The sequence below is a fragment of the Mesorhizobium sp. B4-1-1 genome, from assembly GCF_006439375.1.
Lineage (GTDB): Bacteria > Pseudomonadota > Alphaproteobacteria > Rhizobiales > Rhizobiaceae > Mesorhizobium.
The window spans coordinates 57,137-102,105 of the sequence record NZ_VFTH01000019.1 but is presented as its reverse complement, the minus strand read 5'-3'; the positions used below and the strand labels follow the sequence as shown (position 1 = coordinate 102,105).

General features: G+C 63.8%; 45 protein-coding genes (1 of these 45 cut by a window edge). 29 read left to right on the top strand and 16 right to left on the bottom strand.

Going from position 1 to position 44,969, the window contains the following annotated elements; translation table 11 throughout:
- The coding region (locus tag FJW10_RS23745) for a sulfatase-like hydrolase/transferase (protein WP_140901866.1) at positions 1-348 on the bottom strand (348 nt) is incomplete at its 3' end.
- A complete protein-coding gene (betI, locus tag FJW10_RS23740) occupies positions 345-935 on the bottom strand; it encodes a transcriptional regulator BetI (protein ID WP_140901865.1) in 591 nt (196 codons plus the stop codon). The genes FJW10_RS23745 and betI, both read right to left, overlap by 4 nt.
- Before the next feature lie 189 nt (positions 936-1,124).
- On the opposite strand from betI, the gene FJW10_RS23735 reads away from it, so the two are divergent.
- The 3 genes from FJW10_RS23735 (at position 1,125) to FJW10_RS23725 (ending at position 4,260) form a co-directional block, all read left to right on the top strand.
- A complete protein-coding gene (locus FJW10_RS23735; protein ID WP_140830937.1) occupies positions 1,125-2,291 on the top strand; it encodes an acetyl-CoA acetyltransferase in 1,167 nt (388 codons plus the stop codon).
- 53 nt (positions 2,292-2,344) lie between these two features.
- The gene (locus tag FJW10_RS23730; protein ID WP_140901864.1) at positions 2,345-3,349 is read left to right on the top strand and encodes an asparaginase; all 1,005 of its coding nucleotides are present in this window, start codon (positions 2,345-2,347) and stop codon (positions 3,347-3,349) included.
- Between the two features lie 98 nt (positions 3,350-3,447).
- Complete coding sequence (locus tag FJW10_RS23725) at positions 3,448-4,260, top strand: methyltransferase domain-containing protein (RefSeq protein WP_140901869.1); 813 nt, start codon at positions 3,448-3,450, stop codon at positions 4,258-4,260.
- Here the strand turns inward: FJW10_RS23725 and FJW10_RS23720 are convergent.
- Positions 4,257-5,633 (bottom strand): TIGR03808 family TAT-translocated repetitive protein, encoded by a 1,377-nt coding sequence (locus FJW10_RS23720; protein ID WP_140901863.1) that lies wholly within the window; start codon positions 5,631-5,633, stop codon positions 4,257-4,259. The two genes, FJW10_RS23725 and FJW10_RS23720, sit on opposite strands and share 4 nt — an antisense overlap.
- Before the next feature lie 105 nt (positions 5,634-5,738).
- On the opposite strand from FJW10_RS23720, the gene greA reads away from it, so the two are divergent.
- A complete protein-coding gene (gene greA / locus FJW10_RS23715) occupies positions 5,739-6,221 on the top strand; it encodes a transcription elongation factor GreA (protein ID WP_140830942.1) in 483 nt (160 codons plus the stop codon).
- Between the two features lie 10 nt (positions 6,222-6,231).
- Here the strand turns inward: greA and FJW10_RS23710 are convergent, their stop codons facing one another.
- From FJW10_RS23710 to FJW10_RS23700, 3 genes are read right to left on the bottom strand one after another with little or no spacing between them, the layout of a single operon-like run.
- The gene (locus FJW10_RS23710) at positions 6,232-6,462 is read right to left on the bottom strand and encodes an AbrB/MazE/SpoVT family DNA-binding domain-containing protein (RefSeq protein ID WP_140901862.1); all 231 of its coding nucleotides are present in this window, start codon (positions 6,460-6,462) and stop codon (positions 6,232-6,234) included.
- A gap of 59 nt (positions 6,463-6,521) precedes the next feature.
- Complete coding sequence (scpA, locus tag FJW10_RS23705; protein WP_140901861.1) at positions 6,522-8,645, bottom strand: methylmalonyl-CoA mutase; 2,124 nt, start codon at positions 8,643-8,645, stop codon at positions 6,522-6,524.
- The gene (locus tag FJW10_RS23700) at positions 8,642-10,084 is read right to left on the bottom strand and encodes a methylmalonyl-CoA mutase subunit beta (RefSeq protein ID WP_140901860.1); all 1,443 of its coding nucleotides are present in this window, start codon (positions 10,082-10,084) and stop codon (positions 8,642-8,644) included. The genes scpA and FJW10_RS23700 overlap by 4 nt, the downstream gene beginning before the upstream one ends.
- A gap of 252 nt (positions 10,085-10,336) precedes the next feature.
- On the opposite strand from FJW10_RS23700, the gene FJW10_RS23695 reads away from it, so the two are divergent.
- From FJW10_RS23695 to FJW10_RS23665, 7 genes are all read left to right on the top strand, one after another.
- Positions 10,337-11,860, top strand: a complete 1,524-nt coding sequence (locus FJW10_RS23695; protein ID WP_140901859.1) for a helicase HerA-like C-terminal domain-containing protein — start codon at positions 10,337-10,339, stop codon at positions 11,858-11,860.
- Positions 11,861-12,256: 396 nt separating this feature from the next.
- A complete protein-coding gene (locus FJW10_RS23690; RefSeq protein ID WP_246672344.1) occupies positions 12,257-12,676 on the top strand; it encodes an AraC family transcriptional regulator in 420 nt (139 codons plus the stop codon).
- Between the two features lie 192 nt (positions 12,677-12,868).
- Complete coding sequence (locus FJW10_RS23685; protein ID WP_140901858.1) at positions 12,869-13,324, top strand: hypothetical protein; 456 nt, start codon at positions 12,869-12,871, stop codon at positions 13,322-13,324.
- A complete protein-coding gene (locus FJW10_RS23680) occupies positions 13,321-17,145 on the top strand; it encodes a YadA-like family protein (RefSeq protein ID WP_140901857.1) in 3,825 nt (1,274 codons plus the stop codon). Before FJW10_RS23685 ends, FJW10_RS23680 begins: the two co-directional genes overlap by 4 nt.
- Before the next feature lie 8 nt (positions 17,146-17,153).
- Positions 17,154-17,723, top strand: coding sequence for an invasion associated locus B family protein (locus tag FJW10_RS23675; protein WP_140901856.1), 570 nt, complete (start codon positions 17,154-17,156; stop codon positions 17,721-17,723).
- A gap of 12 nt (positions 17,724-17,735) precedes the next feature.
- Positions 17,736-18,461 carry a hypothetical protein gene (locus FJW10_RS23670; RefSeq protein WP_140901855.1) on the top strand — a complete coding sequence of 242 codons (726 nt, stop codon included), beginning with the start codon at positions 17,736-17,738 and terminating at the stop codon, positions 18,459-18,461.
- 108 nt (positions 18,462-18,569) lie between these two features.
- Positions 18,570-18,986, top strand: a complete 417-nt coding sequence (locus FJW10_RS23665) for a DUF4189 domain-containing protein (protein ID WP_246674356.1) — start codon at positions 18,570-18,572, stop codon at positions 18,984-18,986.
- A 65-nt stretch (positions 18,987-19,051) separates the two neighbouring features.
- Here FJW10_RS23665 and FJW10_RS23660 read toward each other — a convergent pair whose 3' ends face one another.
- Positions 19,052-20,086 (bottom strand): LacI family DNA-binding transcriptional regulator, encoded by a 1,035-nt coding sequence (locus FJW10_RS23660; RefSeq protein ID WP_140830959.1) that lies wholly within the window; start codon positions 20,084-20,086, stop codon positions 19,052-19,054.
- Between the two features lie 198 nt (positions 20,087-20,284).
- Here FJW10_RS23660 and FJW10_RS23655 point away from each other — a divergent pair, with 198 nt between their 5' ends.
- The 10 genes from FJW10_RS23655 (at position 20,285) to FJW10_RS23610 (ending at position 29,447) form a co-directional block, all read left to right on the top strand.
- Positions 20,285-21,331 (top strand): sterol desaturase family protein, encoded by a 1,047-nt coding sequence (locus tag FJW10_RS23655; RefSeq protein ID WP_140901854.1) that lies wholly within the window; start codon positions 20,285-20,287, stop codon positions 21,329-21,331.
- A gap of 94 nt (positions 21,332-21,425) precedes the next feature.
- The gene (locus FJW10_RS23650; protein WP_140901853.1) at positions 21,426-22,391 is read left to right on the top strand and encodes a sugar ABC transporter substrate-binding protein; all 966 of its coding nucleotides are present in this window, start codon (positions 21,426-21,428) and stop codon (positions 22,389-22,391) included.
- Positions 22,392-22,491: 100 nt separating this feature from the next.
- Positions 22,492-23,544: an ABC transporter permease gene (locus FJW10_RS23645; protein ID WP_140901852.1), complete on the top strand. Its 1,053-nt coding sequence runs from the start codon at positions 22,492-22,494 to the stop codon at positions 23,542-23,544.
- Positions 23,544-24,563, top strand: a complete 1,020-nt coding sequence (locus tag FJW10_RS23640; RefSeq protein ID WP_140901868.1) for an ABC transporter permease — start codon at positions 23,544-23,546, stop codon at positions 24,561-24,563. The genes FJW10_RS23645 and FJW10_RS23640 overlap by 1 nt, the downstream gene beginning before the upstream one ends.
- 76 nt (positions 24,564-24,639) lie before the next feature.
- A complete protein-coding gene (locus FJW10_RS23635; protein ID WP_140658831.1) occupies positions 24,640-25,473 on the top strand; it encodes an ATP-binding cassette domain-containing protein in 834 nt (277 codons plus the stop codon).
- A gap of 90 nt (positions 25,474-25,563) precedes the next feature.
- Positions 25,564-26,568, top strand: coding sequence for a Gfo/Idh/MocA family oxidoreductase (locus tag FJW10_RS23630; RefSeq protein WP_140901851.1), 1,005 nt, complete (start codon positions 25,564-25,566; stop codon positions 26,566-26,568).
- Complete coding sequence (locus FJW10_RS23625) at positions 26,565-27,524, top strand: sugar phosphate isomerase/epimerase (protein ID WP_140901850.1); 960 nt, start codon at positions 26,565-26,567, stop codon at positions 27,522-27,524. Before FJW10_RS23630 ends, FJW10_RS23625 begins: the two co-directional genes overlap by 4 nt.
- A gap of 10 nt (positions 27,525-27,534) precedes the next feature.
- The gene (locus FJW10_RS23620; RefSeq protein WP_140785275.1) at positions 27,535-27,843 is read left to right on the top strand and encodes a MocE family 2Fe-2S type ferredoxin; all 309 of its coding nucleotides are present in this window, start codon (positions 27,535-27,537) and stop codon (positions 27,841-27,843) included.
- Position 27,844: 1 nt separating this feature from the next.
- Positions 27,845-28,627 carry a TIM barrel protein gene (locus FJW10_RS23615; protein ID WP_140901849.1) on the top strand — a complete coding sequence of 261 codons (783 nt, stop codon included), beginning with the start codon at positions 27,845-27,847 and terminating at the stop codon, positions 28,625-28,627.
- Positions 28,628-28,634: 7 nt separating this feature from the next.
- Complete coding sequence (locus FJW10_RS23610; RefSeq protein WP_140901848.1) at positions 28,635-29,447, top strand: 3-methyl-2-oxobutanoate hydroxymethyltransferase; 813 nt, start codon at positions 28,635-28,637, stop codon at positions 29,445-29,447.
- A gap of 61 nt (positions 29,448-29,508) precedes the next feature.
- Here the strand turns inward: FJW10_RS23610 and FJW10_RS23605 are convergent, their stop codons facing one another.
- The 3 genes from FJW10_RS23605 to FJW10_RS23595 form a co-directional block, all read right to left on the bottom strand.
- A complete protein-coding gene (locus FJW10_RS23605; protein ID WP_140901847.1) occupies positions 29,509-30,348 on the bottom strand; it encodes a 3-keto-5-aminohexanoate cleavage protein in 840 nt (279 codons plus the stop codon).
- Between the two features lie 131 nt (positions 30,349-30,479).
- Complete coding sequence (locus FJW10_RS23600; RefSeq protein WP_140901846.1) at positions 30,480-31,130, bottom strand: LysE family translocator; 651 nt, start codon at positions 31,128-31,130, stop codon at positions 30,480-30,482.
- A gap of 79 nt (positions 31,131-31,209) precedes the next feature.
- Positions 31,210-31,833, bottom strand: a complete 624-nt coding sequence (locus tag FJW10_RS23595) for an FMN-binding negative transcriptional regulator (protein ID WP_140901845.1) — start codon at positions 31,831-31,833, stop codon at positions 31,210-31,212.
- A gap of 85 nt (positions 31,834-31,918) precedes the next feature.
- Here FJW10_RS23595 and FJW10_RS23590 point away from each other — a divergent pair, with 85 nt between their 5' ends.
- Entirely contained in the window at positions 31,919-33,337 is a 1,419-nt protein-coding gene (locus FJW10_RS23590) for a PLP-dependent aminotransferase family protein (RefSeq protein WP_210239818.1), read from the top strand.
- A 13-nt stretch (positions 33,338-33,350) separates the two neighbouring features.
- Here the strand turns inward: FJW10_RS23590 and FJW10_RS23585 are convergent, their stop codons facing one another.
- Both FJW10_RS23585 and FJW10_RS23580 read right to left on the bottom strand, forming a co-directional pair.
- Positions 33,351-34,172, bottom strand: coding sequence for a L,D-transpeptidase (locus FJW10_RS23585; protein WP_140830982.1), 822 nt, complete (start codon positions 34,170-34,172; stop codon positions 33,351-33,353).
- 172 nt (positions 34,173-34,344) lie between these two features.
- Positions 34,345-35,010: a haloacid dehalogenase type II gene (locus FJW10_RS23580; protein ID WP_140901843.1), complete on the bottom strand. Its 666-nt coding sequence runs from the start codon at positions 35,008-35,010 to the stop codon at positions 34,345-34,347.
- Between the two features lie 314 nt (positions 35,011-35,324).
- Between FJW10_RS23580 and FJW10_RS23575 the strand changes: the two genes are divergently transcribed.
- From FJW10_RS23575 to FJW10_RS23560, 4 genes are all read left to right on the top strand, one after another.
- The gene (locus tag FJW10_RS23575) at positions 35,325-36,203 is read left to right on the top strand and encodes a branched-chain amino acid aminotransferase (protein WP_140901842.1); all 879 of its coding nucleotides are present in this window, start codon (positions 35,325-35,327) and stop codon (positions 36,201-36,203) included.
- A gap of 209 nt (positions 36,204-36,412) precedes the next feature.
- Positions 36,413-37,015, top strand: coding sequence for a superoxide dismutase (locus tag FJW10_RS23570; RefSeq protein WP_140830989.1), 603 nt, complete (start codon positions 36,413-36,415; stop codon positions 37,013-37,015).
- A 160-nt stretch (positions 37,016-37,175) separates the two neighbouring features.
- On the top strand, positions 37,176-37,613 hold the full coding sequence (locus tag FJW10_RS23565) for a cytochrome c (RefSeq protein WP_140901841.1): 438 nt from the start codon (positions 37,176-37,178) through the stop codon (positions 37,611-37,613).
- 7 nt (positions 37,614-37,620) lie between these two features.
- Positions 37,621-38,568, top strand: coding sequence for a cytochrome c (locus FJW10_RS23560; RefSeq protein WP_140901840.1), 948 nt, complete (start codon positions 37,621-37,623; stop codon positions 38,566-38,568).
- A 26-nt stretch (positions 38,569-38,594) separates the two neighbouring features.
- On the opposite strand, the gene FJW10_RS23555 is transcribed toward FJW10_RS23560, so the two are convergent.
- Together FJW10_RS23555 and FJW10_RS23550 are read right to left on the bottom strand one after the other, a co-directional pair.
- Positions 38,595-38,984 (bottom strand): SET domain-containing protein-lysine N-methyltransferase, encoded by a 390-nt coding sequence (locus FJW10_RS23555; protein WP_140901839.1) that lies wholly within the window; start codon positions 38,982-38,984, stop codon positions 38,595-38,597.
- 96 nt (positions 38,985-39,080) lie between these two features.
- Entirely contained in the window at positions 39,081-41,192 is a 2,112-nt protein-coding gene (locus tag FJW10_RS23550) for a S9 family peptidase (protein ID WP_140901838.1), read from the bottom strand.
- 133 nt (positions 41,193-41,325) lie between these two features.
- On the opposite strand from FJW10_RS23550, the gene FJW10_RS23545 reads away from it, so the two are divergent.
- Both FJW10_RS23545 and FJW10_RS23540 read left to right on the top strand, forming a co-directional pair.
- Positions 41,326-41,670 (top strand): SH3 domain-containing protein, encoded by a 345-nt coding sequence (locus tag FJW10_RS23545; protein ID WP_181177639.1) that lies wholly within the window; start codon positions 41,326-41,328, stop codon positions 41,668-41,670.
- A 414-nt stretch (positions 41,671-42,084) separates the two neighbouring features.
- Complete coding sequence (locus tag FJW10_RS23540) at positions 42,085-42,510, top strand: MucR family transcriptional regulator (RefSeq protein ID WP_027164827.1); 426 nt, start codon at positions 42,085-42,087, stop codon at positions 42,508-42,510.
- A gap of 81 nt (positions 42,511-42,591) precedes the next feature.
- Here FJW10_RS23540 and FJW10_RS23535 read toward each other — a convergent pair whose 3' ends face one another.
- Together FJW10_RS23535 and FJW10_RS23525 are read right to left on the bottom strand one after the other, a co-directional pair.
- The gene (locus tag FJW10_RS23535; RefSeq protein ID WP_140831001.1) at positions 42,592-43,020 is read right to left on the bottom strand and encodes a SufE family protein; all 429 of its coding nucleotides are present in this window, start codon (positions 43,018-43,020) and stop codon (positions 42,592-42,594) included.
- A gap of 319 nt (positions 43,021-43,339) precedes the next feature.
- Positions 43,340-43,735 (bottom strand): DUF5330 domain-containing protein, encoded by a 396-nt coding sequence (locus FJW10_RS23525; protein WP_140901836.1) that lies wholly within the window; start codon positions 43,733-43,735, stop codon positions 43,340-43,342.
- Between the two features lie 554 nt (positions 43,736-44,289).
- Between FJW10_RS23525 and FJW10_RS23520 the strand changes: the two genes are divergently transcribed.
- Positions 44,290-44,969 carry the start of a PAS domain-containing sensor histidine kinase gene (locus FJW10_RS23520; protein ID WP_140901835.1) on the top strand. 1,057 nt of this gene lie beyond the right edge of the window, so 680 of the gene's 1,737 nt are visible here — the first part of the coding sequence; it begins with the start codon at positions 44,290-44,292; its stop codon lies off the right edge, out of view.

Sequence of the window (44,969 nt, the reverse complement as noted above, 5' to 3'; positions counted from 1 at the left end):
CTCCTCGAACCCGTGGAACTGGTCCGGGCCGACGAAATGCATCTTGCCGGAGAGCACCGTGTGATAGCCGGCGCTGCGCAAATGATGCGCGTAGGTCGGGATCGAGGACGCGAACTCCGCGGCGTTGTCATAGACCTGGGTGCTCGACGGCAGTTGCCCGCTCATGAACGAGGCGCGGCCCGGGGCGCAGAGCGGCGATGCGGTGTAGTTGTTGGCAAAGCGCGCCGAGCGCGCGGCAAGCGCCTTCAGGTGCGGCGCATGCAGGAAGTCCGCCGGTCCGTCGGGAAAGAGCGTGCCGTTGAGCTGATCGACCATGACGATCAGGAAATTGGGTCGCCGGGTGGTCAAGGCAGGCTCCGTGCATTGAGCTTGGTTTCGAGATAGTCTTCCACAAGCGCGATCGCGGTCTGCGCATCCGGCACGCCGTCCTTCAGCGCGCGGCGGATATAGAGCCCGTCGATCAGCGCCGCGGTCGCTTCCGCCACGCGGTCGGCCTCGGCCCGGGGCAGGATGCCGGTCAGCCCGCTCATCAGGTTGGAATGCAGCCGCCGCGCATAGATGCGCAGAAGCCGCCGCAGGTCCGAGGACTTCTGCGCCTCGACAAAGAAGGCGAGCCAGGCGGCTATGATCTGAGGCTGGAACTGGTCGTCGGAAAAGCTGACGGCGACGACGGCCAAGACGCGCTGGCGCGGCGTCACCGCAAGGCCGAACGCGCGCCTTGTGTCGGCGTTGAGTTCGGCAAGGATGTGCCGCATCGTCGCGAACAGCAGCTCGTCCTTGGCGCCGAAATAGTGATGCGCCAGCGCCGACGACACGCCGGCTCGGCCAGCGATCTCCGACATCGTCACGTCCAGCGATCCGCGCTCGCCGATCGCCGAGATCGTCGCGTCGATCAGCGCCTTGCGGCGCACGGGCTCCATTCCGATTTTCGGCATTTTGGGGATCCGGTTCGAGGCGAGATTATTTTTTATTGACGCATCAATCAATAAAAAACTGGCGCTGGGATCAACCGATCGTGTCGTTCTGGACCATGGCATGGGGCTGGAAAGCGGTTCATTGTTGAACAATATTGAATCACGTGCCGCGCGCGATCGTGCTAGGTTGCGGCGCAAATGGAGGTTGCCATGACCGCATGCATCGTCGGCTGGGCGCATTCGCGCTTCGGCAAGCTCGAAGGCGAGACGCTGGAGGGCCTGATCACCAAGGTTGCCGTCGAGGCCCTCGACCATGCCGGCATCGGTCCGGACGATGTCGACGAGATCGTCCTTGGCCACTTCAACGCCGGCTTCTCGCCGCAGGATTTTACCGCCAGCCTCGTGCTGCAGGCCGATGACCGGCTGCGCTTCAAGCCGGCGACGCGCGTCGAGAATGCCTGCGCCACAGGCTCGGCCGCCGTCCGGCAAGGCATCCGCGCCATCGACGCCAACGCCGCCCGCATCGTGCTGGTGGTCGGCGCCGAGCAAATGACGACCACGCCCGGTCCCGAGATCGGCAAGAACCTGCTCAAGGCATCCTATCTGCCTGAAGACGGCGAGACGCCTGCCGGCTTCGCCGGCGTCTTCGGCAAGATCGCGCAGGCCTATTTCCAGCGCTACGGCGACCAGTCCGATGCGCTGGCCATGATCGCCGCCAAGAACCACAAAAACGGCGTCGAAAACCCTTACGCCCAGATGCGCAAGGATTTCGGCTATGAGTTCTGCCGCCAGGAAAGCGAGAAGAACCCCTTCGTCGCCGGTCCGCTGAAGCGCACCGATTGCTCGCTGGTCTCGGACGGCGCGGCCGCACTTGTGCTCACTGACACCGCTACGGCGCTTAAGATGCGCCGGGCCGTGACTTTCCGCGCCAACGAGCATGTCCAGGACTTCCTGCCGATGTCCAAGCGCGACATCCTGTCCTTCGAGGGCTGCGAACGTGCCTGGGAGCAGGCGCTGAAAAAGGCCGGCGTCACGCTCGACGACCTCTCCTTCGTCGAGACGCATGACTGCTTCACCATCGCCGAATTGATCGAATACGAAGCGATGGGCTTGGCCAAGCCAGGCGAGGGCGCCAGACTGGCGCTGGACGGCTCGACGGCGAAGGACGGCCGCCTGCCGGTCAATCCGTCCGGCGGCCTGAAAGCCAAGGGCCATCCGATCGGCGCCACCGGTGTGTCGATGCATGTGCTGACCGCGATGCAGCTGACCGGCGAGGCCGGCGGCATCCAGGTGCCGGGCGCCAAGCTCGGCGGCATCTTCAACATGGGCGGCGCGGCGGTCGCCAACTACGTTTCCATTCTCGACAGGATTCGCTAGAAGCGGCCCGCATTGAAGCGGCGCACCCCTTGGGTGCGCGTGCGGGAGGCAACATGACAAATCCGGTTCTGGTCGAAGTTACGCGCGGCGCGATGGTCGAAAGCAGGCACCGCGGCGCGGTTTCGGTCTTCGACGCCGACGGCAAGGCCGTCTGGGAGATCGGCGACACGGAACGCCCGGTGTTCCCGCGCTCCGCGGTAAAGGCGATTCAGGCATTGCCGCTGGTCGAATCGGGCGCTGCCGACGCCTTGGATTTCGGCGACCGCGAGTTGGCGCTGGCCTGCGCCTCGCATTCGGGCGAGCCGGCCCATGTCGAGTTGGCCTCGGCGATGCTCGCCAGGGCCGGTCTCGACAAAACGGCGCTCGAATGCGGCGCGCATTGGCCATCGAGCCACGACGCCACCATCGCGCTCGCCCGCGCCGGCGGCGTGCCCAACGCTTTGCACAACAATTGCTCCGGCAAGCATTCCGGCTTCCTCTGCACCTGCGTCCATTCCGGCATCGCGCATGGCGGCTACGTCAAGGCTGGTCATGCGCTGCAGGAGATGGTGCGCGACGCCATGCAATCCGTGACGGGTGCGATGCACGACGCCGATAACAGCGGCATCGACGGCTGCTCGATCCCGACCTATGCCGTGCCGCTGAAGAGCTTTGCCCAGGGCTTTGCCCGCATGGCGACAGGCAGGGGCTTTTCGCCCGAACGCGCCAAGGCTGCGAAGCGGCTGGTCTCGGCTTGCATGGCCGAGCCGTTCCTCGTCGCCGGAACCGGCAAGGCCGACGTCGCGCTGATGCAGGCCGCGCCGGGCCGCATCTTCGTCAAGACCGGCGCCGAAGGCGTCTATTGCGCGGCATTGCCCGAACTTGGCCTCGGCATCGCCTTGAAATGCGATGACGGCGCGGGCAGGGGGGCGGAGGCGATGATCGCCGCGGTGCTGGCGAAGCTGCTGCGCGGCGATGAATCGGTTGCGGCAAAGCTCACCGAGTCCGCCCATCCTCCGGTCGAAAGCCGCATCGGCGCCAAGGTCGGCTCGCTGCGGCCGACAGCGGCGCTAGCCTAGTGCATCCGCCCAATAACGCGCACCTGCTGCGCGGGTGAGCCCAAGATAAAAATTATGTGCTAGTCTCCTCCACCATCAACGGGCGCCGGGTGCTGACCATGCTGGAAGCGGACAAGGTGTTTGCCGGGTCGATCCCGGAAAATTACGATCGCCATATGGTGCCGTTGATCTTCGAGGCCTATGCCGCCGAGACCGCGCGCCGGGCGGCGTCCTTCTCGCCTGTTGCCGTCTTGGAAACTGCCGCGGGGACCGGGGCCGTCACCCGCGCGCTGGCGCCACAGCTTCCTTCCGGCGCGAGCTACGCGGTCACCGACCTCAACCAGCCGATGCTCGACTACGCGGCGTCGCGCCAGGGTCTCGACAGCCGCATCACGTGGCGCCAGGCGGATGCGTTGAACCTGCCTTTCGACGATGCGTCCTTCGACCTCGTCTGCTGCCAGTTCGGCGCGATGTTCTTTCCCGACCGCGCCGCGGCCTATCGCGAGGCAAGGCGGGTCCTGAAGCCCGGCAGGCATTTCCTGTTCAGCGTCTGGGATCGCATCGAGGAGAATATATTCGCCGACGACGTGACGAATGCTCTCGCCCGGATTTTTCCGCACGATCCGCCGCGTTTCCTGGCACGCACGCCGCACGGCTATCACGACAAGGCGCTGATCCGTAGCGATCTGGCTGCCGCCGGATTTTCCGACGTGGCGATCGACACCATAGCCGAGCAGAGCCGCGCATCCTCGCCGCGGGTTCCCGCCGTCGCCTATTGCCAGGGAACGCTGCTTCGCAACGAGATCGAGGCCAGGGAGGCCGGACGGCTAGCGTCCGCTACCGACTACGCCGAATCCGTGATCGCCGAAAGGCATGGCAGCGGCGAAATTGCCGCCAAGATCCAGGCGCACATTATCGTGGCCGTGGCCTAGCTGACCTTGTTGCGTTCGACGGTGAGATGCGCATAGCCGGTATCGGTTGACTGGGACAGGTCGCCGGTCACCGGATCGGCCCAGCGCTGGCCGATGATGGCGCCGTTTCTCGCGCCGTCGATGACATTGTCCGAGATGACCGCGGAGCCGGAGCCTTCGACGACGGAAACGACGATGCCGGTGCCTGCTTGGCGGATGATGTTTCCCGTCGCAACGACGTTGCGCAGATAGGGCCCCCATCCGAGCTGCATGCCATAGAGCGGGGCGTTTTCGACGACATTGCCGGAAACAGTCGTATCGGCCTCGGCGCTGATGCCGACGCCGAAGCCGGGCGGGTCGGCGGTGTATGGACCGGTGGTTGAGAGGTTGCGCACGATGTTGTTCGAGCAGACCGCCATGCGGCCGCCTTCGTTGAAATTGACGATCGAGATGCCGTTGGCGGCGCCGTCGACCAGATTGTTGCTGAGGATCGCGCCTTCGAAGGAGAATTCCGAATAGATCCCGGTCTCGCCCGAGCGCAAGCAGGTATTGCCGGTGATCTGCAGGTTGCTGGCGCTGTTGGCGCGCACCGCCGTGAAGGCGCAGTCGGAGACAACGTTGCCGGAGATGATCACATTGCCGGCGCGGAAAGCGTTGATGCCGTTGCCGTTCTGGCCGGTGCCGCCGCTGCGCGCGCCGATTCGCTGGACGCGGTTGCCGCTGACGATGGTGCCGTCTTCCGCAGCCTGCCAGCGATGCACCAGAATGCCGCCATTGGCGCAATCGGCCACGGTGTTGCCGGAAATCTCCAGCCCGCCGGCCTCGACCGAATAAATGCCGGCGTCCGCCGCGCCCGAAATATCGCAGCGGCCGACACGGCCGACGGCATGTTCGAGCGCCAGCCCGTTCTTGCCGCTGCCGGTCACCTGACAATTGTCGATGACGAGATGGGCGACGCGGCGCAGGTCGAGCAGCCCTTGGGTATAATCGGCCAGCCAGCGGTTGGCGCCATCGAGCACGAGACCGCTGAGCTCGATATGCTCGGCCTGTTCGGTCATCATCAGATGACCGTTGCCGCCATAGACGATGCGCGTCGCGCCCGGCACGCCCGACAGACGCACGCGGGCAGGCAGTTTCAGGTTCGAGACGAGATAGGTGCCGGGCGGCAGGAACACCGGCTGGTCGCGGTCGCTGGCCTCGGCCAGCATCTTGGCAAAAACCTTGCTCTGGTCGTCCACCGCGCCCGGCTGTACGCCAATCTCCGTGGCGTCGATCGAGCCGCGCATCGCGGCCATCTCGATGCCCGGCAGCGATTTCGCCGATGCCTTGCCGGCAAAGATGCCGGCGACGGCAAGGCCCGCGGTCCGGGCAAGCAGCGTTCGTCTGTTCAACATCGGCACACGTCCTGGCGTTTCGTCCTGTTCGTCGCAGGAATCGTGCCAGGGTGGCCTGTCGGCAAACCGCTTGTGCAGTTGCCTCGCCAAGCCTAAGTTCACTCTATGAGCAGAGCTTTTACCCGCGAAGAAGACAGCGAAAACGCCATTGCCGGCGTCGGCGAACGGCCGGTCAGCACGCACCGCAATCTGGTGACGGAGCGCGGCCTGGCCATGATCGAGGACAATCTCGCCGACCTGCGAGACATCCTGGCCAAGGCCGAAAGGAAGGGCGACCGCGAGCGCATCGCGGTGGTTTCCCGCGACCTGCGCTACTGGACCGCGCGGCGCGAGAACGCGGAGCTTTCGGTGCCGGAGCCCGGCAGCGAAGTGGTCCGCTTCGGCATGGGCGTCACGCTGGAAGGCGACGACGGCAAGAAGGTGCATTGGCGCATCGTCGGCGAGGACGAAGCCGACCCGTCCAAGGGCAGCATTTCCCATGTCTCGCCGATGGCCGTGGCGCTGTTCGGCAAGAAGACCGGCGAGGTCGTCACTGTCAACGGCAAGGAATGGGAGATCGTCAAGCTCTCGGATAAGGCCGAGAACTAACCGCAGCCCTTTACTTTGCCAGCTTACACAGTGCGGCTTCGTATTTGTCCATGACATCGCGAGCGGCGTTGATCTGTCGTTCGTGATTGTCGTCGCGGACTGGCCTTAGAATGAAGCCGTCGTCGGTTTCGATGACCTGAAGCTGGTCGCCGACTTGAAGGTTCAGACTGTCAAGCATTTCGCGTGGCAAGAATACGGCTCCTGATCCGTCCTCAAGTCCGTGGATGGTCGTTTTGATCATGATCGCGCCCTGGTTGTGTCTGTCGTTATGGAACAACCTTCAGCCAATTCGGCAAGCCTTCACTGATCGGCCAGCAACCGATCCATCAGCCGGTTCGCTGCCTCCGGGATAACGGTCCCCGGCGGAAAGATCTCCGCCGCTCCCGCCGCCAGCACCGCGTCATAATCCTGCGGCGGGATGACGCCGCCGGCGACGATCAGCATGTCGGCATGGCCGAGCTTCTTCAGCGCTTCCTTGAGCTCGGGGATCAGCGTCAAATGCCCGGCCGCGAGCGACGACGCGCCGATGATGTCGACATCGTGCCACACCGCCAGCTTGGCGATCTCATCCGGCGTCTGGAACATCGGCCCGACGGTGACGTCGAAGCCCAGATCGGCGAAGGCGCTGGCGATCACCTTCTGGCCGCGGTCGTGGCCGTCCTGGCCCATCTTGGCGACCAGGATGCGCGGCTTGCCGCCGGTCTTCTTCTCGAACGCCTCGATCTTCTCCTGCAGCCGCTCGAGCGCCGGATTGTCGCCGAGCGCGTCGCGATAGACGCCGGAGATGGTCTGCACCGTGGCCGCGTGGCGGCCGAACACCTTTTCCAGCGCCAGCGAGATCTCGCCCACGGTGGCGTTGGCGCGCGCGGCGCGGATCGCGAATTCCAGCAGGTTCTCGCCGCTCTCGGCAGCGCGGGTGAGGGCGGCCAGGGCGTCCTCCAGAGCCGCGACGTCGCGCGTGCCTTTCAGCCGCTGCAGCTTCGCCAATTGCCGGGCTTTCACCTCGGCATTGTCGATCTTCAGCACATCGACCTCGATATCCGCTTCCGGGCGATGCGCGTTGACGCCGACCAGAATTTGCTCGCCGGAATCGATGCGCGCCTGCGTGCGCGCGGCCGCTTCCTCGATGCGCAGCTTCGGAATGCCTTTCTCGATCGCCGCCGCCATGCCGCCGAGGCTTTCGACCTCCTCGATATGGGCCAGCGCACGCGCCGACAGATCATGCGTCAGCCGCTCGACATAGGCCGAGCCGCCCCATGGATCGATCATGCGCGTGGTGCCGGATTCCTTCTGCAGGATGAGCTGCGTGTTGCGGGCGATCCGCGCCGAATGATCGGTCGGCAGCGCCATCGCCTCGTCGAAGGAATTGGTGTGCAGTGACTGAGTATGCCCCTGCGTCGCCGCCATCGCCTCGATCATGGTGCGGGTGATGTTGTTGTAGGGGTCCTGCGCCGTCAGCGACCAGCCCGAGGTCTGGCAATGGGTGCGCAGCGACAGCGAACGCTCGTCATTCGGCGCAAAATTCTTCTTCATCAGGCTCGACCACAAAAGCCGCGCGGCCCTGAGCTTGGCGACCTCCATGAAGAAGTTCATGCCGATCGCCCAGAAGAAGGAGAGGCGCGGCGCGAAACGGTCGATGTCGAGACCGCCCGCAACGCCGGCGCGCGCATACTCGATGCCGTCGGCGATCGTATAGGCAAGCTCGAGGTCGGCCGTCGCGCCGGCCTCCTGCATGTGATAGCCGGAGATCGAGATCGAGTTGAATTTCGGCATATGCCTGGAGGTGTAGGCAAAAATGTCCGACACGATCCGCATCGAAGGTTTCGGCGGATAGATGTAGGTGTTGCGGACCATGAACTCCTTCAGAATGTCGTTCTGAATGGTTCCGGCGAGATCCTTCTGCGCGACGCCCTGTTCCTCCGCCGCTACGATATACAGCGCCATGATCGGCAGGACGGCGCCGTTCATGGTCATCGACACCGTCATTTCGTTGAGCGGAATGCCGTCGAAGAGCTGGCGCATGTCGAGGATGGAATCGATCGCCACACCCGCCATGCCGACATCGCCGGCGACGCGCGGATGGTCGCTGTCATAACCACGATGCGTGGCGAGATCGAAGGCCACCGACAGGCCTTTCTGGCCCGCGGCGAGGTTGCGCCGGTAGAAGGCGTTGGATTCCTCCGCCGTCGAGAACCCGGCATACTGCCGGATCGTCCAAGGCTGCTGGACATACATGGTGGGGTAGGGGCCGCGCACGAAGGGCGGCATGCCCGGATACGTGTCTAGATTGGCGAGCCCCTTGAGGTCGCCTTGGCCGTAAAGATGCTTCACGGCGATGCCTTCCGGCGTCATCCGCTGGCCTTTGAGCTCGACCGGCGCGCGACGCGGCGCCGACCAGCCGATCTGGCTGAAATCCGGGATCATGACCCGGCTCCGATCGACTGATCGATGCGCACCGGAAACAGCGGCTCGCAGGTCGCGACGCCCTCCGTCAGCGCCGGACGCCGCTCCTGCGGCAGCGTCTCGACCGGGCGCTCCGTGCCGACGCGGTAAAGCGTCGTGCCGACAATGCCGCGTTCACCCGACCGGTAGGCGCCGTTGCGCTTGGCAGCGGCCGTCTGCACGCGATTTTGGATATAGCCCTGCTGCAGGCTGGCAAGCACGCCGCCCTCGGCCTCGATGCGCTGGAATTCTTCCCAGGCCGCGGCGCAGAGATCGTCGGTCAGCGCTTCGACCGCGCCCGAGCCGCTGGCCGGGTCGGCGACGTGGCCGATATGGCTCTCCTCTGCCATGATCAGTTGGGCGTTGCGGGCAACGCGGCGGGCAAAGCCGGCCGGCAGCCCATGCGCGATCGTGTGCGGCAGGATCGAGATCGAATCGGCACCGCCGGTTGCCGCCGCGAAGGCCGCGATCGCCGTGCGCAGGATATTGGTTTCCGGGTCGGCCATCGTCATCATGCGATAGGAGGTCTCGGCATGGATGCTGGCGGTCGAGGCCGGGATCGAGCAGGCTTCCTGAATGCGCGCCCACAGCTTGCGCAATGCCCGCACCTTGGCCACCGAGAGGAACTGGTCCTGGTCGACGCTGAGCGCGAAGCCGATATGCGGTGCCGCATAGACCAGTGGCTGGCGCGCCTTCTCGAACATCCTGAGATAGGACACCACGGAAGCCATCATCGTGCCGAGTTCCTGCGCCTCGGTGGCGCCGGCATTGTGGAAGACACGGCCGTCGGCCTCGAGCAGCACGCCCGGCACGCCCATCGAGAAGAAATGCGCCAGCGACTGCGGCATCGATTCCTGCAGCGCCTCGATCGAGGTGCGCAGCCGCCCGGTGCCGGCGAAGATCGCTGCCGGGTCGATGCCGAAGGAAAGGTTGAGCTTGGTCGGATCGGAGCGGCGGCGGCTCAGGAAAGCCAGCAGCCAGTCGGCCACGGCGCGGCTCCAGGGATGCGCGTCGATGCGCACCTGCACGCGGTTGAGCGGCACGCCGTCGAGCACCCGTTCCAACGCTTCCGCGGTGCGCGGCAGGCCGTAGCCGAAGGCATTCGGCGCGCCCTCGAAGACCAGCGATAGCCCGCTGGCGCCTTGGGCGATGTCTTGCAGGGCTTGCGCGCTGGCCCGGGCAATATCCGGGTCGTCGACGCGCTGGCTGACGACCCAGGGCGCGGTCGGATTTGTGCGCGGCAATGGCTCGGCGGTCGCCGATCGTTGTCTGAGCGGCTCGATGCGGATGCCGTCATCGGTGCGGGAGACGAGCTTTTCCTCGAAGGAACCGCCGGCAAGCGCCTTTTCCGCCAGCGCCTGCCAACGCTTGGCGTCCGGGTTCGGAAGGTCGACATCCCTGGTCAAGGCGCCGGCGCCCATCGCTCTCCTCGCTTTTCGGCCACATCAGCCGGGTCCAGCCAATCTAAGGTCAGGAACCGGATATCACAATGCGTCATCCGGCCGGGTTCTCTCGCGGCCATCCAATCGATTGCCAAACATGCGCGCAATCTGCAAGCGCCAAAGGCCGAATTCGCTGCGCCCCAAAATCGATGGCGGGCATTGCTGCATGCGACGAGCGTTACTATACCTCCGAATGAGGCCTTTGAGCGGAACAGATTGCGGAGACCGGATATGGTTGACGAGACCGGCATCTTCATCGGCGCCAGCCGCAAACCCGACGATTCCTATCAGCGCGCGGAGGAGCTGCTGCTGCGCTACGGCAACCGCCACGGCCTTGTCACCGGAGCCACGGGCACCGGCAAGACGGTCAGCCTGCAGATCCTGGCCGAGGGCTTTTCCAATGCCGGGGTGCCGGTCTTCTGCGCCGATATCAAGGGCGACCTTTCCGGCATATCCATGATGGGCGATGCCAAGGATTTCCTGGTCAAGCGCGCCGAGCAGGTGAAGCTCGATCCCTACCAGTTCCAGGAATTCCCGGTCATCTTCTGGGATCTGTTCGGCGAGCAGGGCCACCCGATCCGCGCCACCATTTCCGAGATGGGGCCGCTGCTTTTGTCGCGGCTGATGAACCTCACGGAGGCGCAGGAAGGTGTCATGAACATCGCCTTCCGCATCGCCGACGAGGAGGGCTTGCTGCTGCTCGATCTCAAGGATCTGCAGGCGCTGCTCGCCAACATGGCCGACCGCGCCGACCAGCTCAGCGCTCGATACGGCAATGTCACCAAACCCTCCGTCGGCGCCATCCAGCGCACGCTGCTCGTGCTGGAACAGCAGGGTGCGGCTAACTTCTTCGGCGAGCCGGCGCTGCGCATCGCGGACATCATGCGCACGACGCGCGACGGCCGCGGCGCGATCAGCGTTCTGGCCGCCGACAAGCTGATGATGAACCCAAGGCTCTACGCCACCTTCCTGCTGTGGCTGATGTCGGAACTGTTCGAGGAACTGCCCGAGGTCGGCGATCTCGACCGGCCGAAGCTGGTGTTCTTCTTCGACGAGGCCCATCTTTTGTTCGAGGACGCGCCGAAGGTGCTGATTGACCGTGTCGAGCAGGTGGTGCGGCTGATCCGCTCCAAGGGCGTCGGCGTCTATTTCGTCACCCAGAACCCGCTGGATATTCCCGAAAAAGTGCTGGCCCAGCTCGGCAATCGTGTCCAGCATGCGCTGCGCGCCTATACACCGCGCGAGCAGCAGGCGGTGCGCACGGCCGCTGAGACCTTCCGGCCCAACCCCGATTTCGATTGCGCCACCGCCATCACCCAGCTCGCCACCGGCGAGGCGCTGGTCTCGATGCTGGAGGACAAGGGCGTGCCGGCCGTGGTCCAGCGCACGCTGATCCGGCCGCCGTCATCCCGGCTTGGACCGATCGCGCCCGACGAGCGCCGCAAGATCATCGCCGAGAGCCCGGTCGCCGGCCAGTACGACGAGGCCGTCGATCGCGAATCGGCCTTCGAAATCCTGCAGAAGAAGACCAAGGAGGCGCAGGACGCCGAGGCGCAGGCAAAGCAGCAGAACAGCGGCGGCTCGCGCTGGACCATTCCCGGTTTCGACGATGTTTTGGGAACAGGCAACCGGCGGTCTTCCAACCGCCAGACCGTGGCCGAAGCCGCCATCAAGTCGGTGGTGCGCTCGGTCGGCTCCTCCGTCGGCCGCGCCATCGTACGCGGGATTTTGGGAAGCCTTGCGCGAGGCCGCTGAAGCGAAGAGGCGGCACCGAGCGGAGCGCGACGCGAATCACGCCCCGCAACCTTTGATGTCAGGCGAGGACCCGCTTGCCGTCGGGCGTATCCGTCACGGAAATGCGCCGCCCCGGAAGGCTGTCCGCGTTACCTCCCGACGATCAAATCTTACCCGTCGATGGGTGAGCCGCATCAATGGCAGCTGAAACTTTCCGCAAGGGAATTTTTCCCGGCGGAACCGCAATTTCATGAAATACCAGACGCGCCAAATCATGGCCTTTGACGTGCTGTTGCCGGGGGGCAAACTCGATAGCGCCGACAGCACGTGCGATCACGAATTATTGTGGCAAGGGAACCGAAAGCGCCCTCCAAGGTTGGGCAAAGGCTGCGGAGGGCTGAGCATCAGGAGTCCGAGTTGCGGCGCGATGACGATCTGCCAGCTTGGTATTCGGAAATTCCTGCTGAAAGGCGGCCACTGCTAAACGCGAAAGGCGGGCTGTCGTTCGGCCACACTCGCCTTATGCAGCAATTCTTGAGCGAGAACTTTTCGCGCAAGCTTTCGCTCGCCGAGATGGCGGCTGTGTGCGGGCTGTCCCCCTACCACTTCGCCCGTGCTTTCTCCAAGACGTTCGGCATGACGCCGCATCAATATGTTCTTACCCTTCGCCTTGACTTTGCCGAGAAGCTGCTGGCCGACAGGCGCATCTCGATCACGGACATCGCCTATCTGAGCGGCTTCTCGAGCCAGAGCCACCTCACCACCACGATGAAGAAATATCGCGACGCCACCCCACAGCAGGTGCGGGCAAGGCATGTTCGGTCGCGGTCCGGATAGGGAAACTAATTTAGCAGTATGGAAAATTAAGCGGATCTCTTATAAAGATTCGGCTAAAGTAATTTACTGTTAACCTCCGGAAAACCTGCGGTATATTTTCAGATAAACAGCAATTTATTGGAATACGAAGCCCTGAAAACGTGTCTTTCTGCAGCAAATCCGGTGTTCGGATTCTAAGCTGGCCGAGGGGACATGAGCGACGACACGGCGATTCGCCGGAGCCTTTCCGAGGAGATCGGTTACTGGCTGGAGTCGGCATCGCGGACGCTTGAGAAGCGCTATGGAAATGGCGTGCCCCTCGCCAAGCAGGACATGCTGCTGGCCCATTATCTCTATGGCCTCACGGCTGTCGTTCACGCGCATGACGCGCCCGCCGTCCATCTGGCGGCGGTGCGGTCCTATCTCGAGCGGCTGATCCCAACGGAGCGGGTTGCGGCGGCGCTTCAGGCTGTGCCCGAGGATGGTGACGCCTGGCTTGAAAACACGCTCGATCGCGTCGAGGCGATCGGTGAAAAACAGGGCCATGCGCTGCTGGCGCGCGGCGCCGATATCGTCATCCCATTTTCGAGCAGACACGCTTTGGCGGCAGGGTCGGCGGAACCTGCCGTGATCGAGCGCGACCCACCAAAGGAGGCATTCTCGCAATGAACTTCAGGCAGGAACGTATCAGTCCGCGCGGATCGGCCCGATTTGCAGGCAATTGGATTTCCAGCGCCGGCGACAGCCGCTCGCTCCGGCGCCGCCTGATGGCGGCGCTGCGCAAAGCGCATCGCGTGCTTGACATGCAGCGCAGGGGGCTGGGGCTTGGCACGCTCGGCGGTGGCAAGATTCTGGCGGCGGCGCTGGGTATGATTGCTTTGGGCGGTATCGCCACGCCGGCACTGGCGCAATATGCCGCCGGCGGCGGGTCCGCGACCGCTCCCGAGGCCATAGCGATCGGGAATGGCTCAACAGCCAGCCTTAACTGGGCCGTAGCGCTCGGCTTCCAGGCCCAATCGACGGCGCAATACTCTGTCGCTATCGGCCGAACCGCGTCGGCCACGGGCCCCGGTGGCGCGGTGGCGCTGGGCTCCGGCACAATCTCTAACAACATCAACACGGTAGCGATCGGCGTCAGCTCCAGTGCCACCGGGGCAGGCGCCAGCGCGCTGGGCACCTTCTCGGTAGCTTCGGGTGGCAACTCCACCGCCATCGGCGTCAGTTCCTTGGCTAGCGGCAACACGTCCTTCGCTGGCGGCTGGGGGACCCAAGCCACCGGGCTGCGCAGTACCGCGATAGGCAATTCATCGGTCGCGTCGGGAATAGATGCCTTTGCTCAAGGTACTTCCGCCGCCGCAAGCAACCAGAACGCCATCGCGATCGGCTTCCAGTCGGTTGCTTCACAGATCAACTCCATTAATATCGGCGGGCGCACTCTTGCGGGAGCGGGCGCCACTGCGCAGGGCGCCATCGCCCTTGGCACGGATGTGACGGCATCCCAGCAAAACACCGTTGCCATAGGCATCCTGACCAAGGCGACGGGAACGAGCGCCACGGCGATGGGTAACACGGCCAGCGCCTGGGGCAACCAGTCCATCGCACTCGGCTTGGGAGCGCAGGCGGGCGTTCAGGCCAACACGGCTCTGCCCAACAGCATCGCGATCGGCACCAATTCACTCTCTTCCGGCGCTTTCGCCGTCGCGATGGGTACTACCTCAGTTGCTAGTGGCACCGCCAGCACGGCAGTGGGCAACACGGCCGCTGCCAGCGGCGCAAATGCCTCCTCATTCGGGTCTGGGGCGAAGGCGGCAGGAGACAACTCCCTTGCTGCCGGCGTCAGCGCCAACGCCAGTGGTACCGCCAGCACCGCGCTCGGCATCGGTTCCAATGCATCGGCGCAGAGCGCCATCGCCGTCGGCAACAGTGCCAAGGCCGATTCCGCCGAGGCGGTCGCCATGGGCACCAATGCGGTCGCGACCGGCGGCAAGGCTGTCTCGATCGGCTCCGGCAATACCGCATACGGCAACGGCGCGGTCTCCATCGGCGATCCGAGCTATGCCAGCGGCGCCGGCGCCTTCACCGGCGGCGCCAACAACATCGCCAACAGCGACGGCACGGCGAGCGCCACCGCCGCCAATCAGGCCGCCGGCGCAGTGGCGATCGGCAACAACAACAAGGCGATCGGACAGGGCTCGGTCGCGCTGGGTAACGGCTCCACTGCCGGGGCTGCGGGCCTCGCAGGCAACATCGCCCTGGGCGACGGCGCGACTGCTGCGGCGAAGTCAGGAGACGTCGCCCTGGGCTCCGGCTCGGTGACTGTCGCGGCCGTGGGCACCAGCGGCACGACGATCGGCACCACGGCCTACAGCTTCGCCGGGACGGCTCCGACATCGACCGTCAGCATCGGCGCGCCGGGCGCGGAGCGGACCCTCACCAATCTCGCCGCTGGACGGCTCAGCAATGCCTCGACCGACGCCATTAATGGCTCTCAGCTCTTCGCCACCAATCAGCAGGTGACGCAGAACACGACTGATATCGCCAATATCGGAAATACGATCACCGACATCAACACCGGCGCGGGCATCAAATATTTCCACGCCAATTCGACGCTGCCCGATTCCCAGGCTCTGGGGGTCGATTCCGTCGCGATCGGCCCCAATGCCGTCGCCAATAATGCGGGCGACGTGGCAATCGGCCTGAACTCCGTATCCGGCGCCACGACCGTGGTCGGCGGCACGACGATCGGCGGTGTGAACTATACCTTCGCCGGCGGAACGCCGGCCGGCGCGTTCTCGGTCGGCTCGGTCGGTGCTGAACGCCAGATCCAGAACGTCGCGGCAGGGCGGTTGAGCAACTCCTCGACCGACGCAGTCAACGGCTCGCAGCTGTTCGCGACCAACCAGCAGGTGACGCAGAACACGACCGATATCGCGGCCAACACCGCCGACATCGCCGCCAACACTGCCGACATCACCACGCTCGGCAACACCATCAACAATTTTGCCGGCGACACCTCGACTGCCTACACGGACGCCAACGGCGAAGGCATCCGCTACGTGCGCACCAACGACACGACGCTTCCGGTCACCGATGCCTTCGCGCAAGGGATCGGCTCCTCGGCGCTCGGCTACCAGGCGACGGCGTCCGCCGCCAATTCCCTGGCTCTGGGCCGGGGCACCACGGTCACCATAACCGACGGTGTGGCGCTCGGCTCCGGCTCGGTTTCCGACCGTGCGGTCGCGCCCGTGTCGGGGTCGATCCTTTCCGGCACCGGCCTCATTCCTTACAACACCGCGGACATGACCCTGCTCGGCGCCGTCTCGGTGGGCACCTCCACCGCTTATCGCCAGATCATCAATGTGGCCGACGGCACCGAGGACCAGGACGCCGTCACGCTTCGCCAGCTGAAGGGCGCGCTGAGCTCTTTCGCGGTGACAGGGACCATGTACTTCCACGCCAATTCGTCCGCCCCGGACTCGTTGGCTGTCGGCGCCGATTCGGTGGCGATCGGTCCGCGCACCACCGTCAATGGCGACAACGGCATCGGCATGGGCAACGGCGCCATCGTCCAGCAGACGGCCCCCGGCGGTATCGCGATCGGCCAGACCTCGACTGTCAATGCGGCAGACAGCATCGCGCTAGGCACGAACTCGACCGCCAACGGCGCCCAGTCAATGGCGCTCGGCGCAGGCGCCACGGCCAACGAGCCGGGCAGCGTCGCTCTCGGCGCCGGCTCGACCACGGCGGCGGCGGTCGCCACCACCGGCACGACGATCAACGGCGTCGCCTACACCTTCGCCGGAACCAATCCGACGAGCACGGTGAGCGTCGGCAGCGTCGGCAACGAACGCACCGTCACCAATGTGGCCGCGGGCAGGATCAGCGACACTTCCACCGATGCCATCAATGGCAGCCAGCTCTACGCGACCAATCAAGCTGTCGAAGCAGTGCAGGGAAGCGTCGGTGACCTGAATGAGTTCGCCGTTCAATATGACAAGAACCCGGACGGCACCAAGTCGAACTCGCTGACGCTCGTCGGCGGTGACGTGAATGCGCCCGTTGTCATCCACAATGTCGGCGCCGGCACCGCCGACACCGATGCAGTCAACGTTCTGCAGCTCAACAACGGGCTGGCGACAACGTTCGACAACTCCAAGACCTACACCAATCAGGTGGCGGCCACCACGCTGCAGCAGGCCAACGCCTATACCGACTCCAAGCTCAGCCAGCTCAACATGGACATGGGCGAGGCGCGCGGCGAGGCGCGGCAGGCCGCCGCGATCGGCCTGGCGGCTGCTTCGCTGCGCTACGACGACCGCCCCGGCAAGCTGAGCGTCGCGGCCGGCGGCGGCTATTGGCGCGGCGAAGGCGCCGTGGCGTTCGGCGCCGGTTACACCAGCGAGGACGGCCGAGCCCGGGCGAATCTCTCCGGCACGACGGCGGGCGGGCACTGGGGTCTCGGCGCGGGCGTCAGCTTTACCCTGAACTGAGTCTGTCGATGACCAGGCAAACAGTCCTTGCCGTAATATCGGTGGTTTGCCTCCTTCTGTCCGGCCCGCATGCGGCCGGGCAAGGGGCGGCCCCTGCCTACAGGATAAAACCTTCCGACGTCGCGGTGCCTCCGGACGTGAGGCTTGGCGAATATCAACGGACCACGCGCCCGTTCGAAAACTGGACGCTGATCTGCGACGAGAACCTGCAGGCCAGGAAGAAAGTATGCAATATCAGCCAGTCCTTCATCGACCAGGGCCAGGCAATGGTCTTCAGTTGGTCGCTCGCGGCCGACGAGAAGGGCAAGCCGTTCATGATATTGCGCGCGCCCAGCGCGGCAGGGGCAGGCAGCAAGCTTTCGCTCAGATTTGCCGGCCGCAAACAGCCGGTCGACGTTCAACTGCAAGGCTGCGACGCGTCGGTTTGCGTCGGTTATCTACCCGTCGGCCCGGTGCTTCGCGAGCAGATCGGCAAGGAGACGATGGTCCAGGTTTCCTATTCCCTGCCGTCGGGAGCGACCGTCAGCCTCGATGCCCCGTTCAAGGGGCTCAAGACCGCGCTGTCGGCCATCAACTAGAAAGACTTTGAGATGACACGCCAATCCATCGAGGACAGAATCCTGACGCACTCCCAACCGGTCGCGCTGCCGGAGCCGCCGGCAAGTGCGCCGCCACAGCGTTCGCCAGGCTGGCGCCTGGTGCGAAACACGGCGCTGCTCGGCGCGTTCGCGGTCTTGGTCGCGGCGGCGGTGATCCTGTCGCTCCGTCTCTATCCCGCGCTCGGGACATTCGTCGCGGGCACGGCCTCCGCGCAAGCGCAGGCGCCCATGCAGGGCAAGCCGGCGGAAGCCGTGCCCGCGCCGGCCGACGCCTCGGCAAACAAGGATCCGTTTCAGGCGCATGTCGCGCAGGCAGGCGTCCGCACCTGCGCTAATCTCTTTGCCGCGCTCGGACAGGCGCTGACGGCAGGGTCGACCTATGCGGTGCAGACGCAGTGGGACAAAACTTCGCCGGATGCCCATGCGGTGCAGGCCGTGGCCGGGATGAGCTACGATCTGCCGGACTACAAGACGCAGGCCGCGGGTGTCGTCTTTGCTTCGCCCGTCGGCCAGACCTGCGAGGGCGGCTTCGTGCGCGTGGCGCCGTTCCAGCGCTCTTGCCAGGAAGTCGCCGGAACGCTCCCGAAGGGCAGCCTGCTGGCGGACAATCTTTCGAACACGATGCTTTTCAACCTGGCCAACAATGGCGGCCAGGCGCTGCTGGTCCCCACCGGCAATACCTGTGTCGTCGTCTCGGTGGCCCGCATGGGCGACTAGCGGCCGCCGTGATGGTCGATTCCTGGACAGCTGCAATTGGGAGCTACGAAAATGCTGATCAACCGTCGCCTCTCATTCCCGCTGCTGGCGGCTTTTGTCGGACTGACAATGGCGAGCCAGGCCGCTGACCTGGTGGCGCCGCCGCCGGCGCAGACCGGCGAGGAGAGGGGAATCTGGGGCGCGATCGCCTACTCACCGGGCGACGGCAGGCACGGCTTCTTCTGGGGCGCCGACAAGCGGCAGGAAGCCGAAGACATCGCGCTCGAGCACTGCGAGAATGCGGACGGCGCGGGCTGCAGGGTGGTCGAGGTGTTTCGCAACCATCGCCATTGGGACGATGATGACGGCACCGGCTTTCCCTATGAGCATTGCGCGGCGCTTTCAGTCGGCAAGAGCCGTGGCCCGGCGACCCCGTTCTGGGGTGTCGCGTCCGCCACGACGCGTCGCGAAGCCGAGGACAAGGCCAAAGCCGAATGCGGCGGTGAGGAGAAGCAGTGCAAGATCCGCGAATGGGTCTGCACCTGAGCGTCGACTGCGCTGCAGCCTGCATTAGTTCTCGCGCGTGAAGCGGAAGGCAACGGCCCGCTGCCTCAGATATTCTCCGGTGTGACTATTTCGAAAGGTATCGACCGCTGAAGGGTGGCTAACGGCGCCTGCGGTCCAATGACATCGATCATCGTCTGCACGAGAAGGGCGGAGGTGGCCTCAAGTGGATGACACAGAGCTGCCGTGATCAACCCTTCCGACAATCCCTTGCGGGTTTCGGGCCCAATGTCGCGGCATACCACCTTGATCCCCGATCGCCTCTCGGAAGACACTTCCCTCAAGGCGCGAAGCACGCCTGTGATGCCGCCGCCAACAATTAGAATCCCCACCAGATCGTCCGTCGTCTTCAGCAACTCGGCCACCATGCGGTAGGCCTCGCTCGATTCCTCGTGAGTGGGGCGGCTCTCCTCCACTGTGAGCCGAGGCGCGTGCTCGCGCAGATAGGAGCGGAAGCTGGCGTCCGAGACATCCTGGCATTGGTAGCGATGATTGCCGATGAAGACAGCAATGCGACCCGGACCTTGCGTGGTCTGGGTAATCAGGAAGGCTGCGGTGCGCCCCAGCTTCCAGTTGTCTGTGCCTACATAGGCCGCTCTCTCCGGCGCGGACTGATCCGTGATGTAGGAGACGACCGGCTTACCCATCTCCTTCAGCGAACGGATGGCCTGGCCAATGATCGGGTGATCCGCCGCGACCACCGCCACGGCGTCGCACGCATCGCCAAGCGCGATGAGTCGGCTCGATATCGTCTCCGGCGTCAAAATATCCACGAAGTCGACGACAGGGTCGATGATCTCGTCCCGCCGTTCGCGGCAGGCGGTGACGATCTTCTTCCCGAACAGTTGATAGAGGTCGCGGGTCGACTGCTGGAGCAGGAAACCCAGCCGGTAATGCGGCGAGATTTTTCGCGCCCGGTCATCGATCGCGCCGATGCCGTAAAACCCAATTTCTTCCGCGGCGCTTTGCACGCGCTGGACGGTTTTCGGCCGCACGGCAACGGTGCCGCCCAGAATTCTGTTGACCGTCGCCACCGACACGCCTGCCGCGGTAGCAAGATCGTGGATTGTCGGCCGCTTCATGAACGCCCCATCCTTCCTTCTCTGTATCATCATGATTGAAACCAAATGATACAAATGCAATTTTGATATTATTTCTGCCTTCTCCGAATATCAACCCTCCGATATGAATTGCGCCGAGTTAGGGATCGGTCAGCCGAACTGAGGGCAAGGTCTGAACCCGCAAACACGGATCGATCCGAGCGAGGAGGCGCTGTCGCGATGGATGACCTTCAGTATGGAACACGCGACAAACGCGGCAATTGGGCGCCGCACCGCCGCGCTGAGCCGGCGCCGATCTGGCACCGCCCGTTCAATGCAAAGAAAGTCGTAGCCTGGATTCCAGAGTTCTTCTGGCCGTGGAATACGTTCCACCTCGCCACGTCGCTCATTTGGGTCAACCTGCTGATCCCGAGCTGGCAGAGCCTCGCGAGCCTCTCGCTGCTCAACTACCTTTGGCTGTACGGCCTCAACGCCGCTGGTATTTTTCTTTTCTACGGCTTCTTCGAGCTGCGCTTCTACGTCCAGCGCAAGCAGCAGAACCGCTTCAAGTACAATCCGAAATTTCCGTCGGACGCACCGTCCGATGTGTTCTGGTTCCAAAGCCAGAACATCGACAATTTCGCCCGCTCGTTTTTCGTCACGATACCGCTGTGGACGGTGGTCGAGGTCGTGATGCTTTGGGTCTATGCGAACAGCTGGGCGGTCTGGCTGCCATGGACGACGAACTGGCTATACCTGTCGTTCCTGGTGCTTATCGCGCCTGCCGTGCATGAGGTCTATTTCTTCTTCCTGCACCGGGCGATCCATTGGCCGCCGCTCTACAAATGGGTGCATTCGGTCCACCACAATTCGATCAATCCGAGCCCGTGGTCGTCGCTGTCGATGCATCCGGTCGAGGGCTTCCTCTATCATGCCGAAGCCTGGCTGCACCTGTTGATCCCGTCCAACCCGGTCTGCGCCTATTTCACGCTGCATGGAGCGGGTTTCGGCGCCGTCAACGGCCATCTCGGTTTCGAGACCTTCGAGATCACCGACAAGGTCAATCTCGATAGCCATTCCTACGTGCACTACCTGCACCACAAGTACTTCGAGGTGAATTACGGCGGCGACGGGCTGGTGCCACTCGATAAGCTGTTCGGCACCTGGCACGACGGCAGCAAGGAAGCCGACGAGGTCATGAAGGCCCGCTTCCGCAAGAAAAAGGAAAAGGTGCGGAGCCAGCAGGAAGGCCGCGGCGATCCGGCATCCGGAATGCCCGCGGAATAACGAACCAAGCGCCGTTTCGGCTGGGTCCGTGAGGAGCGGGCCCGGGACAAGAAGACTTTTGTCGAACCCTACGGGGTAATCTGGGAGGAATACCATGAAGCTTTTCAAGACACTGGTGTCGACAGCGGTGCTGATCGGGTTCAGCACCGGCGCGACGCTCGCCGCCAACATCTTCGTCGTCGGCGGCAAGCCGGACGATCCGTTCTGGTCGATCGTCAAGCGCGGTGCCGAAGACGCCGGCAAGGTCGTCGAGGCTCAGGGCGGCAAGGTGACCTGGCTCGGACCGCAGAACTACGACAATCTGGGTGTCGACGCCGCCGAATTGATCCGCCAGGCGATCGACCAGAAGGCCGACGCCATCGTCGGACCGGACTGGGTGCCGGAAGCGATGGATCCTGCATTCAAGGCGGTGCGAGACGCCGGCATTCCGCTGCTTATCTACAATGCCGGCGGGTTGAAAGCGGCCGACCGTCTCGGCGCCATGAACTATGTCGGCTCCGATGACTACAAGGGCGGCGTTGCGGCCGGCGAGTACCTTACCAAGACCGGCAACAAGAAGGGCGTCTGCATCAACACGCTGCCAGGCGCCGCCAACATCGAGGCGTTTTGCGGTGGCTTCAAGGAGGGTATGAAGAACGGCGGCGGCGAAGCCGACGTGCTGCCACTACCCGCCACATCCTTCGGCTCGGCAACCGCCGTTGCCCAGGCGGTGAAGGCCTATCTGTTGCAGCACCAGGACGTAAACGCTGTCTTTACGATCGGCAACGTCGACGCCAACTCGGCCATGAACGGGATCACCCAGGCCGGCAAGGTCGGAAAGGTGCACCTGTGCGGCATGAACTTTGACGAGACCATCCTCAACAACATCAAGGGTGGCCAGCAGGACTGCGCCATCGACCAGCAGGGTTACCTGCAGGGATATCTCGCCGTGGCGATCCTCAATGGTCACGTCAATTACGGCCTGTCGGTGCCCACCCGCGAGATCCTTACGGGACCAGGCATCATCGACAAGACGAACGTCGACGCCACCATCGCTGGCGTGAAAGCAGGGACACGATAATCCTCCCGCCTGGGCCGCCCGCGTTTTGCGGCGGGCGGCCCTTTTTCCCTGTCTCCGCGGCGGCGCATTACGGCCAGCCGCGTGCTCGCGGATTACCCTAATGGCACATCCCGTCGCTTCCACATCAACGCCTGCGCTCGAACGCTCGCAGTCCGGACTGGCTCTCGGCCGGTTGGCGCGTCGACCGGAGTCGGGCTCGTTCCTTGGCATGGTCGCAGTCCTGCTTTTCTTCGGCGTATTCGGCGGCAACAGTTTCATGTCGGCAGCCGGTGCGGCAAGCTGGCTGAACATCGCTTCCGAGATCGGGATCATCGCGCTGCCGATAGGGTTGCTGATGATCGCCGGGGAACTGGACATCTCGGTCGGCGCGGTGATCCCCGCGGCGTCGCTCACCGCAGCCATCGTCTCGGGTCACTATGGGCTGCCCGATTGGCTTGGCATAGCGGCAGCGCTTGGCCTCGGCCTCGCCGTCGGCCTCGTCAACGGCCTGTTCGTGACGAGGACAACCATCCCGTCGCTTATCATCACCATCGGCACCATGTTCGGCACGATGGGGCTGACGCTGGGCCTCACCGTCAAGGTCGCCGGCAGCACCGGCGTCTCGCTCGTGCCGGACCCGCTTACCAAGCAAATCTTGGGTGACTATCTCGGCGGCATGTTCCAGGTCACGATCCTGTGGTGGGTCGTGTTCGTCATTGGCCTGTTCTGGCTGTTGCACGTCTCGCCGATGGGCAACTGGATCTACGCGCTCGGCGGAGACAAGGAAAGCGCACGCAATGTCGGCATCCCAACCAAGCGCCTGACCATCGGGCTGTTCATGCTGTCCGGCTTCAGCGCCGCTTTCGTCGGGGTCAGCGAGGTGATGGTCTACCAAAGCGCGCAGGTTCTGGCCGGTCAGTCCTTTATCTTCAATTCCATCATGTGCGTGGTCATCGGCGGCGTCTTGCTCACGGGCGGTTTCGGCTCGATCGTCGGCATCGTGTTCGGCACGCTCACCTTCTCGATCGTGAACCAGGGCATCTATTTCACCAGTCTCGATCCCAATGTCGGCAGCGTCATCATCGGCGCGCTTCTGTTGATAGCGGTGTTGACCAACGACACGTTCCGGCAGTTGGCGCTCAGCTATTCGTCGAAGAAGGGAGGACAGTCATGATGGACGCAATCAAATCATCACTGCGCCGTCCCGAAGCCGGATCTGTCCTCAGCCTCATTGGCGTGGTGCTGTTCTTCGTTCTGTTCGGCGGCGCTAATTTGGGCACGCTGGTTGGCGCGGCGAGTTGGGTCAATTTCGCGGCCAATCTCGGCATCGTCGCCACTCCCGTCGGCCTGCTGATGATCGCGGGCGAACTCGACATTTCCATCGGCGCCTTGATCCCCGCCGGTTCGATGACCACGGCCATCCTGACCGGCTACTACGGACTGCCGATAACCGTAGGGATCGCCGGCGCGCTGGCGGTCGGCGTGGCGGTTGGCCTGATCAACGGCCTGCTGACGATACGAACCTCCGTGCCCTCGCTGATCATTACCCTGGCCACGCTGGTCGCCATGCAAGGGGTGGTGCTCGGCGGGTCGGTGCTTCTGACCGGCAATGCCAGCGTTGCCGTGACCGCGCCGGACTGGGCCAAGTTCCTGTTCGGCCAGCTGATCGGCGGCAGTCACCAGGTGATCATTGTCTGGTGGGTCGCCTTCGCTGCGATCATAGGATTCGTTGTGCACAAGACCCGCTACGGCAACTGGCTGTTTGCAATGGGCGGCGACAAGGTCAGCGCCCGCAACGCCGGCATTCCGACGAACCGGATGACCATTGCGCTGTTTGTGTTGTCCGCGGTCAGCGCCACATTCGTTGGCATCTGCCAGGCGATCCTGTTTAACTCCGCTCAGGTCTCCGGCGGCATGAGCTTCATCTTCAATGCGATCGTGTCCGTGGTGGTGGGCGGTGTGCTGCTGACCGGCGGTTTCGGGTCGGTCGCTGGTATCTTTGTGGGGACCGTCACCTTCGCCATCGTCAGCCAGGGCATCTACTTCACCCAGATCGACCGAAACTGGTCGAACTTGATTATCGGCGTGATGCTCCTGCTGGCCGTGCTGATGAACCAGTCATTCCGCGACCTGGCGCTGTACTTCAGGCCGCGGCGCAAGCGAACCGCGCCGCGGGAGCCAGCCAACCCATGAGATGAGTTTGAGATCACTTCCCGCTTCGGTGAATGCCACCCCCGCGCAGTCGAATTGCAGATGAAGAGATAACGCCATGAACGACAAACCTGCCATTCTCGAACTGAGGAACGTCAACAAGTCCTTTGGACCGATCGACGTGCTGCACGATATCTCGCTAAGGGTGCGCGCCGGCGAAGTGCTTTGCCTGCTCGGCGACAACGGCGCCGGCAAGTCTACCCTCATCAAGACCCTGGCCGGGGTCCACAAGCCAACCAGCGGCCAGATATTGATGGATGGTCAGCCCGTTACATTCACCGGCCCAAGCGATGCGCAGGGGCGCGGAATTGCCACCGTGCATCAGTTCGGCGGCACGTTTCCGCTGATGAGCATCGGGCGGTCTTTCTTCGTCGGCGTCGAGCCGACCAAGGGTTGGGGGCCGTTCAGGATCTACGACCGCAAGCGCGCCAACGAGATCGCGGTGAAAGCGGTCCGGGATTTCGGCATCACCCGCATCGACGACGGCGACCGGCTGGTGGGAGGCCTGTCGGGCGGCGAGCGCCAGTCGCTCGCGATTGCCCGCGCCGTGCATTTCGGAGCGCGCGTGCTGATCCTGGATGAGCCGACCGCGGCACTCGGCGTCAAGCAGGCCTCGCATGTGCTGCGCATCGTCAACGAGGCCAAGAAGCGCGGCCTGGCGGTGGTCTTCATCACCCACCAGGTCATGCACGCCATGACCGTCGGCGACCATTTCGCGGTGCTGATCCGCGGCGCCATCGCAGCCGATTTCCGCAAGGGCGAAAAGTCACGCGAGGAAATTACGGATCTGATGGCCGGCGGCGAGACCATGGCCGACCTCGAAGCCCAGGTCGAAGGCTACATGGAAACCCATGCGGGCCATCCGCCGTCCCTAATCCCAGCCGCTCACTAGACTTTCCTTGGGAGGCTATCCAGTCCGGCGCGGCTTCATCTCACCGCTCACCGCGATCCCGTAAACCCGAAAAGCAAAAACAGGACAGAAATGACAATTCGCATTGCAGTGATCGGCGCCGGCCTCATGGGCGCGGATCATGCCAGGATAGTCGCCGAGGAACTGCCAGGCGCAACCCTCCAATTGGTTTGCGACATGGATGAGCGGCGCGCTCGTTTCGTCGCCGATGCATGCGGCGCCAACGACATTGCCACCGACCCCGAGGGCGCCATCGCGCGGCAGGACGTTGACGCCGTTATCATCGCCAGCCCCGATTTCACGCACGCGCCGCTGTCCATGGCCTGCATCGGCGCCGGCAAGCGGGTTCTATGCGAAAAGCCCCTTTCACAAGCGTCGGCTGACTGCATCGCGGTGATGGCAGCCGAACAGAAGGCCGGAGCGAAATTCGTCCAGCTCGGCTTCATGCGCCGGTACGACCGCTCCTACCAGGAGATGAAGCGGGCGCTGGAAGACGGCCGTCTCGGCCGGGCGTTGATGATGCACAATTTCCACCGCAACGTCGAAACGCCGGCCGCCGATTTCACCGGCGCGATGGCCATCACAAATTCCGCCCCGCATGAATTCGACGTCGTGCGTTATGTGCTGGGGACTGAATATGCCGCCATTTCCGCATTCCAGCCGAGACGCTCGGACGCGCGTGTTGCGCCTGTTGTCATGGTGCTGGAAACCATGGATGGCCAGCTGGTCAACATCGAGATCAACAACAACGCCGCCTACGGCTATGACGTGCGTGCCGAGCTGATCGGCGAACGGGGTGCCCTGGCGACCAACAATGTAGCCTATATCCGCACTGAGTCCGCGCTTACCCAAAGCACCAGCTACGACGCCGATTGGCGGACCCGGTACTACGATGCCTATCGCCGCCAGAACCGCGACTTCCTGCGCTTCGTCGTGACCGGCGATTTCCCGGCGACCGCCTCGGATTGCTGGGACGGATACTGCGCGGCCCTCGTTGCCGAGGCCGGCGTGAGGGCGCTCAAGGAAGGCCGCCGCACAGAGGTCCAGATGATTGCAAAGCCGGAGTTCTACGCGTGAAGCTCGGTTTCGTTTCAGACAGTCTCGGCAACCTGCCGTTCGAGGCGGTGATCAATCATGCCCAGCGCATGGGCGTATCCGGTATCGAGGTGAACACGTGCGGCTGGTCGACCGCCCCCCATTTCCGTCTCGCATCGATGCTGGGCAACAGGGAAACACAGAGACGCTTTATGGGAGCGTTCGAGGAACGCGGGCTGGAGATCATCAGCCTGAATGCGAATGGCAATCCGTTGCATCCGACCGACCGGGCCCAGGGCGAGGCTTTGAAAGATACGATCCGCGTCGCCGGCGAGATGGGCATCCGCACCGTCTGCACCATGAGCGGCCTCCCGGCCGGCAGCGCCGGCGACACCATGCCGAACTGGGTTGTCTCGTCCTGGCCGCCGGAAACGCAGACCATCCTCAAATATCAATGGGAAGAAAAGCTGATCCCGTTCTGGACCGAGATCGCTGCGCTGGCGAAGCAAAACGGCGTCGAGCGCATCGCGCTGGAACTGCATGGCAATCAATGCGTCTACAACGTGCCCTCGCTGTTGAAATTGCGACAAGCGGTCGGGCCGGTCGTGGGCGCCAATCTCGACCCCTCGCACCTGTTCTGGATGGGCGCCGATCCGCTCGCGGCCGCCGAAGCGCTGGGCGAGGCCATCTATCACGTGCATGCCAAGGATACGATGCTGAACCGGCCCGTTCAGGCAACGACCTCGCTGCTCGAGAATGGCAGCCTGATGGACATCCCGGCCCGCTCCTGGAGCTACATCACGCTCGGCTTCGGTCATGGCGAGGAGTGGTGGCGGCAGTTCTGCTATCGGCTGAAGATGGCCGGCTATGATGGCTGGCTCTCCATCGAGCACGAGGACGTGCTTCTGAATTCGCTGGAGGGGCTCGAAAAGTCGGTTGCCCTGCTCCAGGGCGTGATGCCGTCGGCTCCCGCAGACTTCAAACCGCAAGATATCTGAGGAGACGTATATGCCCTGGGTCGATGCTTGTGCCGCTGACGAAATCGAAGCCGAGGAAGCCAAGCGTTTCGAGAATGGCGGCCGCACCTTCGCGATCTTCCGTAACGATGCGGACGAATATTACTGTACGGACGGATTATGCACACACGAGGCGATCCACCTTGCCGACGGTCTTGTCATGGGCAATACGGTGGAGTGTCCCAAGCACGCGTCCGTTTTCGACTTCACCACTGGCGAAGTCGAAACGCCGCCGGCCTGCGAGAACCTCAGGACATACAAGACCAAGGTCGAGAACGGCCGCGTGCACATCGAGATCTGACATGTCCGACACCTTTATCCTCGCCGCCTGCGCCGAAATGCTGTGGCGCGACAGGCCGATGGAATTCCGCGTCAGGCGGTTGACCGAACTGGGCTTCCAAATCGGGCTGTGGAACTGGCCGGAGCATGATCTCGCCATGCTCGAAAAATCCGGCGCCACCTTCTCGATCATGAACGGCTATCTGCGCGGCCGGCTCGCCGACGATGAAGGCGCGGAAGAACTCTTGAAGACAGCTAAGGAGACGGCCGCCGTCGGCAAGCGCCTCGGCGTGGCGCGCCTCAACCTGCATGGCACCGGACTGGGCGAGGGGGGTCTGCCGGTCAGCCCGTGCGAGACGGTGACCGGCGCGATGTGGCTCAAGGCGCGCGATACGCTCAACCGCGTCGCCGATCTTGCCGAAGCGGAAGGCGTTACCTTCACGCTGGAAAACCTCAACCTGCCGGTCGATCATCCCGGCGTGCCCTTCGCGCGCGCCCAGGACACGCTGGCGCTGGTGTCCGCCGTCAACCGGCCGGGCCTGCGCCTCAACCTCGACCTCTATCACGCGCAGATCGGCGAGGGGAATTTGATCGAGCTCTGCCGCGCCTGCCTGCCATGGATCGGCGAGGTCCAGGTGGCGGACGTGCCGGGGCGCATGGAGCCCGGCACCGGCGAGATCAACTATCGCGGCATCGCCCGCGCGCTGAAGGGTATGGGCTATCGTGGGCCGGTCGGCATGGAAGCGTTCGCTTCCGGCGATCCCGAAGCGGCGCTCGAGGCTTTCCGCAACGCTTTCACCATCTGAGGGGAAAATGGTCACCAAGAACAACCGTCCCACCGTTGCCGACATCCGCGCCATGAAGGCGCGCGGACAAAAGATTTCGATGCTCTATGTCACCTCGCTCGAAGAGGCGGCGGCGGCGAACGCGGCCGGCGTCGACATGCTGTCGATCGAGGGTCGCTTCTTCTCGCCGGAGATGCGCGATGCGGCCGGCCGCTGCTTCGTCCAGGTTGGGTTGCCTTACGGCCCCGCCGGCGATCTGGTCTCGGCGGAAGACTATCTGAAGGCCGCCTATCACTTCACGCGCATGGACGGCGACTGCTTCTACTGCGCCGCCTCGCTCGATATCCAGAAAACGCTCTGCGACAACGCCGTGCCGATCATCGCCCATGTCGGCCTCATCCCCTCGCAATGCACCTGGACCGGCGGCTTCAAGGCCGTCGGCAGGACGGCCGAGAGTGCGCGCTGGGTGTGGGACCACGTGAAACGCCTCGAAGCCATCGGCTGCTTCGGCGCCGAATTGGAAGTGGTGCCTGACCGCATCGCCGAACTGATCACCAGGAACACGCCGATGATCATGCTCGGCATGGGCGCCGGCCCCCATGCCGACGCGCAATATCTTTTCAGTGAGGACCTGCTTGGCCACACCGCCGGGCACAAGCCGCGCCACGCCAAGACCTATCGCAACTTCGCCGCCGAATTCGAGCGGCTGCAGCGCGAGCGCATCGCCGCCTATCGCGAGTTCATCGCCGATGTGCGCACCGGCGCCTATCCCGAGCCGCAGCACGTCGTGCCGATCGCCGACGGGGAGCTTGCCGCTTTCAAGGCCGCAGTGGATCTCTAGCGTTGAAGTGCGATCAGCCGATCTCGATGTCCATTTTGGCGATCAACCGCTCGCTCGCCCTTCAGGCGGCGTCCCACTGGCCTCTAAGCGTGTCCGCATTGGCGAGGGTGAGCCCGCAGGCCTCGACTGATCGCTTGGTGGCCGCGACGAGGTCCTGATTTCCCGAAGCCGGTGTTCCATCGGGCAGGAAAAGATTGTTCTCGAACCCGACGCGCGCGTTCCCGCCAAGCAGCGCGGCTGCCGTCACGCACGCCGTCTCCTGGTTGCCGAAGGCGCAGACCATCCAATGGCTTGCGGCGGCATTGCCCGGGGCCAAGAACGGCAGCAGGTCGGCCGGGCGGGACGTCCGTCCAACCGCGTAGCGACCGAGCGCATAGAGAACCGGCACATTGTCGAAGGGGATCAGGCCGCGGCCCGCGAGCATCGCGAGATAGGTTGCCTCCTCGGGAGTGTAGAGGATGATCTGCGGTGTGATCTTCTCCCTGCGCAGCGTTTCAAGGAATGCGGCGAAACCCGCTTCGTAAGTTTGGTCGGGCAACAACTCGCGCAGGGCCAGTGAAACCGCCTCGGGCCGCGCTTCCAGCACCACCCGCATCTGCTGTTCGGGCCGATAGATGCCCAGTGCCTCGCTGGTGATCTGGACGACGAGCCGTTCGTCGACACTGGCCCTGATCGCCGCGGTTGCGGTCCGGTAGGCTTCGGCGTCGAGCAGGTGATGGCCGTCGCGGTCGCGGACATGGACATGGATCATGGCGGCGCCCGAGTCGAGCGAAGCCGCGGCCACATGCGCCAACTCATCCGGTGTGATCGGCAAGGCGGGATGATCGGCCTTCGTGCGCCGGCCGCCATTTGGCGCCACGGCGATCGCGACTGGATCGGGGCGGCTGGCAACCGGTTGCATGGAATTCCTTTCGGCCCGAATGGCTGCTTCATCTGTCGCATAAGCATGCGTTGTGCAACAGATGCGACGTCATGGCCATCGACGCGATCGTCGAGGCCTCGTCGACCCGTCCGCTGAACGTCGCCGGGCAATCAAAGGGCGGGGCGCTTGGCTATGGCCAGGCCCATGCCGAGCGCGATCATAGCGCCGCCGGAGGCCTCCCGCAGCCGGCGTATGGTGCTGGCGCGCCCGGCCGCGCCTTGCCGGATGCGGCTCGCCGCAAAAGCGACCACGACATCGGCCACTGTGTTGAGCGTCACCGATATGAAGCCAAGGACCATGAATTGCAGCGCAACGTGGCCGGCGCCCAGGTTCACGAATTGCGGAATGAAGGCCAGGAAGAAGGCGGCCGTCTTTGGGTTCAAGGCCTCGACCAGCACGCCTTCGCGAAACGCTCGGCCAGTGCCGACGGCAGGCGACAGCGTCTCGCCTTCCAGCATCGTCTTTGCCTCGCGGCGCGCGGACTGGAAGGTGCGGAAGCCCAGCCAGACGAGGTAGAGGGCACCGATCAGTTTCAGCGCCGTGAACAGCTCCGCGCTGGCGAGCACGATAGCCGAAACACCCAGGCTGCCGGCAAGCACGTGGACCATGCCGCCGAGGCCCGTCCCGAAACTCGAGGCAATGCCTTCCGCGCGTCCTCCAGCCAGCGTGCGTGCGGCGACATAGAAGATGCCCGGCCCCGGTGTAATGGCAAGCAGGAATGCCGCGGCGAAGTACAAGGCGAACTGGGTCAAATCCGGCATGATGGACGCTCTTGAAAGTGCAGGGCCGGGTTCACACCGGCCAGTCTTCAGACCGGCCAGTCTTCACACCGGCCAGTCTTCACACGGGAATGAGCGGAGCGACCTCGCGGTCGGACGGTCGCTCGCTCGATGACAGGCCGGACACGACGCCGGCGCGATCGGCCGCGTTGCGGTTCTGGCTCATCTTGCGCTTGCCTTCGAGCTTCCTGATCGGCATGCGCAGGCCGACAATGCCCTTCAGTTGCGACTGGATGAAATCCGCCGGTGCGTCCGACACGGCCCAGGGTCCTGCGCGCTCGCCCTCATGCAGGTTGGTCAGGCGGGTCACCACCTCGAGCAGCCTGTCGGCATCCTCGAAGAACTCGATCGGCCCATGGGCGTGGACGGCGACATAGTTCCAGGTCGGCACCACCTTCCCGGTCTCCTGCTTGGTCTGATACCAGGCCGGCGTCACATAGGCGTCCGGGCCCATGAACATCGCCAGGCCGTCGCCCAGCGGCGGCATGCGCCATTGCGGGTTTGCCTTTGCGACATGGCCGTAGATCACGCCGTGCTCGCCCTCGTTCTCGTCGAGGAAAAGCGGCAGAGGCGTCGCCAGCGGGCCATCGGCCGTGGCGGTGACCAGGATTGCCAGCCGCGCGGCGCGGATCGTGGCGGTGAGGCTCTCATGATCGTCGTCGCGAAAGGCGGGCGGTGTGTACATGGCAAAACTCCTTGCGTTCCAGGAAAAGATGCCGGATGTCTGGCTTGCTTGGAATATCCAGTTTTGAAGGTTTTTGGTGGTCCAGTTGGAGCAGGACGGCGTCGCGCGGCGGATCATCGCGGCGATCAAGGAGCAGATCCACAGCGGCGCCTATCGGCCAGGCGATCGCCTTCCGTCGACGCGGGCTTTTGCGACCGAGTGGGGCGCCTCGCGAACCACGGTGACGGCCGCTTACAATCAGCTCGACGCCGAAGGCTATCTGATCATCCGGCATGGTGCGCGCGCCATCGTTGCTCCGGGGTTGGAGAGGGCGTCGGGAGAGGCGCCCGTCGCAGCCGCTTCGCCACGCAACCTCTCGGCATTCGCACGACGGTTACTGGCCTTGCCTGCGCCTGCGGAAGGGCAACCAGCCAAGCTTGCGGATTTCCGCTATGGCGAGTTGTCCGGTGCGGACTTCCTGGTGCTGGCCTGGCGGCGCGCGTCGAACAAGGCGATCCTGCGGCGCGCCGCGCGGCTGCGCTATGGCGATCCTCAGGGGTCTTCCGTTCTGCGCAACGCGCTTCAGGCCTATCTCTGGCGGGCCCGCGGCATCAGTTGCACGCCGGACCAGATCGTCATCGTCAACGGCTCGCAGCAGGGATTGGACCTCTGCGCGCGGCTCATGCTCGATGCCGGTGACCCCTTTGTGATCGAGAACCCCGGCTATCTATTGGCACGCCACGCCTTCGTGGCGGCCGGAGGCGTCGCCGTGCCCGTTGCCGTCGACGCGGACGGGCTAAGGACGGATACGCTGCCGCCGGCCCGCCTCGCCTATGTGACGCCTTCGCACCAGTTTCCGCTCGGTGGCGTGCTTTCGGCGACGCGGCGGCGTTCGCTGCTGGCCTGGGCCGCCGGCGCGGGGGCCTATATTGTGGAAGACGATTATGACGGCGAATACCGTCATGACATCAGCCCGATCCCGCCTCTGCAGGCGCTCGACGCGGATAGCGTCATCTATGTCGGAACGCTGTCCAAGACGCTCTCGCCGACCTTGAGGCTCGGCTATCTCGTCGTCCCCGCCAGCCTGCGCCGGGCGTTCAGCGAGGCCAAGCGCCTGACCGACCGGCATGCTCCGATGCTGGAACAGGACGTGCTGGCCGAATTGCTGGCGAGCGGCGCCTACGAGCGCCACGTGCGCAGCATTCGCAGGAAGAACGCCGAGCGCAGGGGCATCCTGCTGCAGGCTTTGACTGAACATCTGGGGTCGCGGGTTACCGTCGCCGGGGCCGAGACTGGCCTGCATGTCGTTGTCTGGTTGAACGGCATCGATGCTGGACGCGAACCGGCGATCATCGCCGCGGCGGGCACCGCCGGTATCGGCCTCTATCCCGTGTCGCCGCTCTACGATCCGAGCGGGCCCCGGCCGGAAACGGCCGGCTTCATTCTTGGTTACGCCGGGCTCGATGCGGAAGCACTGCGGCGCGGCGTTGCGGTGCTGGCCACCATATTGGCCGAGCACCGCTGACGAAACCAACCGCTTAGAAAATCTCGTTGGTGAGCCGCTTCACCGGACCGAGCAGGATCGAGCCCGTCGGCACGCCATTGTCGATCGGGATGGCCTTGCGCTCCGGCAAGTCCTCTTCCGGCGCGCCGATATTGGCCGTCACGATAACCGGCGTCTTGGTCGGCACGCGGTCGTAGAGATCGATGATGTCCTGGTTGATCAAACGAACGCATCCCGACGACACCGACTTGCCGATCGACCACCATTCCGGCGAGCCGTGCAGGCGATAGAGCGTGTCCTGGTTGCCTTGGAAGAGATAGAGCGCACGCGCCCCGAGCGGGTTCTTCAGGCCACCCGGCATGCCGCCGTTCTTGGCGCTGTATTGCGTCAGTTCCGGCTGTCGGGCGACCATCTCGTCCGGCGGCGTCCATTTCGGCCATTTCTGCTTCCACTGCACGACGGCGTCGCCCGACCATTCGAAGCCGGCGCGACCGAGGCCGACGCCGTAGCGGATCGCCTGACCGCCCTCGCGCACCAGATAGAGGAAGTGGCCGGTGGTATCGACGACGATGGTGCCCGGGCGCTGTCCGGTCGGATCGGGGACGATCTGGCGCAAGAATTTGTGATCGATCTTGTTGACCGGGATGGCCGGCAGGTCGAAGCCATTGTCCGACATCGCGCCATACATCGTCTCGTAATCGCCGAGGGGCGGCTCGACATAGGCCGGCGGTGGCGGCTGGATGGGAGCGGGGGCCGGACCGGTGGTGGTGCACGCGGACACGGCGGCCGAAGCAGCGCCAAGGGCTGTGAAATTGAGGAAGCCACGGCGGCTGAGGCGGAAGGAAGCGTCTGACATGGTTGCCTTTTCTAGGTCTTAATTCGCAAGAAAGCATGAATCCGCCGGCACGTCGCCGACGGCATTCATAACAGTCGGCGGCGATAGGCGGTTCCAATTCTGGCCTGAGGGTGGACAGAAAAAGGCGAAGCTGTGACCGCGCCATAGCTGTTGCGCTGCAGCAACAGAGGTCTCAGGCGCCTGCCAGGAGACCTTCGAGCGAAGGCAGGATCAGGCCCGGCTGAAAGTCGCGGTATTCATCCGGCTGGTTGGTCCGGTTGATCCAGACCGTACGGAAACCGAACTTGGTCGCGCCGGCGATGTCCCAGCGGTTCGACGACTGGAACGACACCGCGCCCGGATAGAGCCGCCAGCCAGTGACCACCATGTCGTAGACCGACGGGTCGGTCTTGAAGCGTTTGACCTGGTCGACCGAGAAAACGTCGTCGAGGATCTGGTCGAGCGCCGCGGACTTGACCGCCGCGTCGAGCATTTCGGGCGAGCCGTTGGATAGGATCGCAAGCTTCGCGCCCGAGGCCTTGAGCGCTTTCAGCACGGCGGGCACTTCAGGATAGCAGTCGAGCCGCCAATAGGCTTCGAGCAGTCTCGTCCGCAGCGCCGGATCGGCCGAGGGAACCTTGCGCAACGCAAAGTCGAGCGCCTGCTCGGTCAATTGCCAGAAATCGGCGTAAGCGCCCCCCATCAGCGTCCGCACCCAGGAATATTCGAGTTGCTTGGCGCGCCAGATTTCGGAGAGAAGCTGGCCGTCCGGCCCGATCTCGCCGGCATGCCGGCGCACGGCGGCGTGCACGTCGAACAACGTGCCATAGGCGTCGAAGACATAGGCCGCATGATGCATAACGAGAGTTTTGAGGCGAGGATGCGCCCCGTGCAAGCGCTGATTGCGCTTTTAATGCATGTCGCCCAAAAGTGTGTCGCGGTTTTGGGAAACCGACATGCATCAAACAAATAATGCATGTCGCCCAAAAGTGTGTCGCGGTTTTGGGAAGCCGACATGCATCGAACAAGAGACTTGCAGGGCGTTGCCCGATCCGTTTCGGGCGACGCTCTGTAAGTATCGCTGGCCTCAACGATTTTTGGCCATGTCGGTTGACGCCAACCGTCAAAGCATCGTCCTATGGCGGCCTGAAATCACTCATTTGGACGGCGAACATGACACTGGCGGCGGCGGCGCAAACCGCGACTTGGACCTATGTGGACGGCGACTGGTACGAGGGCAACGTCGCCATTCTCGGGCCGCGCAGCCACGCCATGTGGCTGGGCACCAGCGTCTTCGACGGCGGCCGCTGGTTCGAGGGCGTGGCGCCCGACCTCGAGCTTCATTCCGCCCGCGTCAACGCCTCGGCGACGGCGCTTGGCCTGAAACCCTCCATGACCGCCGAGGAGATCGCCGGCCTGACCTGGGATGGGCTGAAGAAATTCGACGGCAAGACGGCGGTCTATATCAGGCCGATGTATTGGGCCGAGCATGGCGGCTATATGGGCGTGCCGGCCGATCCGGCCTCGACCCGCTTCTGTCTTTGCCTCTACGAATCGCCGATGATCCCGCCATCCGGCTTTTCGGTCGGCGTCTCGCTGTTCCGGCGCCCGACCATCGAGACCATGCCGACCAACGCCAAGGCCGGCTGCCTTTACCCCAACAACGGTCGCGCCATCCTGGAGGCCAAGAACCGCGGCTTCGACAACGCGCTGGTGCTCGACATGCTTGGCAATGTCGCCGAGACCGGAACCTCCAACATCTTCCTGGTCAAGGACGGCCATGTGATGACGCCGGCCCCGAACGGCACGTTCCTCTCCGGCATCACCCGCTCGCGCACCATCAACCTGCTCGGCGACTACGGTTTCAGGACCACCGAGAAGACGCTGTCGGTTCGCGATTTCCTCGAGGCCGACGAGATATTCTCGACCGGCAACCACTCGAAAGTGGTGCCCATCACCCGCATCGAAAACCGCGACCTGCAGCCCGGACCGGTCGCCAAGAAGGCGCGCGAGCTCTATTGGGAATGGGCGCATTCGACGTCCGCCGCCTGAGCCGCCGGAGCGTTTCACCGTTTCACGCAGACGGCGAACAGCTCCGCCTCGTTGTTTTTGCGCAATTCCGGGCGGAAAACCGTTTCGCACTTTTCCCGGAATTGCTCTAAAAAGTCGCTCGGCGCTCCATTCTGGAGTTGCCCCGACCCATTCCAGACCTATCTTAGCTCGGTAATATCACCGGCTTTTTCCTCGAGGGAGTACCATCCATGGCTTTTGAGTTGCCCGCTTTGCCTTACGACTACGAGGCCCTGCAGCCTTACATGTCGAAGGAGACGCTGGAGTATCACCACGACAAGCACCACAAGGCCTATGTCGACAACGGCAACAAGCTGGCGGCCGAGGCCGGAATGGGCGACCTGTCGGTCGAAGAGGTCGTGAAGCAGTCCTTCGGCAAGAATGCCGGGCTCTTCAACAATGCGGCCCAGCATTACAACCACATCCATTTCTGGAAGTGGATGAAGAAGGGCGGCGGCGGCAACAAGCTGCCGGGCGCGCTGCAGAAGGCGGTCGACAGCGATCTCGGCGGCTACGACAAGTTCAAGGCGGATTTCATCGCCGCCGGCACCACCCAGTTCGGCTCCGGCTGGGCCTGGATTTCGGTCAAGAACGGCAAGCTGGAAATCTCCAAGACCCCGAATGGCGAGAACCCGCTGGTCCATGGCGGCTCGCCGATCCTCGGCGTCGACGTGTGGGAGCACTCCTACTACATCGACTACCGCAACGCGCGGCCGAAATATCTCGAAGCCTTCGTCGACAGCCTGATCAACTGGGACCACGTCCTGGAGCTTTATGAAAAGGCCAAAGGTTAAGCGATTTTGACGAAAAACCCCGGCATGCCGGGGTTTTTCTTTTTCGGGACAGGAGAAGCCACAAGGCAGCCAGCACAATCGTCACGGCGAAAGGGAATAATCCCGCCGCGACGCCCGTTAACCTGTAGCCGCGAACTCTCTTCATCATGGAGCCAATTGAATGAGAATGCTTGTCATCGCCATCTCTATGCTCGCCTTCGCCGGTTCGGCCGCCTATGCCGATCCGATCAAGGATCGCCAGGCCCTGATGAAGGAGCGCGGCAAGCTCGCCGGGCAGATCTCGAAGGTCGTCAAGGGCGAGGAGCCTTTTGACGCCGCCGCGGTGCTGACGGCATTGCAGGCCCTGGAGGCCAATGCCGAGAAATTCGATGCCGACAAGCTGTTCCCGACCGGCTCCGACAAGGGCGACACCACGGCCGGGCCGAAGATCTGGGAAGACATGGCGGGCTTCAAGGCGGCTGAGGACAAGTTCCTGGCCGACGCCAAGGCCGCGGTCGCTTCCCCGCCGGCCGATGTCGACGCGCTGAAGACGCAGCTCAACACACTGGGCGGCGATTGCGGCACCTGCCACCAGACCTACCGCATCAAGAAGAGCTGATCGCTAAATGGCCTGGCTGAAGAAGCTTGCCGGGGCCGTCATCGTACTTGGCGGCGCCGCGGCAATCGTCGGCTGGGTCCTGTCGGCGCCGGCCAGGCTGGACGCTGCGGCCGTTGCCCAGCTCGGCCCCGGCGACGCCGCCAGGGGCAAGCGCATCTTCTATGCGGGGGGCTGTACCTCCTGCCACGCCAAGCCGGGCGCCCAGGGCGACGCCCGTCTCGAACTCGTCGGCGGCCTGGAACTCAAGACGCCATTCGGCACCTTCGTTCCGCCCAACATCTCGCAGGACCAGAAGGATGGCATCGGTGCCTGGAGCAAGGAGGAATTCGCCAACGCCATGCTGAGGGGCGTCTCGCCCTCGGGTGAGCATTTCTACCCGGCCTTTCCCTATGCGTCCTACGCGCGCATGAAGCCGGCCGACATCGCCGACCTCTACGCTTTCATGAAGACGCTGCCGGCGGTTGCCGGCAAGGCACCGGACCACAAGCTTTCCTTCCCCTTCACCATCCGCCGCGGCATTGGCCTCTGGAAGCTTCTCTATCTCAGCCCAGAGCCGGTGATAGCGCTGCCCGACGGCACACCGGACAAGGTTCTTGCCGGCCGCTACCTGGTCGAGGGACCCGGCCATTGCGGCGAATGCCACACGCCGCGCGATTTCGCCGGCGGCGTCAGGAAGGGCGAGTGGCTGGCGGGCGCCGTGGCCGCCGAAGGCTCCGGCATCGTGCCCAACATAACCTCGGGCGAGGGCGGCATAAAGGACTGGTCCGAGGCCGACATCGCCAACTACCTCGAAACCGGCTTTACGCCCGACTTCGATTCCGTCGGCGGAGCCATGGTCGATGTGCAGCGCAACATGGCGCAACTGACGGCCGACGACCGCGCAGCGATCGCCGCCTATCTCAAGGCCGTCCCGCCGCATCCCAACGGCTATCCGGCGCGCAAGCCGGCGAGCTGACCTCGCTTACGCTGGCAGCAATCCATTTACAGGTGGCGATCGCCCAGAAAATCGAAGCCGCCTTCGAAGAAGTGGTTGTAGTTGCAGGTCAGTTCTTCGCCTGGCGCGATGTCGCGTAGCGCGTAGGTCTCCTCGGGCGAGGAGACGTCGCAGTTCGGGTCGTCATCGTGGTTCATGTAGCGCGCGTCGTCAGCCTCGAAGACGATGAAGCTCGGATCGTGCCGGTCCGGATAGGAATAGCGGTCGAGATAGGATTTCACCGGGCCGATCTGGGCCTCGTAGGTGTCGACCGGGATCCGGCGGTCGAACCTTGGGTCGAGCTTCCAGACCAGCGTGCCCTTGGCGATGTGGCTCTTGGCGAAGACGCCGATGCCCTGAATGGCGGATTTGTCGAGATACGTGTCGACGAGCAGCATGAGGATCCTTGCGGGTGAATGGTCGCGGCCGGGACAAGCCATGTCGAAAAGGGCGGCATTGGGTAACGCGCGCCCTTGCCAATTGCGAGCGGAAAATCAGGCCTTGCCGGTCACTTTCAAGGCATAGGCGTAAATGTAGGCGATCTCCTCCAGCCGCGAGAAGCGACCCGATGCGCCGGCATGGCCGGACTCCATGTTGATCTTGAACAGCACCGGGTTGCCGCCCGCCTTGCGGTCGCGCAGCCGCGCCACCCATTTCGCCGGCTCCCAATAGGTGACGCGCGGATCGGTCAGGCCCGCCAGCGCCAGGATCGGTGGGTAGTCGAGCGCCGCCACATTGTCGTAGGGCGAATAGGCCGCGATCGTAGCGTAGTCGGCGGCTGAGGCGATCGGGTTGCCCCATTCCGGCCATTCCGGCGGCGTCAGCGGCAGGCTGGCGTCGAGCATGGTGGTGAGCACGTCGACGAACGGCACTTCGGCGACGATGCCGCCGAAATCCTCCGGTGCCATGTTGGCGATCGCCCCCATCAGCATGCCGCCGGCCGAGCCGCCCTGGGCGACGATGCGGTCGTGCTTTGTGTAGCGCTCGGCGACGAGATGGCGGGCGCAGGCGATGAAATCGGTGAAGGTGTTCATCTTCTTCGCCCGCTTGCCGTCATCGTACCAGCCATAGCCCTTGTCCTTGCCGCCGCGCACATGCGCGATGGCATAGACGAAGCCGCGGTCGACCAGCGACAGGCAGTTGGTGTTGAAGGCGGAAGGAACGGTGATGCCGTAGGAGCCGTAGCCGTAAAGCAGGCAGGGCGCCGAACCGTCCAGCGGCGTATCGCGATGGTAGAGCAGCGAGATCGGCACCAACTCGCCATCGGCGGCGGGCGCCATCAGCCGGCGCGTGACATAGTGCTCTGGATCGTGGCCGGAGGGCACTTCCTGCGTCTTCAGGAGCACGCGCTCGCGGCTGCGCATATTGTAGTCGAACACCTGCGCCGGCGTCGTCATCGACGAATAGGTGAAGCGCATCGTCTCCGTGTCGTATTCGTAGGAGCCGGAAAGGCCGAGCGAGAAAGCTTCCTCGTCGAAGGAGATGAAATGTTCCTCGCCGCTTTCGCGCTCGCGCACGACGATGCGAGGCAGGCCGTCCTTGCGTTCGAGCCTGACCATATGATGCTTGAAGCCGAGCACCGAGAGGATCAGCCGACCGGGCTCGTGCGGCACCAGTTCCTGCCAGTTGGCGCGCACCGGATTGTCGACCGGCGCGGTCATGATCTTGAAGTCCTTGGCGCCGTCGGCGTTGGTGAGGATGAAGAAGACGTCGCCGCCTTCTTCCAGGTCGTATTGCAGGCCGGTCTCGCGCACCGCCACCAACTTGGGCTCGGCCGCTGGATCATTGGCGGGCAGCAGGCGGTATTCCGAAGTCTCATGGTCGTTGATGCCGATCATGATCCAGTCATTGGCACGCGTGCCGCCGACATCCATGAAGAAGCCTGGATCGGTCTCCTCATAGATCAGCCGGTCGTTCTCCGATTTGTCGCCGAGCGCGTGGAAGAACACTTTTGACGGGCGATGATTGTCGTCGAGACGGGTGTAGAAGAAGCCGCTGTCGCTGGCATTCCACACCCCGCCGCCGCCCGTATCCGGGATCTGGTCGGCAAGTTCTTCGCCGCTCGCAAGGTCGCGCACGCGCAGCGTGAAGAACTCCGAACCCTTGTCGTCGAAGGCCCACAGCAGCTTCCCGTGGTCGCCTGAATGGTCGACGCCGCCGAGCCTGAAATAGGCCTTGCCCTCGGCTTCCTTGTCGCCGTCGAGCAGGATCTCCTCGGTGCCGCCGCCGCGCGGCGTGCGGAAATAGCGCGGCTGCTCGCCGCCCAGCCGGAAGGAAGAGCCATAAGCATAGGGCCCGTCCTTTATGGGCACCGTCGAGTCATCCTCCTTGATGCGCCCCTTCATCTCGGCAAACAGCTTGCCGCGCAGATCCGCGGTGCCGGCCATCAGCGCCGCCTGATAGGCGTTCTCGGCATCGAGATGGGCGCGGATGCGGCCGTCGAGGAGGGAAGGGTCCCGGAACATGGCCTGCCAGTTGTCGGCCCGCATCCAGGCATAGTCGTCGCCGCGGGTGATGCCGTGATGCGTGTCGGACACCGGGCGTTTCTCAGGCGTCGGCGGGTTGGCGGCCGGGAAGGCGGAAGTCAAGGCGGAAGCTCTGGTCATTACGTCTCGCTGCGGAATTTGCTTGAATGACGAATGAACACGCCGCTCAGCGGCGGTTCAAGGGGCGTGGCTCAAGGTGGTCCATAGAAGCTAAGTCGAAGGGGGAAAGATGAAATCCTGTGTTTCTACCGCAATGTCTGTCGCCGTCCTCGTGGCAGGCCTGGCTTTTTCCAGTCAGTCTCATGCAACCGTCTTTGCCGCCTGGCAAGTGGCGGGCGTGCCGTTCGGCGACACGCTCAATGCACGAAAGTATCCGTCCAACGCATCGCAAAAGCAGGCCGCCTATCCGAACGGCACCGTGCTGCAGATGACCGGCCGCTGCACCGGCGGTGTGAACCTGCTCGATATCGCCCCCCAGCCGCAATGGAAGCAGCGCCAGGCGATCCGCTATCGCTGGTGCGAGATATGGCACGACCCGGCGCAAAATGGCCATTTCGTCACCGGCTGGGTCTACGGCAAATATATCGCGCCTCACTAGAAGGTATCGTTCACCCAGGGTTCCGGATCGGCAGGGCGGCGTCCTTGCGCCTTGTTGCGCCGCAGGATTTGTCGCGCCGGCGCGACAGGCATCCAAGCATTGGCCAAGCATTGAACGCCGTGTCGAGCAGCGATCGGATGTCTAACACGCGGATGACGTAACGTCACGGCATGCTGGTCTGGCCAGAAAAATCTCGCGAAGTTACACGGCGCACGAATTTTTGAAGCTGAATCAGCAATATTTGATGAATATCGGCGAATATAAGTCAATATGCGAATTGACTTACTTGCAATGCGGCGTCATTAAGATGAGGCGATGCGAATCGCAGGCTTTCCTGCACGAAATTCGCGCGATGCCCGATCCTACAAAAAGGGCGCAGTTTTAGAAACAAACTCTCGTTGGGGCCTTAGCACTATGGAAATCGTCGAAACACCTTCGAAAAACGGTGATGCGCTGATCGAGCTGACCGCCGATGTCGTCGCCGCCTACGTCAGCAACAACCCGGTGCCGGTTGGGGAACTGCCGAACCTTATCGCCGACGTCCATGCCGCGTTGGGTCGCGTCGGTGGCTCGCCGGAGCAGCCGTCGGCCGAGAAGCAGAAGCCGGCCGTCAATCCGAAGCGCTCCGTCCATGACGACTACATCGTCTGTCTCGAGGACGGCAAGAAGTTCAAGTCGCTGAAGCGGCACCTGATGACCCACTACAATCTCACGCCGGAAGAGTACCGTGAGAAGTGGGGTCTGGATGCCAACTATCCGATGGTCGCCCCCAATTACGCGGCCGCCCGCTCGCAGCTCGCCAAGAAGATGGGTCTGGGCCGCAAGCGCAAGGGCCGTTGATTGGTCTCAGTTCGTCAAGCAGCTCGACGGCGCCCTTGCGGCGCCGTTTTGCTTTTCTTGATGGGAGCGATATCGGCCGGATCAGGCCGTCTGCTTCAGCGCCGCTTCGGCGTCGCGCTTGATGCGCTTGACCATCGAACGCAGGCCGTTGGCGCGCTGTGGCGACAGATGCTCGTCGAGGCCGAGTTCCTTCAGGGTCGCTTCGGCGTCCGTGTTCTGGATTTCGCTTGCACGCCTGCCTGAAAACAGCGCCAGCATGATGGCGACGAGACCGCGCACGATATGGGCATCCGAATCGCCCTGGAAGCCAATCACCGGATCGGCGCCCGCTCCTTGCTCGGTGGTGAGCCACACCTGGCTCACACAGCCAGGCACCTTGTTCGCGGCCGTGCGCTCCGCCTCGGGAAAGGCCGGCAGGCCCTCGCCGAGCTCGATCACATAGCGATAGCGGTCCTCCCACTCGTCGAGCAGGGAAAAGTCGTCGCGGATGGTCTGGATCGAGGTGGCCATTGACCCGCATATAGTGGCCCGGCCCGGCCGCGTCACGGAAAAAGAAAGACGCCGCGGGCGTCGAGAGGTCGGACGGGCCCGCGGCGTTGGAGCAATTCCAGGAAAAGTGCGTAGCGGTTTTCCGTCCGGAATTGCGCCGAAACCAAAGACAGTGCAATTCCAGGAAAAGTGCGTAGTGGTTTTCCGTCCGGAATTGCGCCGAAACCAAAGAGAAGAGCAATTCCAGGAAAAGTGCGTAGCGGTCAGGCTCGGCGACTTCGCCGTAGCCCTCCGCCCGGATTGCGCCAAACCAAGAGCCGGGCGAACGGCTGGAAAGAATTCAGTTTTTGGCGGTCAGCATCACTGGAATGTTGACCTTGGCGGGCAGCACGATGTCTTCGGCGACGCTGCCGGTGGTCGTGACGGAACCATCCGCGACCTTCGTCTCGGACGCGCCTGCCTGCCCGGGCTGTTGCTGGTCGTCGATCATGGCAGCGGCGATCTTGGCCGTTTCCTTGGCGCGAACGGTGATGGTGTACATGGCCGATTTGCCGGTTTCGCAGACATCGGGCTTGCGCTCGCAGAGCCCGGCAATGTCGCCGACCGCCTCGCGCGCCGCAAACAGCGCCTGGATCGGTCCGACGCTCTGCTGGCCGTCCTGGCCCGGGCCGACGCCGAGCGGCAGCGCCAGCAGCACCAGCGAAAACCAGAAAGCCATCCTGATCAGAAAGCCCATCTTACTTGCCTCTCATCCGGGATGGATGATGCATCCATCCGTGACGGATCATGCATCCATCGGCATGACCTCTTTTATGGGCACGACAATGGCACGGTCACGCAAAGGACGGCTTGCATCGAAGCCGCGAATTTTCCTCAAATTTTAGGCAAATTCGAAAGGAATTGGTTTTGAAACGAACTTGCCTCGAATCTCAGCGGCCACATTAACTTTACGATAACCATATATCATATTGTAATTACTCGATTTTATTCCCGACAGAGAATAGCCGCATCAAGTTTAGGCTCGTTTTGGCACAGGCCTCGCGGATAACCCGCCGTTTACCATGGCGGCAACTCGGTGCGCTTTGTGGGGTCGGCATCGCAATATTTGTCCTGGGGCGGTCGCCGGCTTCGCCAGCCTTATCCATTCCTTAAACGCTGGATGCGAGTTTCAAGCCAATTGATGAGTCACCTGCCAGGCAGGCTTTTTTTCGACCGGGTACGTGTGCGTTGAGTTCGATTTCAGCCAGATACGTTCAATTGCCTGGCGCGGTTGCCGCCGGCTGCGAGCGCATGGTTCACCCGACCGTGACGGGTGAGGCCGAACGACTGCGCCAGCGTCGCTTCATCGGCGTCATGCTCGCCGCGCCCTTCCTTGCCGCGGGTGCGGCTGTCACGCTCGTCACCGCGAGTCTCGGCGCGGCTGTCACGGTAGCGGCGATCTTTGCTGCTTTTGGCCTGTGCTGGTTCGCAGCGCTTCTGGTGGCCGCCACCGGCCACATGGCGCTTGCCGGCCGCATGGCGGTCGCGCTCGGCGGCCTCGCCCTTGCCGGCGCCGTCGCGGCGGCGGGCGGATTGGCCTCGCCGGCAGCACTCCTTGCCGTCGCATTGCCGGTCGAAACCTGGTGGGTCTCGGGATCGCGGCGCGCTGCGCTGTGGGGCGCGGTGGCGGCGCTTGCCGCTATCGTGCTGCAGCCCTTCGCCGGGCAAATCCTGCCGCTCGGCGAAATCGCCACCTGGCATTGGCTGCTGCCGTTGGCCTGGGCGCTGACGCTGGTGCCGCGGGCCGCCGCCTTCGCCAACCCGGCCGGTTTGCGGCTGGCTGAGCCTGCCGGCGATCGTCTCGAGGACGTCATCGACGCTGTCGTGCTGCGCGCCGGCCGCCAGGGCGAAGTGCTCGACGCGTCCGCCCGGGCGCGTTCGACCCTCAAATTGGCGCCGGAGCTCCTGCTCGGCACCGGCCTTTTCGATCG

Bases quoted from the DNA above. Each gene is read 5' to 3' on its own strand.
- FJW10_RS23630 (WP_140901851.1), top strand. From the start codon at position 25,564: ATGACAATTCGCATTGCAGTGATCGGCGCCGGCCTCATGGGCGCGGAT.
- FJW10_RS23660 (WP_140830959.1), bottom strand. From the start codon at position 20,086: ATGAAGCGGCCGACAATCCACGATCTTGCTACCGCGGCAGGCGTGTCG.
- FJW10_RS23710 (WP_140901862.1), bottom strand. From the start codon at position 6,462: ATGATCAAAACGACCATCCACGGACTTGAGGACGGATCAGGAGCCGTA.
- FJW10_RS23735 (WP_140830937.1), top strand. From the start codon at position 1,125: ATGACCGCATGCATCGTCGGCTGGGCGCATTCGCGCTTCGGCAAGCTC.
- FJW10_RS23575 (WP_140901842.1), top strand. From the start codon at position 35,325: ATGACACTGGCGGCGGCGGCGCAAACCGCGACTTGGACCTATGTGGAC.
- FJW10_RS23685 (WP_140901858.1), top strand. From the start codon at position 12,869: ATGAGCGACGACACGGCGATTCGCCGGAGCCTTTCCGAGGAGATCGGT.
- FJW10_RS23555 (WP_140901839.1), bottom strand. From the start codon at position 38,984: ATGCTGCTCGTCGACACGTATCTCGACAAATCCGCCATTCAGGGCATC.
- FJW10_RS23655 (WP_140901854.1), top strand. From the start codon at position 20,285: ATGGATGACCTTCAGTATGGAACACGCGACAAACGCGGCAATTGGGCG.
- FJW10_RS23700 (WP_140901860.1), bottom strand. From the start codon at position 10,084: ATGGGCGCCGGCGCCTTGACCAGGGATGTCGACCTTCCGAACCCGGAC.
- FJW10_RS23730 (WP_140901864.1), top strand. From the start codon at position 2,345: ATGACAAATCCGGTTCTGGTCGAAGTTACGCGCGGCGCGATGGTCGAA.
- FJW10_RS23570 (WP_140830989.1), top strand. From the start codon at position 36,413: ATGGCTTTTGAGTTGCCCGCTTTGCCTTACGACTACGAGGCCCTGCAG.
- FJW10_RS23640 (WP_140901868.1), top strand. From the start codon at position 23,544: ATGGACGCAATCAAATCATCACTGCGCCGTCCCGAAGCCGGATCTGTC.
- FJW10_RS23615 (WP_140901849.1), top strand. From the start codon at position 27,845: ATGTCCGACACCTTTATCCTCGCCGCCTGCGCCGAAATGCTGTGGCGC.
- FJW10_RS23560 (WP_140901840.1), top strand. From the start codon at position 37,621: ATGGCCTGGCTGAAGAAGCTTGCCGGGGCCGTCATCGTACTTGGCGGC.
- FJW10_RS23525 (WP_140901836.1), bottom strand. From the start codon at position 43,735: ATGGGCTTTCTGATCAGGATGGCTTTCTGGTTTTCGCTGGTGCTGCTG.
- FJW10_RS23565 (WP_140901841.1), top strand. From the start codon at position 37,176: ATGAGAATGCTTGTCATCGCCATCTCTATGCTCGCCTTCGCCGGTTCG.
- FJW10_RS23610 (WP_140901848.1), top strand. From the start codon at position 28,635: ATGGTCACCAAGAACAACCGTCCCACCGTTGCCGACATCCGCGCCATG.
- FJW10_RS23645 (WP_140901852.1), top strand. From the start codon at position 22,492: ATGGCACATCCCGTCGCTTCCACATCAACGCCTGCGCTCGAACGCTCG.
- FJW10_RS23725 (WP_140901869.1), top strand. From the start codon at position 3,448: ATGCTGGAAGCGGACAAGGTGTTTGCCGGGTCGATCCCGGAAAATTAC.
- FJW10_RS23695 (WP_140901859.1), top strand. From the start codon at position 10,337: ATGGTTGACGAGACCGGCATCTTCATCGGCGCCAGCCGCAAACCCGAC.
- FJW10_RS23580 (WP_140901843.1), bottom strand. From the start codon at position 35,010: ATGCATCATGCGGCCTATGTCTTCGACGCCTATGGCACGTTGTTCGAC.
- FJW10_RS23635 (WP_140658831.1), top strand. From the start codon at position 24,640: ATGAACGACAAACCTGCCATTCTCGAACTGAGGAACGTCAACAAGTCC.
- greA (WP_140830942.1), top strand. From the start codon at position 5,739: ATGAGCAGAGCTTTTACCCGCGAAGAAGACAGCGAAAACGCCATTGCC.
- FJW10_RS23620 (WP_140785275.1), top strand. From the start codon at position 27,535: ATGCCCTGGGTCGATGCTTGTGCCGCTGACGAAATCGAAGCCGAGGAA.
- FJW10_RS23680 (WP_140901857.1), top strand. From the start codon at position 13,321: ATGAACTTCAGGCAGGAACGTATCAGTCCGCGCGGATCGGCCCGATTT.
- FJW10_RS23650 (WP_140901853.1), top strand. From the start codon at position 21,426: ATGAAGCTTTTCAAGACACTGGTGTCGACAGCGGTGCTGATCGGGTTC.
- FJW10_RS23550 (WP_140901838.1), bottom strand. From the start codon at position 41,192: ATGACCAGAGCTTCCGCCTTGACTTCCGCCTTCCCGGCCGCCAACCCG.
- FJW10_RS23535 (WP_140831001.1), bottom strand. From the start codon at position 43,020: ATGGCCACCTCGATCCAGACCATCCGCGACGACTTTTCCCTGCTCGAC.
- FJW10_RS23720 (WP_140901863.1), bottom strand. From the start codon at position 5,633: ATGTTGAACAGACGAACGCTGCTTGCCCGGACCGCGGGCCTTGCCGTC.
- FJW10_RS23670 (WP_140901855.1), top strand. From the start codon at position 17,736: ATGACACGCCAATCCATCGAGGACAGAATCCTGACGCACTCCCAACCG.
- betI (WP_140901865.1), bottom strand. From the start codon at position 935: ATGCCGAAAATCGGAATGGAGCCCGTGCGCCGCAAGGCGCTGATCGAC.
- FJW10_RS23600 (WP_140901846.1), bottom strand. From the start codon at position 31,130: ATGCCGGATTTGACCCAGTTCGCCTTGTACTTCGCCGCGGCATTCCTG.
- FJW10_RS23665 (WP_246674356.1), top strand. From the start codon at position 18,570: ATGGCGAGCCAGGCCGCTGACCTGGTGGCGCCGCCGCCGGCGCAGACC.
- FJW10_RS23540 (WP_027164827.1), top strand. From the start codon at position 42,085: ATGGAAATCGTCGAAACACCTTCGAAAAACGGTGATGCGCTGATCGAG.
- FJW10_RS23605 (WP_140901847.1), bottom strand. From the start codon at position 30,348: ATGCAACCGGTTGCCAGCCGCCCCGATCCAGTCGCGATCGCCGTGGCG.
- scpA (WP_140901861.1), bottom strand. From the start codon at position 8,645: ATGATCCCGGATTTCAGCCAGATCGGCTGGTCGGCGCCGCGTCGCGCG.
- FJW10_RS23585 (WP_140830982.1), bottom strand. From the start codon at position 34,172: ATGTCAGACGCTTCCTTCCGCCTCAGCCGCCGTGGCTTCCTCAATTTC.
- FJW10_RS23675 (WP_140901856.1), top strand. From the start codon at position 17,154: ATGACCAGGCAAACAGTCCTTGCCGTAATATCGGTGGTTTGCCTCCTT.
- FJW10_RS23545 (WP_181177639.1), top strand. From the start codon at position 41,326: ATGTCTGTCGCCGTCCTCGTGGCAGGCCTGGCTTTTTCCAGTCAGTCT.
- FJW10_RS23595 (WP_140901845.1), bottom strand. From the start codon at position 31,833: ATGTACACACCGCCCGCCTTTCGCGACGACGATCATGAGAGCCTCACC.